Source organism: Nocardia sp. NPDC049220, from assembly GCF_040647855.1.
GTDB lineage: Bacteria > Actinomycetota > Actinomycetes > Mycobacteriales > Mycobacteriaceae > Nocardia.
Genome location: NZ_JBEZDA010000013.1, coordinates 115,344 through 171,154, shown reverse-complemented (window position 1 = coordinate 171,154; position 55,811 = coordinate 115,344). Strand labels below are relative to the sequence as shown.

Genomic DNA, 55,811 nt, shown 5'->3' with positions numbered 1-55,811 from the left:
CACCCTTCGGCGTCCCCGTCGACCCCGACGTATACAACACATACGCCGTATCCAACACACAACAACCACGCACACGATCCACATCCGACACAGCAGCCCCCGACCGCGACGCGATCGACACCTCCGCATCCGGATCATCCAACACCAACAACCGAACCCCACCTGGAAGAAGGTTCCGGGACTCCTCCACCGTGACGCCCACCCGCACACCCGAATCCGCGACCATACGAGCAACACGATCGACCGGATTCCGCGGATCAATCGGAACAAACGCTGCACCTGTCTTGGCCACCGCCCACACGCCGACGACAAACTCCACCGACCGCCCCATCGCCAACGCGACGTGATCACCCGGGCCCACACCCCAGTCGATCAACTCCCGAGCGACACGATTCGACCACACATCCAACTCGGCATAAGACACCTCACGCTCACCCGACACCACCGCCACCGCGCCCGGATCCCCCACCGACAGCACCTCCGCCAACACTCGCGGCGTCTCGGCAGCACCACCCGACGCAGGCACCAACCCCAACCGCTCGTCAACGGACAACAAATCAACGCCACCCACCGGCATCTCCGGATGCGACACGAACGCCTCGAGAATCCGATTCAGTCGGGCAGCGAGTTCCTCCACGGTCTCGCGGTCGAAGAGGTCCGTCGCATAGTTGATCCGCAGCGCGACATCGCCATCTGCGGCGGTGTTTTCCGCGACGGTGACGATGATGTCCACCTTCGCCGGTTCGGGCCCCGGATCCAGAATCTCCACGGTCAGCTCGGGCAGTTCCAAGTTCGCGCGGTCCATGTTCTCGAAAGCAAGGTAGACCTGGCACAGCGGTGCATACGCCAAAGATCGCTTCGGATCGATTTCCTCCACGACTCGCTCATACGGCAGATCGCTATAGGCGAAAGCATCCGCGTCGATGTCTTTCACCCGGCCGAGGAACGCGGTGAACGATTCGTCGAAACGCACCTCGGTGCGCAATGGCACAGTGTTGACGAACATGCCGATGAGCGGTTCGAGAGCTCGCTCGCCCCGTCCCGCCACCGGCGTACCGATGGTGATGTCCGATGAACTCGACAGGCGGGCCAGCAGAACCGCCAGCGCGGCGTGGACCACCATGAAGGTCGTCACGTGCGCCGCACGGGCGAGTCGTTCAATCCCCGCGAATGTCTCGGCCGTGATCACCGAGTCGGCGATGTCTCCGCGCATGGACTGCCGCGCCGGGCGCGGGCGGTCGAGGGGAAGCTCCAGTACCGGCGGCATTCCCGCCAATTGCGCTGCCCAGTAACGCAACTGCTGGGCCGCCAGGGAATCCGGATCGCTCTCCTCGCCGAGCAGGCTACGATGCCAGATGCTGTAGTCGGCATACTGCACCTTCAATGGCTGCCAGTCCGGCCGCTTTCCCTCTGACCTCGCCGCGTAGGCGGCCGCCACGTCGGCAGCGAGCGGTCGAAGCGACGACCCGTCGCAGCAGATATGGTGCAGCACGACGACCAGCACATGGCGTCGACGACCGGCGGTCGCCAGCAGTGCGGCCTGGATCGGCGCACGTTCGCGGACGTCGGTCCCGGTCGAGGCCAACTCGCGAATCCGGCTCGCGATGTCGTCGGGATCGGTTGCCTTCGGGGTCAGGTCGAGCTCCGCGACTACCTGCTCGGCCGACAGAATGACCTGCGCTCCTTCACCATCCACGGCAGGGTAGACGGTGCGCAGCGACTCGTGCCGATCGATCACATCGGTGAGGGCCGCACGCAGTGCGGCGGCATTGAGACGTCCGGTCAGCTGCACCACCAGGGGAATGTTGTACGCCGCGGAGGCCGGGTCGGTCTGATTGACCAGCCACATCCTGTTCTGCGCCGGTGACAACGGGATGGGCAGAGCCCGCGCCGTCGCCCTCAGTGCGGGTCGGCCCGGGCGGTGCTCACCTTCGATATGCGCCGCGAGTTCGGCGACGGTCGGTTTGCCGAACAGATCGCGGACCGACACACCACATCGGGTCACCTCGGCGATGCGCACAGCGGCACTGGTCGCGGTCAGCGAATTGCCACCCAGCTCGAAGAAGCTGTCCAACACGCCTACCCGCTCCGTACCCAGGACCTCGGCGAAGACGTCGGCGATAGATTCCTCGACGACCGTACGCGGCGCGACATACGCCGCGGCCGAATCGAACACCGGCTCGGGCAGCGCACGAAGGTCGAGTTTGCCGTTGACGGTCAGTGGTAACGCGGGCATCACGACAATGCTCGCCGGGACCATGTACTCCGGTAGACGGCTGCCCAGGTGCGCGCGCAGAGAGTCGGCCGCACAGACCGAATCGCCGGCAGGCACGACATATCCGACGAGCCGGGCCGCCTCTGTGCCGGGAAGATGCACGACAACAGCCGCTGCTGAGACTGTGCCGTGCGTCAACAACGCGTCACGGATTTCGTCCAACTCGATCCGGAACCCGCGCAGCTGCACCTGCTGATCGGCTCGGCCACGATATTCGAGCTCGCCCCTGTGGTTCCATCGTGCGACATCGCCGCTGCGATAGAGACGCTCGCCCGGCTTGCCGAACGGGCAGGCGACGAACCGCCCTGCGCTCAACGCGGGTCGGTTGAGATAGCCGCGGGCGAGTTGAGCTCCCGCGACATAGATCTCGCCCCAGGCACCCAGCGGAACCGGACGCAACCGTCCATCCAGGACATACGTCCGCAAACCCGGCAGCGCCGGGCCGATCGTGCTCGGCGCACCCGGCACGGCAATTTTCGAGGTCAGGCCGATATAGGTGACGAAGACGGTGGTTTCGGTGATCCCGTAGCTATTGGCGAGCACGGGCAGTGCCGGGTTGTGTTCATACCAGTCCGCCAACGATGCCGGGTTGAGAGCTTCCCCCGAGAGAATGACCAGCCGGAGGAAAAGCTCTCCGTGCGGCTCACCTGCCTGCGCATACCGCTGTTGCGCGGCTGCGAACTGGTGAAACGCCGACGGCGTCTGGTTGAAGACGGTCACCTTCTCACGCACCGCGAGGCGGACGACATCATCGGGCGAACGTGTGGTGACGCTATCGACAACGACGACGCGGCCACCGGAGACCAGCGCACCGAATATTTCCCATACCGAGTAATCGAACGCGAACGAGTGGAAGAACGTCCAGACGTCTTCGGCCCGAATTCCGATCTCGGCACACGCGTTCACCAAATACGTGGCGACAGCACGATGACTGATCGACACGCCCTTCGGGCGACCGGTCGATCCGGAGGTGTAGATGACGTACGCGAGGTGGTCGGAACACAGCGGACCGGTCCGATCTGCCTCCGTGATCGGTTCCGAGCCAGACTCGGCGGTGTCCGAGCTGCCATCGAACAGCAGTACACGACCGGGATCGCCCGGTACGTGCTCGCGCAGGCTCCGGTTCGTCACGACAACGATCGGATCGGCATCGCTCAGCACGTATTCGAGCCGATCGGCCGGGTGAGCCACGTCCAATGGCAGATATCCGGCGCCCGACTTGAGCACGGCCAGCACTACAACGAGCAGATCGGCGTCCCGGGGCATCGCGATAGCCACCAGTGATTCCGGCCCCGCGCCGCGGGCGATGAGCCGGCGGGCGAACCGGTTGGATCGCTCGTCCAACTCGCGGTAGGTGAGTTCGGTCGCGCCCGACGTGACTGCCACCGCGGACGGAGTCGCGGCAGCTTGTCGAGTCAGCAGATCCACCAGCGTCGCGGAGGGCAACTCGCCGTCGTGGCCGGCGAGTTCCCCGACGATGCGCGACTCATCGGCTGGGCTGACGAGCTGGATGTCGGCAACTGGGGTGTCCAGGGGGGATTCCATCAGACGACGCAGAAAATCGATGAAAAGCTGGGCGTGCGATTCGAGTTCATCCTGGCCGTACAGGTTTGCGTTGCCGTGCAGTTCGATGAGCAGCGGCGCATCGGCCCCGGAGCGGTACAGGTTCAGCTGCAGGTCGTCGAGTGCCCCCGAGGTCAGTGCGCGGTATCGGCCGACGGCTGACCCGAGCCGAATCTCGGAGTCGAAGAACAGGATGTTGACGATCGGACCGAACGAGTTCGCTGCCGCGTCCAGCGCATTCGATTCGCGGCGCAGGTCTTCGAACCGGTAGAGCTGGTGCCGCATCGCCGAGATGAGCTCGGACACCGACGCGCGAACCAACTGTTCCACAGTGGTCGTCGAATCCACCGCGAGTCGTATCGGCACCATGTTCGCCAACATCGCCGCGGCGTTGCGCAGACGCATCGTCACCCGACCGCTCACCGGCATCGACAACACCACGTCGTCGGTTCGTGTCATTCGACCGAGGAACGCGGCGAACGCGGCGATCACCACCTGCGCGGGGGAGGCTTCCAGTTCGTCGGCGAAGCGATCGAGCATGTCGGACAACTGAGACGGAAGCTGCTGGCCGGCTACGCGATCGACTTTGCTCCACCGCGCGGTCCGACCGGACAGACTAGCCGGTGTCGGAAGATCAGCGACCTTGTCGAGCCAGTACGCTTTGTCGGTCTCGAAACGAGGGCTCGTGCGATAGGCACGCTCCGTTTCTACGATGTCACGCAATCTAGCCGCCACCAACCGTGTGGGCGCCCTGCCCTCGATGAGGGCGTTGTAGTGCTCGGCGATCCGGGTTACCACGTTGAACGCGCCGTACCCGTCGATCACGAGATGATGAGCACGCCCGTACCAGAGATACCGATCTTCGGCGAGCCGGATGAGTCGCATCGCAGTGAGCCGGTCGCGGCTGAGATCGACGGCTTTGGTGTTGTAGTCGCGGCGCATCCATTCCATCGCCGCCGCGAACGGATCGTCCTCGTCACCGAGATCCAGTACAGCCTCGTCGTAGATGATGCTGCGGTCGACGAATTGATATGGACGACCGTCGGACTCGACGACCCGCACCACCAAGGACTCGGTCTCCAATGCGGCACTGTTCACCGCCTGGCTGAACGCGTCGATGTCCAACCGGCCTTCGATCTCGACATACTGTGCGATGTTGACAGCCGGTCCACCGGGCATGTTGTCCGCGAACCACATGCCGTATTGCGCTGTCGAGAGCGGAATCAGACCCAGATCGCCCTCGGCAGTTCCGGCTGACTTCAGATTCATCCTATGACCCCTCACTCAGACTCGGAGGCACTGAGGCGCGGTGAAACCAAGCCACCCAGCCCATATCCGATTTTTGGCTTTAAATGCACTTTTTCCACGCTGAAGCGGCACGCACCCCTGCTCCCGAACGCGCCGATGATTTATAGCATGTGTCCCCGCGTAAAAAATCCGAACCCCAGCGTCGACACAACTTGTGCAGCTACTCTCCACCTCCGCTGTTGGCTTTCCAACACGTCACGATCTGAAAAGCGGAACTTTTGAACGTACGGCCGATTCGACCCGCAGTCATGCGCGATCAGCTATTGGACAGCATTCCCGGTCAGTCTATCCACGCCCAACCCTGCAGCCGTGCATGAACGCTGGCGTTTCGGCCCGGTTTCCAGAAGAGGGGCCGGGACGGCCGCCCTCGATACCGGCAGGCAGGAACAGTGATCCGGCGCCAAAAGCCTTGGCATTGAGGACTATTCGATGCATCCAAGTCCAGCCCAGCGCAGCAGTGCAGTGCAGTGCATCTGGAACTCCAGTCCGTCCAGCCGCGGATGGATGCAGCAAATCGACCGTATTCGTCGAACGCGTCTGCGCCCGTTCCTTCCAGTGGGCACAACATGGGCCTTCCCGCCCAGCTCCATGATGTTCCTAGCAATATCGCGGCAAAAGGAACAAATCGTCATCCGAACCGGAAACTCGAATCACCGATTCGATGACCCGGAGCGGGGCAGCTTCGGTACACATAAAACAGACTCGCAGTTTATTCTGATCAGCCAAGGAAACCGCCGGTACGCTTTTGCCAGTGTAAATCACCCAACTTCGCGGCCGCGGAACACCGGCGAGTATGGGGCGCCTAAGGGTTACCAGCATTGGCTGGCCGGAGATCCCTGGTGCGACTGGTCGGCCGATCCGTCCAGCGCGACGACCGGGTCCAGGTAACGGTGGCAGGTTCACGCTGCACCAACCGCGGCACAGTACGGTGACCCACGCCGCCGAGTACAGGGCGGCGCCCCCGAATGCCGATGAAGATGTCCAGCTACGGTGTCGGTGCGCAGTCTCGACAGGTACGCATTCCCTTGGCCGCGGCGCTCGCGCGGTGCGCCGCGACCGAGGCCGCGGCTCGCGGGCATCGATAGATGTTCGGCTCGGGATAGCTGTTCGACGCGGGCAGGTCGACTGGCTAAGTCAGGCGCACGCGGACCATGGGCAGGGTGTCGACGGGGGCCCCGGTGGCGTGCTCGATGGTGGCGCGCAGGTTTTTCCAGGCGCCGGGGTGGTTCCGGATATAGCGATCGAGCGCCGCCGCAGCCTCTGCTTCGGTCATAGGTGCCACGGCGGCAGCCGCGGCTCGGCGCAGGCCGCACCAGACGCGGACGCTGGAGTGAGCCTGGATGTTGCGGTACCACTGAGCGCGGTCACCGAAGCCGGACACGATCACATATTCGCCGGGCGCGGGCCGGTCGAGGACCTCTAGCACAACGTAGCGGCGGGCTCGGGTGTGGCGGCCGACGTGTTCGAGCATCAGCAGCCGGGTGCCGAACAGGAAGCCGAGGCCGATCCGGTACAGGGTGATCGGCGCGCGTACGAACCACCTCGTCTGTAAGGCGCAGCCACCGAGCCGGGCGACGGTGTCCGACAGGGTCATCGCCCGGACCCGGCGACGTGGACGTTGCCCATGTTCAGCCGGGTGATGCCGCATTTGTGGCCGAAACGCCTCTGACTCGGGCGAGCGTGCATGGTCGGCACCACATAACTACTCGCGGTGGAACCGTGCCCGAACCACGTCCATTCGCGCGCGCAACTCCTCAGGTGTGATCACTCCGCGATCCATCAGCGTGTGCGCCGTCGCGACGACCGATCGGGTCCGTACCGGAAAGTCGTGATAGACGGTCTCCCCCAGCGCGTCCTCGACATGGCGGCGTTCCAGATTGTCCAACGCGCCTCGCCAGGACAGGCATTCACAGGTCGCCTGCATGCTCGACTCCCACGGGTCGGGCTTGCGGTCGAGTTCGGGCAACGTGCTCTCCCGCGGCGAGCCGGGGTCGAGGGTGCGTAGAAGGACCTCGTACGGCGTGCTTTTCACCGTTGCCCCCCGTTGCCCGAGGCTGCCTGGGCCTGGTCCGGCGATGTCTGGGCGGTCCAGTCCACCTGTGGTAGCGCGACGCCGATCATGGTGTCTCGGGTGACGATGGCCGCGAGTTGATCCTCGGTCCAGCCCTCGGTGCCTTCGGGGCGCATCGGCATCACCATGAACCGGGACTTCTGGTTCGAATCGTGTACCCGCACCTCGACCTCGGGGGGAAAATGCAAGCCGAACTCGGCGAGGACCTCCCGTGGCCACCGGACGAGCCGGCGACGATAGTTGGGGGTGCGGTACCAGTCCGGAGACATGCCGAGCACCGGCCGCGGGTAGCACGAACACAGCGTGCACACGATCACGTTGTGCACCGTGGGCGTGTTCTCCAGCACATAAAAAAACGTGTAGTCACTAGGCGTACCGGACCCGGTCGGATCACGCCAGTCGATGCCGATTTCCTTACACGTCTCGGTGCCGTCGGCGAGCAGACGCGCCTTGAAATCGGGATCCAGCCACGCCTTCGCGACCAGTTTCGAGCCGCCATGTGGACCGACCGATTCAGCCCACTCGGCGAATCGTCGGTGATCTTCCTGCGAAAACAGGCCTTTTTCGATGGCAAGTTCGCGAACCGCGGTCTCCAGGACCTCGAACTCGCTGATCTCTTCACTCGTCTGGATCGGTGCGTGTGCCCCGTGATCGTGGGTTCGACTCACTTGCCGTCCTCCTCTGCAGGCTCGAGCCAGCGCTCGGAGACCTCCGTCTCCAGGGTGTCGATGTCGAAACCGGTGTAGTTGGGCCATAGGTCCTTCTGGCGGAACCGCACCACGTAGAAAGGCTCGAAGCGACCGTCTTCACGTCCCCAAGCCTCATCCTCCGGAATCACCCACTCGGGCCGGTGCTCCACGACGACACCGGTCTGCCCGCGGGTGTATGCCTGGGTGCGAGTATGGAACATCGATGTCGCGGTTCGAACCCGGACGCGATCGCCGATTTCATACTTCCTGGTCACCTCCGCGCCTCCAATCGTGCGCGCACCTCGTCCACCTTGGCGGACAATTCGTCCGGGGTGATCAAACCTTTGTTGATCAAAACCTTCGCGGCGACGGTCGCCCAGCGTGCGTAGTAGGGCAGGCCGAAGTACAGCGTCGCGCCGAGATCGTTCTCGGCTCGACGGCGTTCCTCGGAATTCCACGCGCCACGCCAACCGAGGCATTCGCACGTGACGTAAGTATTCATCTCCCAGGGTTCTTCGGTTTTCTCTTGATACACGGTCGGCGCATCCGGCTGCCCGCCGACGTCATGCAAGACGTGCCGGAGTACGTCGAACAATTCGTTGGATATCTCGTACGGCGAGTCGAGCGGCTTGCGTAACACCGGAGCTATATCTGCCACGCGACTTTGCATTTCGTCGAATCGGTTCGATGAACTCATAAGGTCTCCGTACTGACGGATCCGATGTTCTGGCCGATGCTCGCCTGGCGCGCATACCGAGCGGCGCTCCACCGAGCGCACCACGAGCCGGCGCACGCCGGCGTCCATCGGTTCGTGCAGGTACCCCGCTACCCATGACGCCGCACTCCGACTAAGTCCGACGAGGTACAACACGGGCGACACGACCACAACGATGGACGTCTCGACGAGCCCTGTCCCCATTGGATGATCCGGTTGACACGCTACACGCCGAGATCGGGTTAATGAAGGTACACGCGCGTGCCGGGCGCGGTAGACAATGCGCACCACAGCAGCGGGCCGCATCGTGCGACCTTCGTGCGGCGCCGCAACGCATCGTGCCGAGCGCGGTACAGCCCCGACGCTCGGGCGCTTCGCCATCGGCCGCTGGTTTGCGAACTCGCTCAGATAATGGTCGGCCTGCTCATCTCGAGGAAATAATCCCTTATTGGTGGCGGCGCAGGTATTGAACTAGGGGCAGATCCGGAGGAAACTAATCGTTACACCGGAATACCGGAGCGAGCCACACTGAAGACGGAGACGTCCGTCGGAAGCGATCGACTCATCCAGGATCCGGCCAGGCCCCCGGCAAGCCAATCGAATACCGGAGTTGTCAGCGACGACTGGAACTCATGGTTTCGATGGAGACTACCGGGGACTGCTCTGTGTGGGGGTTCCTCTCGTCGTCTGGTCGCGCGACGGCCGAACAGGTGAAGGACCAGGTGGCGTCCCGATGCCGACCCGTGGTGGGTTCCGGTAGTAATCGCCGAAAATTGGGCGGATATCGCATAGCCGCTGGTCAGCGTCCAGAACTCGATGATGGCTTGGGGTTCGGTGATTCAGCGGGATTGCGGCGGTTGTTTAGGCGGTCGCGGTGCATGCGCATGACCGTCGCGGGTGAGGGGTGACGGCCTCTTTCGTGCCGGTGGTGATGACGAGCCCGGTCGCAATGTCGCGCAGGCTGAGTTGCTGGTCGCGGAGGTGGATCGCCATGGCGAGCATGTCTGGGTCGGTGATGTTCGCGTCGCCGGCGGTTTTGCCGCGGCCGCGGGCGGATTCGCGGCCCTGGGGGCCTGGTCGCCGATGTATTCGCGCTCCATGCCCGACAAGCGCGGCCAGCACGGTGACCACGACCCGGCGGGGTCGTGGCTGCGTTGGAGTTCGCCGGTGCGGAAGTGCAGGCCGATATCTGAGGCTGTCAGCTGCTCGGCGAGGGTAGCGAGGTCCAGGTCGCGGCCGAGGCGTTTGTGCTCGTGCCCGACGAGGGCAACTGCCACGCCAGAGGCCCGCAGTTCCCGGCACAGCGCGACCGCGACGTCGAGTTCGGGGCGGGCGTGTGGCGCGGGTGGAGATCTCTTCTCAGCGAACACTCGCGTCACCCGCGGCGGTGAGCGCATCGAGCCGGGTATCGAGGGACTGGCGCATGGTGGGCGCGCGTGCGTACCCGTCCGGGCATGCACCGCCGGCGGTGAGCGGGCGCGGCAGTTCGATCCCGAGACCGGGTCCCCGTGTTGCCCGTTGACATATGCAGGTAAATACCTGCATAGTTTGGGTCGTGCAATCCGAACCCGAGATCGACGCGGTTTTCAAGGCGCTGGCAGACGGCACCCGCCGACTGTTACTGGACCGACTGCGGGAGCACAACGGCCAGACGCTGCGGGAGCTATGCGAGCGGGTCGATATGGCCCGGCAGTCGTTGACCCAGCATCTCGACATTCTCGAGCGGGCCGGGCTGGTGACCGTGCTGCGGCGCGGGCGCGAGCGGGTGCACTACATCAATCCCACACCGATTCACGACATCGAACAGCGCTGGATCTCCGTCTTCGACCGCCCCCGACTGGATCTCCTGCGCGCCATCAAGAACCAGGCAGAGGAGTACGCCATGACCGCCACCGTGCCGAGCTACGTCTACGTCACCTATATTCACGCCAGCGCCGAACAGGTGTGGAAGGCGCTGACCGACGCCGACCTGACCGCCCAGTACTGGTTCCACGAGAATGTGTCCGACTGGGAGCCCGGGTCGGCCTGGGAACACCGCCGCGCCGACGGCTCCGGCAAGATCGACGTCGTCGGCAAGGTGCTCGAGTCCGAACCGCCGACGAAGCTGGTCCTCACCTTCGAGGATTCCCCCGAGGAGGACCGCTCCCCGTCCGTGGTCACCTTCCTCATCGAGTCCCACCGGGACATCGTCCGACTCACCGTCACCCACGACAATCTGCCGAACGAAGAAATGCTGCAAGGCATTTCGCGCGGCTGGCCCTCGGTGATCGCCAACCTCAAGTCTCTGCTGGAAACCGGCAAGGTCCTCCCACAGGCCCCGTGGGAAATGGACTCGGCGGTGCACGCCTGATGTTGGACACCACCGCATTGCGCGAGGCCTACGACTCGCTCCTGGAAGCCGCTGTCACCGTCGCAGCTTCGGACCACCTCAGGACACCCCCGCCGGGTGAATGGAATGCCGATCAGATCCTGGCGCATGTCTGTCTCGTCACCGCGGGCACCATCGCCGCGGTGGCGGCGGTCGCGGCGGGCGAACACACCACCTACGACAATCGCCACGCCCTCGACACCTGGACCATCGACCGCGCAACCGAACAGGCAGGAGGGTCCTCCGGCCTGCGTGAGCGCCTGCGCCGTCAGGCCGAGATCCTCTGCGGCTTCGGCGGTCCCGCCCTGTCCGCTCCCGAACTCGACAGCCCCGTCCCGCTCCTCGGACTCTCCGCAGGCGCCCTGCTCACCGACACGGTCGTGCCGCTGCGCGGACTGTTCGAGGGCCTGGCCGACATCGAAATCCCCAACCACACCCAGCAACTGCTGGCCCTACTGCCCGAGGAGGCCGCTGTCTGAAACATGAGTACCTCAAAACACTCCAAGAGAGACAGCCAGTGCCGGAACACACCATCACTGGCCGAACCGGGGGTACGGCAGCACATGGACCGCGCGCGGGCTGCCGTCAGAACAGGGTGTCGCGCACCCGCATCGGCCGGTAGCCAGTGGGATCGAGCGCCGCGAGTTCGGCATCGATATCTGCCTCGATCGCGCCGAAAACGTCGATGTTCTCGCTGGGCGCCGGGGAAATAAGGGCCAGCACCTCGTCATCCATGCGCCGACAAGAGCGGCGATTGCTCAAACCGCCAGCCCGTAGAACTCGCTGATCCAGGCGATCACCGCGTTCGTGGCGAGGGTGAGACACCACGCCTGCTCGGTCTGCGCCTCGAGATGCCGGGCCCGGATCATGCCCTCGTGAGCGTAGAACGCGTCGCGTTCGAGCGCGTGCACCGATTCGCCCTTGTCGAGTTGGCGGGCGATCCTGCGCCGATAGTCCGGATCCGACAAGTATTTCGCGGCGTAGACCCTTCTGCGCAGGGCCGAGTTCGGTTTGTACAAGATCGACATGGAACCGACGGCCATGGGCGCCACGGAACACATCCACCGTACGATCTCCGAGTCCTTCTACGTCCTGTCCGGAGACCTCCGGCTCTACAACGGCGAACGCTGGGTCACAGCTAGCGACGGAGACTTCCGCGACGCACCGCCCGGTGGCCTCCACGCCTTCCAGAACGACGGCGATGACCCAGTGTCGTTTCTGCTGGTCTTCACACCCAAAAGTTCCAAGGGAGCACTTCGAGAAAGTGGCGGAGTGCTCGCAGCGCCGCCACGAAGAGTTGACAGCATTCCGGATCAGGCGCGACCAGTACAATTCCACCAACATTGGCCCACGAAGTTGATGTGCCGGGCCTCGCGCGGGGAGGCGTGCGACGTCCTCGTCCCTGATGGTCGCGGCCCTCGGCACCGGGCTGCGCGACGGCGGCGTCCAGGTAGCGCCTGGTCCACAGAACGACGGCATGGAGCATGCGACCCCAACCAACCAGCCGGGCCAGCGGTATGCCTATACCGCTGGCCCGGCCGCCGTGGCGCATCGCGCGGGGCCAGGCGGTGACAGGACTGCGGCTCCGTGCGTTGCCGGTTCATCCCGCGTCGGTAGGTGTGTCCGTCTAGGCCGACCTGCCCGACGGCGACGGGGAGACGTCGGCCGTCGGGTACCGTCCGCTGCGAGACGTGGCCCGCAACACGTCAACCTCGAGCGGATCGCCACGCGCCACCCTCGCCATGGACAGTCCACCGGAACATAATGCCGGCGACGCCACCGAGGAAACGGCCAACGCTGCCTCGGCGACAGCGAGTGCTACCAGGAGGAATTCCACGCCGAACGCGTCGTTCCTCCGCGGCAGCCTGTGCCCTGATCCCGGCAGCTACGTCGACCGATCTCAGTCCGCAGAAGTTTCACTGCGGTCGCCACTCCAAAGGGTGTGGTATTTGCCGTCGGCGTCGACGCGTTCGTAGGTGTGTGCACCGAAAAAGTCACGCTGTGCCTGCGTGAGCGCCGCGGGGAGCCGCTCGGCGCGCAGGGCGTCGTAGTACGAGAGGGAGGATGCGAACGCCGGCACCGGTATTCCGAGCAGGGTGGCCGTGGATACGACACGGCGCCAACTGTCGATAGCCGTTTCGATCGCGTCACGGAAGTACGGCGCGAGGATCAAGCTCGGGAGTGCCGGGTTCTCGTCATAGGCCTCTTTGATCCGGTTCAAGAACCGAGCCCGGATGATGCAACCGCCGCGCCAGATCGTTGCCAGGTCGCCGGGATGCAGATCCCAGTTGTACTCGACACTGCCAGCCGCAATCTGGTCGAAGCCCTGTGCGTAGGCGACAACTTTCGACGCGTAGAGGGCCTGCCTGATGTCTTCGGTGAACTGCGCAACATCGGTGGGTTTGTCCGTGAGTTTGCCCGAAGCGAGACCAACGGCGGCTTTGCGCTGCTCGCGGGACCCCGACAAGGCTCGCGCGAAGACTGCTTCGGCGATCCCGGTCACTGGAACGCCGAGATCGAGCGCGGACTTGACGGTCCAGCGGCCGGTGCCCTTCTGCTCCGCCGCGTCGACGATGACATCGACGAGCGGGCGGCCGGTTTTCGCGTCGACCTGGTCGAGGACCTCGGCGGTGATCTCGACGAGGTAACTTTCCAAGTCGCCGGAGTTCCACTGGGTGAACACTTCGGCGATCTGCTTCGCCCCGAAGCCGAGCGCGTCGCGGAACAGGTGGTAGGCCTCGCCGATGAGCTGCATATCGGCGTACTCGATACCGTTGTGGACCATCTTCACGAAGTGCCCGGAGCCGTCGGGGCCGATGTGCGTGCAGCATGGCATGCCATCGACCTGCGCCGCGATGGACTCCAGCAGCGGTCCGAGTGAGTCGTAGGACTCCTTCGGGCCGCCCGGCATGATCGCGGGGCCGTTGAGCGCACCCTCCTCGCCACCGGAGATACCCGCACCGACGAAATTCAGTCCGCGGTCCCGCATCGCGGCTTCCCGCCGAATGGTATCGGTGTAGAGCGCGTTACCGCCGTCGATGATGATGTCGCCCGGCTCCATCGCTGCGGCGAGCTCCTCGATGACGGCATCTGTCGCAGCGCCCGCCTTCACCATGATCAGCACTCGGCGCGGCTTCTCGAGCGCAGCTACGAACTCCTCGATGGTCTCGGTCCGCACGAAGTCACCGTCGTCACCATGCGCCTGCAGGAGTGCGTCGGTCTTGGCGATGCTGCGGTTGTGCAGCGCCACGGTATAGCCATGCTTGGCGAAGTTTCGAGCGATGTTGCTACCCATCACCGCCAGGCCGGTAACCCCGATCTGTGCACGCGCTGTAGAAAACGCCATGAACCCGCTCTCTTCGTTCGACAGGTGTAACTGGGTGACCGCGCGCCGCTGCACGGTGGCATCGTGGAGTCTTCCATGACACCCCGACCTTTCTACCCCTCGGCCCCCGACGCGACGAACACGCCCGGCAAGTCGACGATCGCACTCGCCCGAAGTGTTCGAACCGGATCTCGGTCACCCACCGGAGCGACCAGCGCCCGCGCGACGCCTTTCGCCGACCGATACTGCCGAGGTGCGTGAACTCCTCCCGATCCTCCTGAAGCGACGTCACCGGTGTCTCGGCGATCGCGGCTACAGCGGAGTGAAACAGCGACTGATCGGTCGTCTCATACAACCAGCACGCCCAGCGCGGTGCCCTCGACCTCTGAATCGGTGGCCGGGATACACCGGGATCGTGCTCATCGGCGCGACACTCGGTTGAACAACCAGCTCGCACAGCCGAAGCCGATCATCGCAAGCACAATGCACCAAAACACGGCAACCGCGGCGTAGGAGCCAGCGCCGGTGGCGTTGAGCAGCCCACGCACCGTTTCTACGACGGGCGTAGCCGGTTGATGTTCGGCGAAACCGCGCAACCACCCCGGCATGGTCGCGGTCTGCACGAACGCACTGCTGATATAAGGCGTGAACATGATCGCATAGGTGAGACCACCGGCCGCCTCCGGATTCTTGGCCGCCAATCCCAGCGCGACGGCGATCCACGAGATCGCCACGATGAACAGTGCGATCACCGCCGATGCCGACAGCCAGCCGAGAATGCCCGCCTGCGGGCGGTAGCCGAGAACGATCGCCGCGGCGACCGCGATTCCAATGGCCGCGACATTCCGGACGACGCCTTCAGCGACATGTCCGGCCAGGAGAACTTGGTCGTACATCGGCAGCGTGCGGAAACGATCGATGCTGCCCTTCGTCATATCGGTCGACACACTGGTTGCCGTGATGGATGATCCGAATCCGGTACAGAGCAGCATTATGCCCGGCACAACATAGTCCAGATATGGTCCGCCGACGTCGATGGCCCCACCGAAGACGTAAGTGAACAGCATCATGACCAAGACCGGCATGAGCAGCGAGATGATCAGGGTGTCCCGACTGCGCACAGTGTGCCGGGCGCAGCGCCGGAACATGACGATCGTGTCGGTGATGATATGCGACGTCATCGGGCACTGGCCTCGACGATGTCGGCCGTGCGGGCACCGGCGTCTTCGGTGTTCAGGGTTCTCGCGAAATCCCTTGCGCGGATCCTGCGCTCCCGCGCGAGTATCGACGCCACGCCTTGCTCGAGGCGGGCTGCCGTGAGCTGCGTAAATCTCATATGCGCACCCACCCCGAGCCGTTCGACCTGCCCGCCCCACATGGGCTGCTCGAACGAGACGGAGCACACCAGCGTCGGCAGTCCGGCACGCAAGCTTTCGAACAATGTGCCGACACCGCCATGATGGACCGCGGCGGCGCAGTGCGGAAAGACCAGGTCGTGCGCGAACGGACCGACAACCTTCACGTGGGCGCCGACGTGCGCGCCCGAGACGTCCAGATCGCTCCACCCCGCGCTCACCAGCGCCCGCACACCGAGCCGAGCAGACACCCCGGAGACCATGGCCAACACGGCGGCAGCATCCCGGATCGGCATGCTGCCGAAGCCGAAGAACACCGGAGGTACACCGCCGTTTACCCAGGACAGAATGTCGGCATGGTCGCCCGCAAGGTCGCCGACGGCCGCGCGGGCGGCATGATCGAGCGTGAGAAACCCGGTGAAAGGCCTGCGTTCGTCCCACTGCCGAGGCAACCCGGGAACGAGTGCGGGATCGTAGATCTGCACTTCCGGAACGTTCCGACGAGCCAGCACCGCGGCCGTGCTCGCCCGCGACTTCGGCAGACCCAGTTCTGCCCGCAAATCGTTGAGATAACGCATGAATACGACGCGGCGCAGATTCTCGCCGAACACCCAGGTCGCGCGATTGACCGGTGCCGGCGGGCGCCAATGCGACGGCAGCGCACCGGGGAACGGATAGGCGCCGTTGTTCCGGCATGGAAAGTAATGCAGGCTGACCAGGGGAATTCCCATTGCCTCGGCCACCGAACACGCCCGGTCTTCGGTCACCGTACTGGCGACGATCAGGTCGGCGCCCGTGCACACATCGATGACTTCGCGGTTCATCTGTGCGGCGTACCCGGCCATCTGTTGTGCGACGAGTTGCATGAGGCGCAGAGAATTTCCCGAGGCGAGCGCCTTCTGCCCTGGCTCCGAACTGTAGAGCCGCTGGACGTCGGGGCCACACGCGCGCGCGGAAAGACCGGTCCCGGTCACGAAGTCGATCAAGTTGGGCGGCACGCCCAGCAGAACGTCATGGCCGCGCCGCCGTAGTTCCAACCCCAGCGCCACCACTGGCTGGACGTCTCCCCGGGTTCCGGTGAGCGGAATCGCTATTTTCACAACGCTTCTTTCGGTGCTGTTGTCATACCCGTGCACACCGACTCTCCTCTGCCCGCGGCCGAATGGCATGCGGGCTCACTGGACTTGGTGCATCGGTACAGTAAACAGTTGTGCACATCGCGATGTTCATGGATTACCACCCGACGACGCTCGGCGGTGTCCAGACCGCGGTCGGTTCACTGTGTCGGGGACTGGAGCGTGCCGGTCACCACGTCACACTCTTCGTCGCGCCGCTGCACGGCGCGCCCACGACCCCCACCCCCACCGTGGTCGAACTTCACTGCGCTCCCGCGCTGCAGATGAACGGATTCCCAGTTGTGCTGCCTACCAAGCGGATCGACGCGATGGTCGACGCCGCCTTCGCCGCACGTGGGCCGATCGACATCGTGCACACGCACACCACCTACGGCGTCGCGATCGCCGGAATGAAAGCAGCGCGGCGGCACCGAGTTCCGCTGGTACACACTGCGCAGAGCCGTGACGACACCTTCATCGAATGCACCTCGCCCGCACCGTATCTAGCAGCGTTGTTGCTGCGCGCAGTGCACGGCCGGTTCGTGCCGCACCGCCAACACATGCCACGCTGTGTCGAAAGCCGCGCCGCGCGCCACGCATGGTGGACCATCGTCGGCCAGGCGCAAGCCGCCGACCAGGTCATGACGCCAACTCGCCATTTCGCCGAATTGATGGCCGAACACGGCCTTACTCGGCCGATTCGGGTCGTGTCGAACGGCGTCGACGACGAATTGCTCGAAGGCCATAGCAGAAGCGCGATTTCCGATCGGCCGCCGAGCGAGCATTTGCGACTGGTCTGGTGTGGACGGTTGTCGACCGAGAAGCGTCTGCTCGAATCCATAGACGCGGTGCGACGGGTGGACAACTGCGTGCTCGAAATATTCGGCGACGGCGATCTGCGCGAGGCCGCGGCCGCCGCTATCGCCGAGCACGACCTCGGCGGCCGAATCCGATTGCACGGCAGAGCAACACAGGCAGATTGCCTCGAAGCCATGTCCGGCTGCGATGCGCTGCTATTTCCTTCCTACGGTTTCGACACGCAGGGAATGGTACTGCTCGAGGCGGTGGCGGTGGGACTGCCGATTATCTATTGCGATCCCGACCTCGACGAATCGGTGCCGTCCGGTGGTGGCATTCGCACCGCGGAGCCGTCGGCGCACGGGATTGCCGCAACAATCGCCGAGCTCTCCGACGACCGCACCGCACTCGCCGTCATGCGGAATATTCTCGGCGAATGGAGCCACTCGGTGCTTCAGTCACGCTACACGGGAGCGGTTGTGGAAACATACCGGCAGACAAGCGAAACACTGCTGCGCGCCGCGGAACCAGAAATGCCGCAGAATCTCTCGGAAGTGCCCACTGCGCCGGGTCGGCTACCACTGGTGGGGCATAGCCTTCTGGCGCTGCGCAACGCCCCCGAGTTCGTCACATCCCTGCCCGAACTCGGACCGATAGTACGCATATTCTTCGGTCAGAAAACCGGATACGTCCTCACCACTCCGGATCTGGTTCGCGAGGTCGGTCTGAGCGACGCCGGATTCAATCGTGACGACCTCCACGAGGCGATCGAGGACATCGCCGGTGGATCGGTCAACGTCTTGCGTGGGGAAGAACACCGGTTGCGGCGGAGGATGATCGCGCCCGCACTGCGACAAAGCCGCCTTGCGGAGTACACCAAGACGGCGGCCGATATCGCGAATACCTGGTCGGCGGGGCTCCCGTCGGGTGGACGCGTGAATTTGATGGACGAGGCCCACGCTCTGGTGCTCGACACGGTTTCGTCGACGCTGTTCACGGCGGACTTCAGCGACGACGTACGCCGGGAAATCCGGGAAAATGTGCCATGGCTGCTCAGCCAAGTGATTCTGCGTACCGCGTTGCCGCCAGAGCTTCGTCGTCTTCGGTTACTCGCGAACTGGCGCTGGCGCACGAAAGCCTACCGCCTGCGTGCCATGATCGGGAAGGTCGTGTCCGAATATCGCCGACGTGATGAAGATTTCAACGACGTGGTCTCCGCGCTCATCCGCCACATCGACGGCGAGACCGGAGCAACGCTGTCCGACGAGCACATCATCGACGAGACAATCCTGATGCTGGCCGGCGGGGTGGGATCGATGGCGTCGCTGACAGGGTGGCTGTGGCACGAAGTCATGCGCCACCCTCACGTAGCCGAGCAACTCTCCGACGAACTCGACGCCGTCGTCGGATCGGGCCCCGTTGCGGCCGATCATCTCGGCGCGCTTCCCTACCTCAAACACGTTGTGGCGGAGACGCTCAGAACGTGGGGGCCCTGGATCAGCGCCGCCACCGCCGACGGCGACATCACGATACGCGGGCTGACCATTCCGAATGGCACCGCAATCATGTTCAGCCCCTATATGGTCCAGCACGACAAGCGTTATTTCGCGGATCCGGAGACGTTCAACCCCGCTCGCTGGTCGCCCGAGCACGTCGGTGCGAACGACAAAAAGGCCAGTCTTTCTTTCGGCGTCGGGCGCCGACGCTGCCTGGGCGACCACTTCGCAATGCTCGAGATCGGGCTGGCGGCCGCAGCGCTGCTGTCGCGTTGGCGGCCGATTCCCGACCCAAATTACGTTGTGCGGGCATCTAATCGGGATTTTGTCCTTTCGCCGTCGGCGTTGCCGGTCACGCTGCATCCGCGATAATTCTGCTGGTATGCCCCGGTTTCCGGGCACCGTTCCGGCGCCGCCTCCGACCACAGGCCAATTCATCTGAAAGTCTCGCGCCGTACAAAGTTCAGCACTACTGGCGGGTTCCGGCGAAATCGTCTCGTTAGTTCGGGTCGACGACTGTGCGCTGATCGACGTTTCGCCGGGCGGTGCGCTCGTATACACAGCGACGACCTCCCGGAAATACGGAATAAGAATCGAACGCAGGCACGCAACGCGCCCGGACCGACTTCTTCGACCGTGCACGCTGAGCGCCGGCTATTGTAGCAGCGGTGATCACGCCGTTACCTCACGCGATGGAAGTTGACATTTCCTTGACTGGAATTCGCCGCCACGAGGGTGAACACTGACAACCGTGGGTTCTCGATGTCAATATTTCCGCCCAACCGAAGGATGCAATATGGCCATCAGAATCGTAAAAATCGCCGCCGCGACTGCCATGGCATTGTCTCTCGGCGCTGTCGCAGCTCCCACCGCATCGGCCGATACGCCTCCGTCTACAGCGCCGGCGGCGGTCTCAGCCACTCCGGTCCAGGGATCAGTCGCGATTTGCATACCCCTGGGCAGTGTCGTCTTCTGCATCTGAGGTCCCGGGCCGAGCGGCCCGCCGAAGCGGGCTCGAGTCGGTCTCCCCGAAATATCTATTCGTCGCTGGAAGCGTTGCGCTGTAGGTCGATTCAGGCTTTCGCTGGAGCGACGGGTTCGCCCGCCGCGGTCACGACAGTGGCCGCGGCGGCCTGTTCCGCAGCCTCGACGGTGCATCGTCCGAGGCCGCATGCGGTCGCCACACCGTGCGCGGTGCGGCCGGATGCCTGCTCGAAAAGCGTCAGACTCTGAATGCTTGCTGTGGCATCGGCCGGCGACACGACACCGGCGATCACTCGCCACTGCTCATCCAGGCCGCGGAGCGGTCGGTAGAACGCTGGGTCGAGCGGCGCGGGGTGAGATCCGTAGGCGCAGGGAATATGCGCCGGTGGCAGTGGAACTCCCTGGCTACGCAATATTCGCGCGGTGGCGTTCAACAGATTGACGGCAGGTGCGATGGTACGCGGAGCAAGCAGTTCTTTGTGCTGGTAGTCGCCGTAGCACAGATGCAGAACGGTCTGCGCGCCGATCTGGTGCGCACGAGCGAGGAATCCCGCCAACTGGCGCGCCACCAATCGTCCGACCGGCGCCTGTGCGCCCAGTTGCGTCGCCTTGACCACCGCCAACTGGGCGATCGGCGACTCCACCTGCCAGGTGAGCGTGTCGCCGAATTCGGCAACCAGTTCGGCCATTTCGGCGAGCACGGCCTCGGCGAAAACCGGCAGATTGCGCAGCGCCGGGATGACCGTTCCCGCGTGCCGGAGTGCGCGTCCGAGCGGCAGCCCCTCGGCGACCGCGGCGCCCGCGAAGACGAACAGCGCCATGTCCAGCGGATTCGGTTGACTGATCTGCAATCTCGTGTCCGCGAGTTCGGGATGCCGCTTCTGTACGGCGCGGAACGCGGTGACCGCCTCGGTAATTCGTTCGACGCGGTTCATCGACACGTGGCGCGGCTCGAGTGCGCGCCCGGTGCGGATGCCGTAGCCGCGCATGTCGGAATAGTCTTCGAAGTCACCACCGCGTGCCACCTCGAAGACGTCGAGGTGCTTCTCGCGATCTCGGAGATATTGGACGACCCAGTCCGGGTCGATGTCGCAAGGTACACCAGTCAAGCGATGCCCACCGGCGCGTTGAACGAACCACTCCAGCACGTCGTTGTCGCTTGTCATCAACTGCCGCGGCAAACTGCCCACAAAATGTACGAATCTGGTCATCGCCTGTCCAAAGGTAGTGATCAGTTGCGGATCAGGCGCTCGTCCCCCTGCTGATCCGGGGCCACAATCCGATGATTGCGGTCAACGGTAAGTCAGTTCACAACCGTGACTTCCCCAATCGTGGGAAGATAACGAACTGGGCTGCACAGCTCCCAGGATTGCGGCTGCGATATCGGCGAACCGACCTCGGACCGCCTCGGGCTGCCGGCCGTTGCACCGAGGGAGGTGGAATCACGCGGGAGTCGCTCGGTCGATTCGGACACCAGGACTCCGCAATTCGAGGATGGCGCATGATCGAGCGGCCGCGACATGGCCGAGCGAAAGGCAAAGGCTCGCAACCTGGTCGAGGCCTGATGACAGGACGAGCGGTACCGATCACGATCACTTGACTTCAGGTCGACCTCAACTCGCAAGCTGTGGATACTGCGAGAAAGGGAGACCATGACAACATTTGGAGACAAGCGGAGCCGAGGGTATGACAAGCGGGCCGCCGTGCTGCTCGGCGGACTGTACCGGCTGATCGCCACCGATATCGACGCCCTCGCGAAAACGGATTCGCAGGTGCTCGATGCCGGGACGGGGCCTGGAAAGTTGTTGGCCGAGTTGCGGAGTCAGCGCCCCGACCTTCGTTTGCATGGTGTTGATTTGTCGCCGCAGATGATCGATCTCGCGGAGCGTAAACGCACCGGCGGGCATGTGGACTTTTCGGTTGGCGATGTCGGCGCACTCCCTTATCCCGATGATAGCTTCGACGTTGTCGTGTCAAGCCTCAGCATGCACGAATGGCCCGCGGTGAACCGGGCGATCAGCGAGTTGGCGCGGGTGCTGCGACCCGGGGGTGTGGTGAGGATCTATGACTTCCGATTCGTGCGCCCGGCAGCGGCGCTCACCGCGCTACGACATTACTTCGTGGCCGGGACCGTGCGACGCGAGATAGTCCGCCCGCGGCGGCATCCGATCGGCCTGTTCGCGCGATTCACCGCCCACACCGCTTAGGGTGCGGTATGACAAGCGTCGGCATGTCGATCGGGGAGCTCGCGGCACGGTTCGGCCTGGCAACCCATGTGCTGCGACACTGGGAGGATGTCGGCTTGCTCGCGCCGCGGCGGGACGGCGCCGGGCGACGTAGGTATGGCGACGACGACGCGGAGACTGTAGCCATGATTCTGCTTGGCAAGAGGGTCGGGCTGTCGCTGAACGATCTCGCCACGCTCTTCACCAGAGCGTCGGATCGGGCCACCCGACGAAACCTGCTGCGCGCGCATCGAGATCGGCTCGCGCACAGCCTCGCAGAGGTCAACGCCGCACTCGATGCCCTCACACATGCACTGGACTGCGGCGCTGTCGCGTTCCGCAACTGCACGCACTTTCAGGCGAAGATCGCCGATGCGCTCACGATCGGCGCAGCAACTGAAGAATACAGCCGGAGCGGATTCGGTCATGGTTGCCACGCGCCCGCCGAAGTCGTGGCACGAAGTCGCCCGCCGCGCTGACGACGGTGCAGTGGCGGCAAGCTCGCGCGGGCTATACGCGCCTGAGTTTCCGTTGGTCTATTACCGACACCGTTGGTGTCGGTAATAGCGCTATAGGCTGCAAGTGCCGACGGTGTTCGTGGTGCCGCGGAGAATCCTCGCCGACGACACTCGACCCTGTCGTTACCTTCGGTAGTGCCGATGTGGGCACGCCCGACATGATCAGCAGGCAGCTCGCGGTATAGACAGGTGCCAGAACGGGTACCACGGCGGTGCGAGGTGCCCGCTGTCCAGCTAAGGACCTGACCGTCGAAACAGCCTCATCCCTGGTTCCGAGTCGATCGCGACCGGTAGGTCTCAATCGTTATCGCACAGATATTTCCGCTCGGACGGCGGAGTTTCGCGGAATTACGGTGATATCGGGTCGATTCGACCGCCCCGGAAGCAGACTGCGCCCGTATTCCCGGATAGGATCTAGTGCGGGGGAATCGCCAATTCAACTCCCGATGGGAGGTCTCCGGTGAGCAAAACTATTCGAATTCCCGCAGCGGAACTCGCCGACCATATCGGCGAATCCATCGTGGGGTACGGCACGCTCACACAGGCCGGCGTGGTCCAGCCGCGCGGCGACCTCGTGGTCGCGGTATTCGGGATCGAGTCCAACCGGCGCGAGAAGTCGTTCACACCAAGCCAGTTGGTCGAAGTGGAGGTTACCGAATAGCCACGAAGCCCGCGCCTCGGCCGGGCGCATGATCCGCGATCGGTGGAGCCGACATCTCGGCTTCACCGATCGCAGTGGGCAGTGGTCAGCCGATCAGCGCGTTCATGATCGTTCCGGCGCTGGTGGCGATGGCGCCGCCAGCCATACCGCCCACGACCGTTTTCGCCGATGCGAGTGCCCCACCGTTCCATTTCTCCCAGGCGAATCTGCCGCCCGCGTAGGTGATTCCCATGATTCCAGACAGCATCACAAACCAGGTGAAATATCGGACGAGCATGAGGACCTTGTCCGAATTGGGTGGGGCCTCGGGTACCGGATTGCTCACTTGAGCCATCAACAATACTTCGACTGCAGTATGGATCATGACTGATCTGTCCTCCGCGCGTTTCCGCTGGACAATTAATACGCAATCGCTGTGACGATCGAAGTATCGCGGTCGTCGCAGAATCCGTCAACCCCGTGGCAGCCACTCATGTTCTCGGCACTCGATGCGAGGGCGCCGAATCGGTGTCGGACGGTCGAGGATGGGTAGTGCCGGGATGTGCGCGTTTGTCCGGCAGGTGTACTCGGTGACGGGCGAGGTCGTCGGTCACCGCTTCTTCTGGGCAACGGCGAAGACCCGCCGGAACGGCGGCCACGTGGTGCCATCGGCGCGGCGCGGATGGACATCGCCGAGCGTCACATCGATACCGCGTGCTCGTGCCGCGGCGACCATGTCGGGCGACGAATCGAGGCCCCGGGATCCTCGCCGCGGGCCAGCGCTCGGCGAGCGCCGCGGTGAGATGCCCGGGTCCACAGTTGAGGTCGACGACGCGACGGGGAGCGGCCGCGACAACCCTGCTCACCAGATCGAAGAACGGGCGGGAGCGGTGATCGTCGAAAGCGAGGTATTTCTGGGGATCCCACATCGGCCACTCCGTACGCTTCCTGTGTCGGGGTGAACGTCCACGCCAAACAATAGCGGCGACGTCCGGCGATTCCTGCGCGCCAACACGTCCGTTGGATCAAGCGCAGAATTGCCCGCACGACGACGGTCCTGAACCGATCGGGCCCGCCCCCGACCACACGGCTCGACTCGTCCATGCCTGCGGCGAAAACTCCTGCCGTCACGGTTTCATAACGGCCGACCGTGGGTACCACAAGATAATGACGGATCGCCGACCAGCCCGGATCGCCGGTATGGAGCCGGGAACCGGAGCGCTCGCTTTGTCCACGTGCCTTGCCTTCTCGATCGGCATCGCCGCGATTACACAGTCCGCGTTTCCCACTCTCGTGGCTTGTGGAAGCATTATGGCCGGACTCGCCCTCGTACTGAACATCTTGCCGCGCAGGACATAACGTGGGCTCCGCAGGCCGGCTCCGCGCCGACCCCTTGCCCTCGGCCTCCAATCCTGGTGGCATCTAGTGAGGTACCGGCTTACTCGGAGGCGCGCATGCTGTCGTTGCAGGAGATTTCGGATCGGTTGGAGATCGAGGATCTGATGGTGCGTTATTCGCACGCGGTCGATACCCAGCAGTGGGACCTGCTGGACGAGGTGTTCACGCCGGACGCGCACATCGACTACTCGGCCATGGGTGGCTCGGCGGGCGATCTGGAATCCACCAAGAAGTTCCTCGCGTCGGTACTGCCGAATTTCCTGGCGTTCCAGCATCTGATCGGCAACTCGTCCATCGCGGTCGACGGGGACACGGCCACCGGGCGCACCCTGTGCCACAACCCGATGATGGTGCCCGGTGGTGACGGTCCGCCGAGCATGATGCTGTGCGGGTTGTGGTACCTGGATACATTCGTCCGCGTCGACGGGCAGTGGCGAATCAAGAAACGGGTCGAGGAGAAAAGTTTCCTCTTCGTGGCGCCGTCAGCGCCGGGCACTGCCTGACCCGTCAGGGTTGATGGTGCGGCGACAGGGCGTACGCCGACTCGTCGCGTGGACCGTCCGTAGCGCGTGCCGCGGCCGTTCGCCTTCTGCTCACCAGGAAAACCACGACCAGCACCACACTGAACCAGACATAGGTATTGCCGACGACGTGCTGCCATGGCGTCCATGAAGATTCGCGGTGCTCGCCGTCGGGCAGCCAGTTCTGCGGACCGATCACGAACACCGCCGTGGTGACCGCGATCGTCACCCACCAGCCGATCGCCTGCCGGCCAGGATGATTGGTCGTGTAGCCGACGAGGGCGAAGAGCGCGGGTGCGATCCACACCCAGTGGTGCGACCAGGAGATCGGCGAGACCAGCAGGGTGAACACCGCGTTGATAGCCAACGCCAGTGCGGGGAACTCGGCAGCCCGGCGCATCGCGACGACGACCAATGCGAGCAGCAGGGTACCGAGAACCAGCCACACCGCCGTGAAGGCGGGCTCGGGCACCTCGAATCGGGCGAAAACCGCCTGGATCGACTGGTTGGTATGGAACGCCGAACCACTCAGCCCGGATACGTTGCCCAGGCCGCCGAACCAGTACTTGACCGATTCCTTGGGAAGGATCGCGAAGCCGAGCGCCGTCGCGGCCGCGCCCGTGACCGCGGCCGTCGCAGCAGCCCGGTAGTCGCGCCGCACCAGGAAGTAGAGGACGAACGCCGCGGGCGTGAGTTTGATCGCCGCGGCGATGCCGATCAGCATGCCCCTCCGCCAGCGCGGCTTGTGCGTGAGGCAGTCCGCGGCGACCAAGGCCATCAGCAACAGGTTGACCTGACCGAAGTCCAACGTCGAATGAATCGGTTCCAATAGCAGCGCGAGCGGCGTAGCACATGCCGTGGACCAGATCGCATGTCGGCGCTGCGTCTCCTCCGGCCATACCCGTCGCGCGACCAGATACAGCGTGATGGCGAGCGCGGCGACCGACGAGACGAAGAAGGTGAGCGCGGCCACGTCCCAGGGCAGCACCGCGAACGGGCTCAGCGCGAGTGCGGCGAACGGCGGATAGATGAACGGGAGACCCGCGCCGATGGTGGTCTGCGGCAGCTGTCCGTACATATCCGCGCCATGCCGCAGCGCGTCGACACCGAGCCGATACACCTGCAGGTCGATGAACCCGCCGGTGATTTTGTGGAACGGCCAGACCGGCGTCAGCAGAAAGAACGCGGAGAACGCGATCGAGAGGACAGGCGCCAGCCACACCACACGCTCGAGTCGGCGGTTTCGGGACATCGGCGTATCAGTGGTGGCGGTGACACTACTCATCCGCGGCGACTATACCGACCACGTCCGTCCGTTCAGCAGGCGGGAGACGTTCGTCGGTACAGGAAGGGCGAACCGGCGGCGTGGACAATGACGCTCAGTGGTGAATCGGCACGAACCCGCGACCGCCGGAGGTCGCCATCACCACGGCGTCCGCAGACCGGGCGCAGCTGGAAAAGTCCGCGACGGCACACGCGGGAGGTCACCATCGCCGGACGTGATCACGTGGTAGGAATGGGCTCGTGGGCGCTGACGAAATTGATCCGGAACTGCTCGAACTGGCCGGGAAGGTGTTCGACTTCGCTCGACGCGGCGACGCGGCCGGCTTGGCCGCCTTTGTGGACGCAGGCGTTCCGGTGAACCTCACCAACGACGCCGGCGACACACTGCTCATGCTTGCCGCGTACCACGGTCACGACGACGCGGTAGCGGCGCTGCTCGAGCGGTCGGCCGACCCGAACCGCGCCAACGACAAAGGCCAAACCCCCTTGGCCGGGGCGGTATTCAAGGGTGAAACGGGGATCGTGCGACTGCTCACCGCAGCGGGCGCCGACCCGGACGCCGGCACGCCGTCCGCGCGCGCCGCGGCCGTCATGTTCGGCAAGACCGATCTACTCGAGCTGTTCGGCACCTGAGCTTCACGTCATCCGCGCTTCCGGACGGCGATTACCGCTTTGCGTGCCGCCACCAGTACCGGATCCCACACCGGTGAGAACGGCGGCGCGTATCCGAGGTCGAGAGCCGTCATATCCTCGACGGTCATCCCGGCGGTGAGCGCGACCGCGGCGATATCGACACGCTTACCCGCGCCTTCACGTCCCACGATCTGCACACCGAGTAGTCGGCCGGTGTTGCGCTCGGCGAGCATCTTCACTGTCATCTTCGCGGCGTCAGGGTAGTAGCCCGAGCGACTGGTGGATTCGATCGTGACCGCGACATACTGCAAGCCCGCGGCGCGCGCGTCCTTCTCACGCAAGCCGGTTCGCGCCACCTCGAGGTCACACACCTTGCTGACAGCGGTACCGACAACGCCGGGAAAGGTCGCGTATCCCCCGCCGATACCCGCGCCGATGATCTGGCCGTGCTTATTGGCATGCGTGCCGAGTGGGGTATGGCGTTCACGACCGGTGACCAGGTCGAGCACCTCGACACAATCACCACCCGCCCAGATGTTCGGATGACCGTGCACGCGCATGGCCAAATCGGTGCGCAGACCGCCGTGCGCACCGACCGGTAGGCCGGCGGCCCGGGCCAGCTCGGTCTCCGGGTGCACACCGATGCCGAGCACCACGACGTCCGCGGGGTATTCCGCGGTGTCCGTCACGACCGCAGCGACCCTGCCGTCCTCGCCGGTGCGGATCTCGGTCACGTCAGCATTGCACACGATTTTGATGCCCATTTCACACATCGCGTCGCGGACCATGGCACCCATGTCCGGATCGAGGGTGGACATCGGTTCAGCGCCGCGGTTGACCATCGTGACGTCGTAGCCGCGTTGGATGAGCGCCTCCGCCATCTCGACACCGATGTATCCCGCACCCACCACGACGGCGCGGTTTCCGCGCGCCCGATTCAGCGTCTCGATCAGTGCCTGCCCGTCATCGAGGGTTTGCACACCGTGGACACCGTCCGCGTCGATACCGGGCAGCGGCGGCCGGATGGGGCGGGCGCCGGTGGCGATCACGAGCTGGTCGTAGGCCGTCCACGATTCGGCACCGGACTCGAGGTCGCGGGCCCGCACTCGGCCGCCGCTGACGTCGATCTCGGTTACCTCGGTGTGCAGTCGCACGTCGAGGTCGCGGGCCCGGTGTTCGTCTGGCGTCCGCGCGATCAGGGCGTTCCGGTCGGCTACGTCGCCGCCGACCCAGTAGGGAATGCCACAGGCGGAGAACGAGGTGAACCGACCGCGTTCGAAGACGACTATTTCCAGTTCGCCCGCGTTCTTCATCCTGCGCGCCTGCGAAGCCGCGGACATGCCCGTCGCATCACCGCCGATGACCACCACTCGATCACTCATGGTTCCCACGCTACGACGAAAGGTAACGACGCATCCGGACTTGCTCGGTTCACCGCGCATGGCCGTCCTGTTCGGTGCGCAGGTCACCGCGGCATGCGGATTTCCGGTTGCCGTGCGGCTGACCCGGTATTACTTCACACTGGCCTTCTGACACACACGGTATGAGGGCAGCGTTTCACCTGGGAGCAGGACATGACCGATACCCGATCCCCCTCTGACGATGAACGTCGGCTCGCCGAACTCGGCTACAAACAAGAACTGGCCAGATCCTGGTCTGGATTCTCGAATTTCGCTATCAGCTTCACCATCGTCTCCATCCTCACCGGTGGATTGGCCAGTTACGGTATCGGTTTGGCGAACGGCGGCCCGATCACGATGGCCTGGGGGTGGCCACTGGTCTCCGTCATGGTGCTGTTCATCGGGCTGGCCATGGCGGAACTGTCGTCCGCCTATCCCACCTCCGGCGGCCTGTACTGGTGGGCTTCGCGGCTGGGCGGTCCGGTGTGGGGGTGGTTCACCGGGTGGTTCAACCTGATCGGCCAGATCGCGGTGACCGCGGCGATCGACTACGGCGCCGCCATCTTCACCACCGTGGTGCTGAACGTCATCGGCCTCGACATCGGCACTGATCGCACCGCGATATTCGTGGTGTTTGTGGCGATTCTGATCCTACACGCCGTTCTGAATGTGATCGGTCCGCAGCTGTCCGCGGTGATCACCGATGTGTCCGCGTGCTGGCACGTCGGCGGTGTGATGATCTTCGTGCTAGTGCTCGGCTTCGGCGCGAATCACCACCAGAGTGTCGGATTCGTCTTCACCCAGACGGTCGACAACGGCGCGGTCGGATTCGGCGGCGTCGCGTTCAGCTTCCTACTCGGACTGCTCCACGCGCAGTACACGTTCACCGGATACGACGCGTCCGCGCATATGTCGGAAGAAACTCACGATGCCGCACGCATGGCGGCCAAGGGCATCATCAACACGATCATCGTGTCGGCGGTCGCTGGATATCTGCTGATCATGGCGGTGACCTTCGCGATTCCGAATCTCGACGACGCACTGGATCCGGAGCAGAACAGCGGCTACCCAGTGATCTACATCCTGGAGAACTCGCTGACATCGTTCTGGTCGGGTCTGCTGCTCGTCATCGCTGCGATCGCGCAATTGTTCTGCGGTTATGCCTCGGTCACCGCGGCCTCGCGCATGCTGTTCGCGTTTTCGCGCGACGGCGCTGTGCCGGGGTCCGCGCTGTGGTCGACGCTGTCGGCCCGCAAGGTGCCGGTGCACGCGGTGGTGTTCATCTCGTTCTTCGCTTTCGTATTGCTGATTCCGTCGATGCTGGTGCCGCCAGCGAGCGCGCCGACCGCCTACGCGGCAGCCACCTCGATCGCGACCATCGGTCTGTATATCGCCTATGGCATTCCAATCCTGCTGCGCCAACTGCGCGGCGGCCGATTCCGCGTCGGTCCATGGCAACTCGGTGCTTGGCACCGGCCGATCGGTGTGGTCGCGCTGACCTGGATCGTGGTAATCAGCGTCCTGTTCATCCTGCCCACCGACGACCGCGGTTATCCGCGGAACGACGAATTCACCTGGAACACTGTGAACTACGCACCGATCACCTTGATGGCGGTGGTGGGCGCGATCGGGATCTGGTGGCTGGTGTCGGCACGGACCTGGTTCACCGGGCCGAAGCGGACCGTGGACGAGCCTCCCGCCGACGAACCGGACAGCGAGACGGCCGCCGCCTGAGCGATCGTGCACGGCGACGAGCCGGCGTGTCGAATTTGTCGGTTCCGATCGCTAGTGTTCGTCGGCATGGAAAGGACCGACCTGGTGCGTATTTCGCCTTCCGGGAGGATTGTGTTCCCGGGAAATCCATGGCCCGACGGGCATGCGATCGAGGAATTCGCCTGGACCGGGCGCATCGATCCGGCGGGCCGCCTGTGGTTCGATCTCCACCTCAGGTCCGCGGACTACAACACCGAGCGGATGCCCGAGGACGATGCGGACGAACACGAAGACAAAGACGACTGGTCGTCGCCGATCGTCTGGCACAACTATCACTGCTGCACGCTGTCGTCCACATATTGGGGCGAGGACGACGGGACCGGGTTGCGTGCCGCCGAGCCTGGTCGCGCCTTTCTGTTGACAGCGAATCAGCCGCAGCGGCTGATGGCCGATCCCCTACCCCTTGCCCAGTTCGACGACGTCGAAAGCCTCGCGTTCAATATCTACCTACTCGGGCACGATTCGGTCGCCGACCAGGAAGTGTCGTTCACCCGGCGTGCTGACGGCACGCATGACATCGACTGGCAGGGCCGGATCGCGCTCACCTACGTCAGCCGGTACGAATTCGAGTACGGGTTCCGCGCCCGAATATCCGGCGCCACACTCGACTTCATTCGCTTTCCTGCGCACTTCTCTGTCGAACAGGCACGTCGGAGATTGGCCGCGGTGCTGGACGCACCCGAGGAATTCGAGCTCGGCCTAGTCGACGGTCAGCCCGCTTGGGTATCGAAGCCGACGACCTGACTATTCGCCGCTGACCTGGGCCGGGGCTACACCTCGCTGGGCCGCAACGCTTCGCGTGGCCGAGCCTATCGGCCGGACAGATGACTGGGCAGTACGCAGATCGCGTCCAGGCCGAGGACGTGGTTGAGTCGGCCGAAGGCGAGCCAGGAGCCGATGCTCATACTGAGTTCGACTACTTCGACTTGACTGTAGTGAGCGAACATTCGGGTCCAGAACTGGTCGTCCAGGTTGTGGTGGTCGGTGGCGTACCGCTCGGCGTATTCGGCGGCGAGGCGGGTACGTTCGTCGAACGCATCGGTGCTGCGCCAATCGGCAACGGCGTCCGCGAATTCGGGCTCCACCTTTTTCCCGTCGCGTTCGGTGCGCCAGTCCTGGCAGAAGAGGCAGCCGTTGATCTGGGCAATTCTCAGCCGGGCTGCCTCGAACTCCCGCAGACCCAGTGTGCTGTGCGAGTACACCGACAGCGAGAAGTTGGAGGCGGCGATGCCTATGCCGGGGACCATTTCACCCCAGACGTATCCGATCGGATCTTTACCCTCGGGAATGTCGATGATCATCCTTGTTTCCTTCCGAGTTTGCCGACTGCGGGACGTAGGGGAACATCCAGCGCGTCGTAGAGTCCGGGATCCGCCGTCATCAGCCAATCGATCGCGCTCACCAGACGCCCAACAGCCGTAGCGTTTCCGCCGGCAGCGCGGTTGCCGTCCGGATCGGTCGCCGCGACGGTCACCTCGATGCGCGGGAAACCCTCGATGATCACGCGGTGTGCGCCCGCGCCGCCGTCGGCGGGTGCGGGCCAGTCGGGAGCGCAGGACGGGTGGATGCGGGTGACGTGCTCGATGACCAGGCGTGGTTCACCTTTGACGATGCCCTGCACCTCGAACCGCACGGCGCCCTGCGTACCCGCCTCGAATTCCCCCATGGATGTGGTGGTGATGGTGCGGTCCAGCGCTCGGCGGTCCAGTGTCTCGCGAATCTCGTCGAGTTCGACCCCGAGTGCCCGCGCCATCAGCCGAATCTGCCCACCCCACACCATGGTTGGCACCGACGGCGCCACCATCGGCGGCTGATAGTCCATCGGTTGCCCCATGCCGACCAGGTAGCGCACCGAGTCCGGCTGGTCGTAGCTGGAGTAGTCGAAGATCTCCTGGCATCGAATCACCTCAACCGTGCTGCCGAGTCCGCTGACCAGCAGCGGCAGGACATCGTTGCCCCACCCGGGGTCGATGCCGGAGACGAACAGCGAACCGCCGCCCTCGGTAATGGCGGCGAGCACCGGCTCGCGCACCTCCGCCGGCGCGTTACGCGGATCGTAGAGCGCGTAGAGCGCGGGCGTGACAACCACGGCACCCGCGCGGAGTGCGCGAATGATGTCGGCGAGCGCGTCGTCGGGGCGGATATCACCGGAGGCCGCGTAGACGACGGCGTCCGGGACCGCCGCGAGCGCTCCATCGATGTCATCGGTTGCCGCGATGTCGAGCGCATAGTCGAGGCCGCCGAGCTCACCTGCGTCTCGGCCGACCTTGCCTGGATCGTGGACGAGCACTCCGGTCAGGCGCAGTGCGGGATGGGCTTCGACAGCTCTGATGGCTGCCCGGCCGATATTGCCGGTGCCCCAGACCACCGTGGAGATCATCAATTGAGCGTAGCAAGCGCTTGGTCGGCTGTGCATTGGTTCCGAAAGCTCGCGACGAGCGCGCATCGCGCCGCTGCCCGCGACAGCCGAGGCCACATTCGCGAACCCGGTCTCGATCCCTCGCCGCGGCGGGTCCGGACGCCTGGGTATCGACGCACAGATCTGGTCGGCGGCGAGTTACGGTATACCCCGCGGCACAGCACAGGGGCGGTGGTACGGATCGGGTGGAAGGCGGACACGACAATGAACAACCCGTATTCGTCGTGGACCGCACGGACTTCGCCCGACGAACCGCCGCTGTCCGCCCGCTACCAGAGTGCCGACCCGATCGTCTGGCACGGCAGCATGGTCTATCCGATGTACACCGAGCAGATCGGACCTTCGCCCACTACCGTCACCGTGACGCTGCTGTCGGCTGCGCCGCCCGCAGGACTGCGCGGGCTCGGGATGGGTCTGTCCGTGGTGGACGGCTACGTGGATCTGCACGGACGTTCACTCGCCGGGGTCGACGCGTGGACCGATGCGTTGGCCGCCGGGGTCAGCTTCGCCGTGACGCCCACCGCACCTGGCACGCTGGTGACGCTCACCCCGGTGTGGGTGGATGAATTCGGCACCCAGAAGTCCTGGATCGGCAACTACGGCATCGTGGTGGAGCACCGTACCGGCGGCCGAGTCGTCCTGTGGTGCAGCATCGGTGAAGGACCGCCAAACTTCGCGAACCTTGTGGTGGAGGTGCACACTACTCCCACCGTCGTCGTACCCGGCATGTCCGTCCCGAGCACGCCGGCCGCGGCACCGATCGCCGCGAGTACGCCTTCGACTCGCTCTGCCGCCTCGGCTGGGCCGCCTACCGCACCGACCATGCCCGTTCCTCGCATCGATGCGAACCTGCAGCACGACGCGTCGTCCCCGCCGGCAAGCCCACCTCCAGCCGATCCGCTCTCGACCACGAACGGCCACCCGCCGCCGAAGGAGCAACCGGCGCAGGCCCTGCGGGCCCGGCCTTCCGGAACACTTTTCGCGAATAGGCAATCGCCACGCAGCCCACAGCCCGCGGTGGACATCGAACCCGCCGCGCCGACCCCGGGTGCGCAGATTCCGGCAACCCCGGATACTCCGGCGTTGCCGCCGCAGGTCGACAACCAGCCGATGACAATCCCTCCGCAGCGGCGGGTCGATTCGGATCAGGCCGGTGATCCAGGCTATCGCAGCGCGCTTTTCGACCTCGGCGTCGCCATGCACAGCCGCGGCGACGAGGAGCAGGCGTGCGGGCTCTGGACGCAGGCCGCCGAGGCAGGGCACGCCGCAGCCGCATATGAACTCGGCGCAGTCCGGTTACGGCGGGGGGAACTGGCGGGGGCTGTTTTCTGGTGGCGCACCGCCGCCGACCGCCGCGATTCGCGTGCGATGGCCGGGCTCGCCGAGTTGCTGGACCAGCAGGGTAACCACGCCGAGGCCAAAATCTGGCAGACCCGCGCCGCGGAGGAGCGCGCCTCCAACGTGGTCGCTGCGCCGACTTCTGGCTGATTACGGCGAAATTCGGCGCTGTCGCCATCAGCACGCGACCGTGTAGGTTGCGTCTCGAACCGCGGCCCGGAGACTTGGGCAGGATCATCAGCAGACACCAGGTGAGCCGAGACCGCCGCGAAAAAGAATTCGCGTGATGGATGGGTTCTGCCCTAAGTTGCGGTGCATGGGTGGCAATTTAGGGATGAACGGAGCGTGCGCGGTCGGCGCGTACTTCATCCGGCCTCGCACAGAGCACCGGGCTCTGTCTGCACACCGCATCGCTCCGATTTCCTGATCCGGCTGATCGAAATCCGCGCAGGCGACCGTTAACGGTCGCCGAATCGGCTGTGCCCTGGCATGGGTCCGGGCGAATCAACCTTTCTGATTCGACCACTCCGTTCGGAGGACACCGTGTCCCACAATTCTCGCCTTTCGTATACCCGCGGTAGGCATCACCGCACCACGAGCAAGCGCAAGCGCCTGTCCCAGAACTTCCTTGTCGACGCGGGCGCTGCCCATCTGATCGTGCGCACCGCCGGCGTCACCGCCGATGACCTGGTACTGGAAATCGGCCCCGGTAACGGCATGCTGACCAGACGGCTGCTGGATGCGGCAGGCCGCATCCGCGCCTACGAGAAGGACCCGCGCTACGCGACCCTGCTGCGCAGAAGATATGCGAATGACCAGCGAATTCAGCTGTTCCACCGGGATTTCCGGGACGTCAGGGCACCACGGGCGCCATTCGCCGTCGTAGCGAACGTGCCATTCGCCATCACGACCGACATCGTGCGCTGGTGCTTGGCCGCACGACACCTCACCTCGGCCACCCTCCTCACTCAGGCGGAGTTCGCCCGCAAGCACTCTGGGGACTACGGTTGGTGGACCGAACTCACGGTCAGTCACTGGCCGACGGTGTCGGTCGAGTTGGGCGCGCGAATCGGCAAGGACAGCTTTCATCCGGTGCCGAGGGTCGATGCGGCGATCTTGCGCGTGTGCGCACGACCCGATCCGCTGCTGCCGCACGAACTGATCGGCGACTACCGCAGAGTTGTCGAACTGGGCTTCTCCGGGGTCGGCGGTTCTCTGGCCGCGTCGCTGCGTCGTCAGTTTCCCACCCACGCTGTGCGCAGGGCCTGCGCGGTCGCCGAAATTCCGCTCGACCGGCCGGTCGGCCTGGTCTCCCCCGATCACTGGACGACCCTCTACCGAGCGCTGCGCACATGACAGGACGCGCACGTGCTACACACACGTATCGGACACTGCTCGAATCACGGCGGCAGGCAGGCCAACGGCGGCATCCCGGCGATCGAGCATTTGCCGGACGTGTAGCCGCGGACGGACTGCCTGTACTGTTCGACTCCGGCATCCAGACCGGCGCCGACATCGTCAAGGCGCTGGCGCTGGGAGCGACCGCCGTCGGCATCAGACGCCCCTGCGCATACGGGCTGGGCTCTGGGCGGTGTCGATGGCATCGTGCATGTGCTGCGCTCGCTGCTGGCCGAAGCCGATCTTTCGATGGCGGTCGACGGCTATCCGACGATCGCAGACCTCACGCTGGACGCTCTCCGATGGTCGAACTGTCGAACCGCTGCGACACAACGCAGGACGCCTCGGGCCACCCGGATCGCCGGGCCGATCACGCGGACAGCGGCGTGAATTCGCGGCTGCCGATGTAGCCGGGCCGAGGCGACGGTGCGGCGAACGGCTCGACAAGGGTGTTCTCCATGCTGTTGAACACCAGGAAGATGTTCGAGCGCGGGAATGGCGTGATGTTGTTCGACGAGCCGTGCATCAGGTTGGAGTCGAACAGCAGCGCCGCCCCCGCCCGACCGGTGAATTGGCTGATCCCGTACCGCGCCGACAGCACGGCGATATCATCGGTGGTCGGCACACCGATCTCCTGCTCCTGCAACGACTCCCGGTAGTGCTCGGCCGGGGTACTGCCGAGGCAGGGTACGAAGGTGCGGTGAGAGCCCGGCATGACCATCAGGCTGCCGTTGATCGGATAGTTGTCGGTCAGCGCGATCGACAGGCTCACCGCACGCGGCGCCGGCATGCCATCCTCCGCGTGCCAGGTCTCGAAATCCGAGTGCCAGTAAAAGCCCGTGCCGCGGAAGCCGGGCATATAGTTGACCCGACTCTGGTGGATGTATACCTCCGACCCCAGCACCTGCCTGGCCAGTCCGAGGACGCGCTCCTCCCGCACCAGCTCGGCGATGGCCGCGCTGAGCTGGTGCACCTCGAAAATTGAACGTACCCGATTCGACGACTTCTCCACGATGAGCCGGTCGTCGTCACGCAACGCTGGATCGCTTGCGAGTCGGTCGATTTCGCCGCTGAACTCGGCCACTTCCGCGGGCGTCAGCAGCCCCTCGACGATCACGAACCCGTCGGCGTCGAACGAGGCGAGTTCCTTGCTGTCGACCGTGCCCCACACCGTGGGATCGGCCCGCTGCACGTGTGGAGCGGGCACGCCCAGCCGGGTCGGGTAGCGATCGAACTGGGCAAGTTCCGGCCGATTATCGGTGTGCTGCAGAAACATTACTGTTCTCATCCTCCGATCGTCGTGGCGACCAACGGGTAGACGCCGTCGCTGTCGTGAACCTCCTGCCCCGTGACCGGCGGGTTGAACACACACATCATCCGCATCGTGCTACGCACCTCGAGGCGATGGCGTTCGTGTCCGTCGAGCAGATACATCGAGCCGGGCGCGAGTTCGTAAGTGGCGCCGTTGTCCAAATCGGTCAACGTGCCCTCGCCCTCGACGAGCCACACCGCCTCGACGTGGTAGCGGTAGTGGAACTCGTGGACGGTGCCTGCTTCGATGGTGGTCTCGTGGAAGGAGAAACCCACGCCGTCGCCGCCGAGGACGATGCGCTTGCTGCGCCAGCCCTGGCCCGCGACGTCGCGTTCGGTATCGGTGATCTCCGCGGTGGTGCGCACGATCATGCGGCCGCCCCCATACCACCGCACACCGTGTCCACGGCGCCGGTGAGGATGTGCAAGCCCTGATCGAGCTCCTCTTCGGTAATCGTCAATGGCGGAAGCAACTTCACCACCTCATCGCTGGAACCGGAGGTTTCTACCAGTAGACCACGCTCGAATGCGATTTGGCAGACCTTGCTCGCCTGCGATGGGTCGTCGAACACCACACCCTGCACCAAGCCTCGTCCACGGGTCGAGATGCCGGGGAAGTATCCGGCCAACTCGCCGAGGATGCCACCGATGCGCTCCCCCTTGGCCTGCGTCGAGGCCTGCAGGACGCCGTCGGACCAGAAGTGCTTCAGCGCGGCCGTCGCGGTGACGAATGCCGGGTTGTTGCCACGGAAAGTGCCGTTGTGCTCCCCCGGTGACCACTGATCGAGTTCAGGTTTGAACAGCACCAACGCCATCGGCAAGCCGTAGCCGCCGATCGACTTCGACAGCGTCACGATATCGGGCGTGATCCCGGCGATCTCGAAGGAGAAGAACGGGCCGGTACGTCCGCAGCCCATCTGCACGTCGTCGACGATGAGCAGGATTTCCCTGGCCGAGCAGAGACTGGCCAGGTGGCGCAGCCATTCGGCGCGCGCGACGTTGACCCCGCCCTCACCCTGCACAGTCTCCACGATCACCGCGGCCGGGCGATCGAAACCGGAGGAGGTGTCGTCGAGCACCTTCTCCATCCATTGGAAGTCGGCGGTCGTGCCATCGAAGTAGCCGTCATAGGGCATGTGTGCGACGTGCACCAGCGGCACGCCCGCGCCCGCGCGCTTGGCTGCGTTGCCGGTAACCGACAGCGCGCCGAGCGACATACCGTGGAAGGCGTTCGTGAAGCTGACTATCGTCTCGCGACCGGTGATCTTGCGCGCAAGTTTGAGTGCGGCCTCCACGGCGTTGGCGCCGGTCGGCCCAGGGAACTGGACCTTGTAATCCAGACCGCGCGGTCTGAACAAGGTGTCCCGCAGCGTCTCGAGCAGTTCGCGCTTGGCCGTCGTGGACATGTCCAGGCCGTGGGTGATGCCGTCACTGGCGATGTAATCCAGCAGCGGACGCTTGAGTACCTCGTTGTTGTGGCCGTAGTTCAGCGCACCGGCGCCCGCGAAGAAGTCGAGGTAGTCCTTGCCTTCTTCGTCGCGGAGCCAGCTGCCCTTCGCCGTGGTGAACACAGTGGGCCAGGCGCGGCAATAGCCGCGCACATTCGATTCGAGACTCTCGAAAACGGTGGTGTGGGCGCTGATCATCGGTGGTCCTCCTCGGTGGCGCGGGCGATCCGTTCGATGCGGTACAAGTCCTCGGGTGCATGGCGGTCGGGAAAGACACCTGCATCGAACAACGGGCGCTTGGTAATGGCGGCCGCTCTGGTCCGGGCCACCGATGTGAACAGGGCGATCGACGCGGAGTTGTCCGGCGAGATCGTGGTCTCCAGTACCGAGACTCCATGGACCGCGACGTTGTTCAGCAACGTGTGCAGCAGTTCGACTCCGGTGCCGCGGCCGCGCTGTGCGCGTTCGACCGCGATCTGCCAGACGAAGACGGTGTCCGGCGCCTGCGGGCGGACGAATCCGATCACGTATCCCACGATGCGTCCGCCGACCTCGGCGACCACGGAAGTGCTCGCGAAATCGCGGCACCAGAGCAGGTACGCGTAGCTCGAATTGGTATCGAGCACTGTGGAGTCCTTGGCGATACGCCACATCCGAGCGCCATCGGCCAGGCGGGGTGCGCGCAGGATCACGGCCGAACCGGCGGCTTGCCGATTCGAGGTGGCCCCCAAGTCGGCTGCGGCGTTCTCGACGCGCAATCGCTCGGCCTCCGCGGTGGACAGGATTGGCGGTGACATACAACTCCCTCGTCGGGTCAGCAGTACTTATCCAGATTTGCGAAGCGACTTTGAGGTGAACCTGTCGACTTCTTTACGGTCGTGTTACGGATGGATGTCGTCCAACCGGGGCAGGCGCACCACGAACCGTGCGCCACCGCCGGGACGCTCCGTGCATTCGACCCGGCCGCGATGAGTGGCGACGGTCTCGGCGACCAATGCGAGGCCGATGCCGGTCCCGGTGACCGAACGACGCGCGTTGTGGCCGGTCGCGAACCTTTTGAAGATGCGGATCCGATCTGTGGGCACTACACCAGGGCCCGCGTCGTCGACGGTGATCACCGCGTCGGTGCCCTCGCGGCTCGCGGTAACCGCCACCACACCGCCGCCGTGTCGATCCGCGTTGTGCAGCAAATTGGCCACCGCGCGCTCCAGCTCCAACTTGCGACCGCGCACGGTGACGTCCTGGGCCACCGTCAGCAGCTCCGCCGGATAGCGTCGATCGGCCAGCGTGTGGGTCAACAGATCACGGACCGACAACGGCTCGGCGTCGCCGTGGTGCATACCCGCCTCGACACGGGCGAGGGCGAGCAAGTCGTCCAGCAGCCTGCGCAGGTGGTCGACCTCGTCGCTGACCAGGCCGAGCGCGCGCCGCGAGCGCTCCGGCAGATCGTCGCGGTGCCGATTGAGCACGTCGACGCTGGCCATCAACGTCGTCAGCGGTGTACGCAACTCGTGGCTGACATCGCCGAAGAGCCGGTGTTCGCGCACTATGCGGCGCTGCAGCGAGTCCACCATCGTGTTGAACGACTCCACGGTGGTCGCCAGATCCGGGTCCCGGGTGGCCGACAGCCGCAAGTCCAGATCGCCGGAGGCGATGCGTGCTGCCGTCCCGGCGAGCTGGTGCAGCGGAGTGAGCACGCGTCTACTCGCCCACCACCCCACGCCGGCGGCGATCAGCGTCACCACTACAGCACCCGCGATCAGCACATTACGCAGTAACTCCAGGTTCGAATCGAGGTCGCCGATCTGCTCGGTGCTCGTATGCGGTCGCTCTGCCTCCAGGTAGCTGCGGCTGATGACGAACACCGAGACGGCGAGCACAAGCGACGCCAGCGCGGCAATCGCCGCGAACGCAGCGGTCACCCGGCCGCGCAGGCTCCAGGCATTCGGGTTCCAGCGCTTCGCGTCGAGGATGCGCTCAGCGTTGAACATCGAGGCGGTAGCCGAGCCCACGCACCGTCACCACAATGCGCGGATCCGACGGATCCCGTTCGATCTTGGTGCGCAACCTGCGCATATGGACGTCCACAATGCGCTCGTCGCCGAAGAACCCACGATCCCACACCCGCTCGAGCAGGACCGTGCGGCTCAGCACTCGGCCAGGCGCCTCCGCCAGCTCGCACAACAGCCGGAACTCGGTGAGCGTGAGCCGGATCTCCTCGTCGCCGCGCCGGACGACCCCGCTGTCCTGCGCGAGCACCAGCGGGGTCATGTCGTCGGCGTCGAGAACGACCTCCTGTGGCGTCTCGCGCTCGGCGCTCAACCGCGCGCGGCGGCGCACCGCGCGCATCCGGGCGGTGATCTCCTTGATCTCGAACGGCTTGGTGACGAAATCATCAGCGCCCGCCTCCAGCGCCGCCACCACGTCATGGGTGTCGTCCCGTGCGCTCACCACAATGATCGGCACATCATGGTCGCGGCGAATTTCCCGAATACATTCGAATCCGTCCATACCGCCGAGCATCAGGTCGACGATCATCACATCGGGGACGCCATTGCTTCGTAGATGGGTGAGTGCGTCCTCGGCTTCCTCTGCCTCGTCGACGTCGTAACCCTCGTCCTCCATGGCGAGTCGTAATGCGCCACGGACCCGGTCGTCGTCTTCTACGATCATCAGGTTTGCGCTCAAAGACCTTATCCCTTGCAGACACGCGGACGTGCGCAACGATGAGGAGAATCGCATCCCCAGACCGACGCGACATTCCGCTTTCGAGCAACCTTGCCTCGTCTGATGTACCCGATGATACCGGCCAGTAAACGTCCGACGGTCCGGCGAAGAGCCGTGCACAGCCGTCGGTGGCCGCGATTCCTATGGGTGCTCGGCCGATGAAGATCGGTCACTGACAGGCGCTCCGCGGCCTGCTGCGCCGGCTATCGTTCGCAACGCGTTACAGGCCCGGGAACCGGGTATGGAACCAGGTCGGCACACACGAATCCACGTTGATCCGACAACCGTTCATCACTCACTACGGATACGACAGGCCGGTCACCATCGCGGGATGTTCGGATGCTCGAGGCGGTTGAAGTTGCTCGGTGTCCCGTCAGGTCGCCGATCCTGATAGCGAAAATGCAATTGCCGCGCATCGAATGTGGCGAACCATTCATCCCAACCCACGGTGCGTAGGACGGCGCCACCGTACCCGGGGAAGTCGAAGCGCAGGACCCCCAGTCGCCCGTTGTATTCGCTGCCGGGCAGGGTCGCGGGGCGGGCTCCACGCTGTTCGGCCCATCGACGAATCACGTCATGATTCGTCGTAATGCGGGTGTCGTTCATGCGCTCCGGTCGCCGTGCAGGGGAGGAGACTTCCGGTACGGATCTCGGCCACCGCGAACTGCCCGACTCGGGGTTCCGGGTGCCTGGTCGTCGCTGATCGTTCATGACGAACTCCTCGGAGCCGTAGGCGTCGTTTGTCCGGCTCCCCTTCACGTACCCCACGTCGTCGGGGCGCAAACCGTACGCATCGGCTACCCATCGATCCCCGGTTCTACTGATTCGACACGGGGTGGGCGGGTACCCCGAAGGCATCCCGCGGTGCGATCCGTCGCTGAGGCGACCTGTGTTTATCGAAGCCTGACGCTGTCCGCGGACGTCACATCGGGACACATCGCCCGAGCGATGAGGAGACGCATGAACATGACCCGTCCGGCGCCACCCGATCCCAGCCCGATTCCGCCGGAACCGGCCCCCGCTCCGGCGCCACCGGTGCCTCCCGAACCTGCACCGCCTGATCCACAGCCCGTCCCGCCGCGCCCGGGACCGGCCCCGGAACCGCCGCTACCGCCAGGACCCGATCCGTTCCCGGCCCCCGATCCACGGCCGCCAGGGCCGGCACCGGATCCCGTGCCACCGGATCCGCTGTAACCGCGGCTTTTCACCGCCCGGATGCGTCGTGCTGTTCGTGTGTCAATCCCGCAAGACTTGGTCGCGCAACTGGTGCAACGTTCGGGACAGAATGCGTGACACATGCATCTGAGAGACGCCCAGCCGGTCCGCGATCTGGGTTTGCGTCAGCGATTCGAAGAACGCATCACCAGGACCTGCCGTTCACGCTCGGGCAGCTCCTCGATCAGCGGTCGGACAGCCACGTAATCCTCCACCACGTGGTAGGACGTCTCCTCGGTGCCGAGACTTTCCAGCAGCGGAAATGGCGGGTTGTCGATGTCGTCGCCCGCGACTGCATCGATGGAGGAGCACTGGTAGGCGTTGCCCGCGATGAGGGCCTGGGTCACTTCCACCAGATCCAGGTCCAACTGCGCGGCGATCTCTCTGGCCCGGGGTATCCGGCCGAGCCGCTGGGACAGCGTCTCCACTGTGGCGCCGATACCGAGCTGGATCTCCTTGACCCGGCGGGGCACTCGCACCGCCCAGGTGTTGTCCCGGAAATGCCGGCGTACCTCACCCATGATGGTCGGTACCGCGAAGGAGAGAAAAGACGAACTGCGGGTGACGTCAAAGCGGTCCGCCGCTTGGACGAGGCCGAGGCGCGCGACCTGCAACAGGTCATCGAAGTTCTCGCCGCGGCCGGAGAATTTTCGGGCGATGTGCTCGGCCAGCGGTAGGCACCGGCCGATCAATTCCGATCGCAAGACCAGTCGGCGCGAATCGTCGGCATCCATCGCGGCGATATTGTCGAACAGTGGCTCGATATTGTCGTAGCTGTCGCCACGCGATCTCGATTCACCACGCATCCGGCGCACCCCGGACCCAACTGAAGTCCACGATGGTCGGATACCCGCGCAATACTCCGTCATAGGGGCTTTGCACCGTGGCGATCGACTCGGTCAGTGTTCGGATGATGTGCCAGCCGAAGTCGCTTTCGTCTACCACTGAGGCCGAGCCCGCGATCGAAGAGGCGTGGACGAACATTTGGTCGGTGTCGTAGGTGAAATCGCAATCGATTGTCGAACCGGGGACGGCGTCCAGGATGAGCGAAGTAGCCACCTCGTCCAACGCCAGCCGAATATCGGTCACCTCATCGAGCGCGAAATCCGCGATAAGAGCGACTGTTTCCGCGAGTGCCCGCAACATAGTCAGCTGCTCCAACCGCGCAGGCACGCGCACACCGACCGTTGTCGTGTCGGTCGAGGATCGGGAAGTCCACTTCCCCATGCCCATCACCACCTTGTTCTCGCAGTCGGCCGGGGCGATCACACACCGCTCCTGACACCGCGCGACAGCCGACACACCGCGTTCCTCACCACGAGACGTACCCGCCGCATGGTGCTCGAAACGCCGACGATCCGAGCCGGCCATGAGTCCACCCGTCGGTGACGCCGACGTAGTACCGGAAGTGCCGACCACCCGTTCCCACTCGTCGGTCATGAAGTCGGCCACCCACGATCACTGGCGGACGCTACCGGTCGTGGCTTTGATCCGGTGCCCGCGGGAGAACAGTCCACGTCTCGATGGACGTCGCAAGCGCACTCGGGACCTCGGCCGCGTCCGCCAGATTCTAGAGACTCAGCAGGAACTCCGTGGTCGGCGCTGTCAACGTCAGAACGGGACAGCTTGGGCAGGGTGGCTCAGGTGTCCAGCGCTGCGCGCATCGACGGATACCGGTGAAACAGCCGCCGAACATCGGTGACCTCGAGGGCACGCTCGACCGCCTGGCACCCCGATACGATGCGCAGGTCGGGCCCCCCGCGGGTGTCTCGGGTTCGTTTCACCGCGCCCAGTGCGGCCGCGACCCGCAGACTGAGGAATCGTGCGGCGCGCAGATCGACGACAATGGCATGACAATCCGACTCTGCCGCCTTGTTGACCGCACGGAAGAACTCGGCGTATGCGGCGGCATCCAGCTCGCCTTCGACCCGGACCACGACACATTCTCGCTGGCGGTCCACGTACTGCGTCCACAGTCGCGCGTTCCGGCGGTGCTTCGGCCCCGAACCGTTTCGGTGCACTCCGTCGGCGTGCTCCCGAAGCAAAGAGATGGCGGACATACTGAACCTCCCGTACAAGGGGGGATTTCCAGTCCTACGCGACAGAGCGGCGGTCCGCGGAAGGGAGTCGAAGGCGAGGTCGTCGCTACCCTCCGCCGATCGACACGCCCGAGACTGTGCTCGCGAGTCGAACCGGGTTCGGCTGTAGTCTCAACCTGCGTACAGTCTGTCATGGTCCGGTTCCGCTGTCACAGGTTCAGACGGGAAGGGCTGCGGCGGATCGATGCCGCTCTGCCCAATGGGCGCACGATCGCACGGCAGCCAGCGTCGATCGCAGGTCATCTCCGCGTGCATCCTGGTCGGACCCGTCGATTGGCCTAATCTGGTCGGTCTCATCCCCGGTCTGCCTACGATTAACCGTCAAGCCCCCGGGTACCACCGCAGCATGGCCGCGACCATCGACCGATTGCTGCACGCGCTGACCCGTGCGGTGAACTCGTTGTCCGGCGCGGACATCAAATTCGCGGTAGCAGGTGGCTGCGCCGTGTACGCCCGCGGCGGCCCGATCTCGCAGCATGATGTGGACATCTTCGTCAAGCCGCAGGACGCGTCGCGGGCGGTTCAGATGATGGCCCGCAGTGGACTGCGAGTGTGTGATCCGCCGGAGGATTGGCTCCGCAAGGTGTACGACGGGGATGTTCTGATCGATGTGATCTTCCGACCGAACGATCGAGAAGTGACCGACGAATTGCTCGATCGTGCCACTGTGATGCGGATCGGACCGACCGCGGCGCCGGTGATCAGTGGCACCGACCTCATGGTGGACAAGATTCTGGTCTTCGACGCGCATCGGCTCGACCTCAGCCCAGTGCTGCACATCGCTCGTGACGTGCGCGAACAGGTGGACTGGACGCAGGTGCGCGCCCGCACAGCCGGGTCGCCGTACGCCAGGGCGTTCCTCGGACTACTCGATGACCTCGGCATCACCGACACGCGGAAGGTGGACTGAATGGAGCAACCCCAGTACCTCGTCGCCCACCTGCGCAGGGCGCTCGCCGAGGATCCGCGAACCGCCGAGCTCGGAGTGCACGTGACGATTCGCGGCGAAGTGGTCGTGCTCGGCGGCGAAGTGAGCAGCGAGAGCGTCAAACAGCAGGTGGAAACCGTAGTGCGTGAACTGCTTCCGCACGCACGGATCCACAACGATCTGCACGTCACACAACACGCCGCGCCCACGGACAGCGAAGACCTCGGAAGGGGTTGAACGGCATGCGAATCGCGGCGGTCGGCGATGTCCACCTGGGCGCGGAGTCTCGCGGTCAATACCGGTCCGCGATGCGCGAGTTGCCCCAGCGCGCCGACATCCTCCTGTTGGCCGGTGACTTGACCCGGCATGGCGCCCTCGACGAAGCCGAGGTCGTCGCGGCGGAGTTCAGCGACATCGGCGTCCCGGTCGTCGCGGTGCTCGGCAACCACGACCACCACAGTGATGTCGAGCAGGACATCGCAAAACTGCTCACCGACCATGGCATCACCGTGTTGGAAGGAACGGCGGCGCGTTTCGAGATCGACGGGCACAGTCTCGGGGTAGCCGGCACCAAGGGCTTCGGCGGTGGATTCGCCGGAAAATGTGCGAGCGTCTTCGGGGAGCGACTGATGCGCGAATTCGCCAGACATACGGTGGATCTCGCGGAATCATTGAGCGACGCGCTCGCCGAATCGGACACCGACATCACGGTCGCACTGACCCACTACTCCCCGGTCAGTGACACCTTGCACGGTGAACCGCGCGAGATCTACCCATTCCTCGGCTCCTACCTGCTCGGTGAGGCGATCGACGCCAGCGGTGCCGACCTGGCACTGCACGGACACGCACACGCGGGCGCCGAACGTGGCACCACCCCGGGGGGCATCCGGGTGCGCAATGTAGCCCAGCCGGTCATCCGTTCCGCGTACGCCGTCTACGAATTGCACCCGAACGCGGACTGATCGACGCGGACCACATTTCCTCGCGGACACCCGTTTCGGACCAGGCGGCTCGGGCATTCGACAGGCATGGAAGCTCCGACGACTCATTCGAACGGGGCGACGAGACCGCTCAACGTCCTCGTCTGGCATGTGCACGACTCCTGGATGACCTCGTTCGTACGGGGCCGGCACCGGTATCTGGTGCCGTGCGACGGCGAACGCGGCGAATGGGCGCGGGGCAGATGCGGTCGCGCGTGGTCTCCCAACGCCATTGAGATCGCACCCGCCGATCTCGCCGATGAAGACATCGACATCGTCGTCCTGCAACGCCCGCACGAATTGGACCTGGTATCCGAATGGCTGGGCCGCGCGCCCGGCACGGACCTGCCCGCGATCTACCTCGAGCACGACCCGCCGACCGAGCACGCGGCGCTCACGCGGCATCCGCTGGCAGACCGAACCGATGTCCAGCTCGTGCACGTCACGCACTTCAATCGACTCATGTGGGACAACGGGCGGTGTCCGACCTCGGTCATCCCGCACGGGGTGCTCGATCCGGGGCATCTGTACACCGGAGAACTCTCACGAGCGGCGACGATCATCAACGAGCCGGTGCAGCGCTGGCGAATTACCGGCACCGATCTGCTTGGTCCGTTATCCGACGCCGCGCCGATCGACGTCTATGGTACAGGCACCGAACAGCTGCATGCGGCGCTGTGCGTCGAACCACGGCGGGTGTGCGGCCTCGGCGATCTGGCCCAGGACCGTTTGCACGCCGAATTGGCGCGCCACCGGGTATTCGTGCACATACCCCGCTGGACCTCGCTGGGGATGTCGGTGATCGAGGCAATGTATCTCGGGATGCCGATCGTCGCGCTCGGCACCACTGAGGCCTCGGCTTCCATTCCGGCCGAGGCGGGTGTCGTGTCTACCGAACCGGAAATCCTCACCGAGGCGATCCGACTATTTCTGCACGAACCCATGTTCGCCCAACTGACCGGCAAAGCGGCCAGGCACTGGGCCCAAGCCAATTTCGGGATCGAGGAGTTCGTCGCCAACTGGGATCGCCTCCTCACCGAATCCGCCCGTCGACAACACGCGACCGGCTGAGTGGCCGCAACAGGTCACTCGACGGGACAACGCAGGTCGTAGCCGCCGCAGGACAGCTCCCACGGCGACCGGTTGCTCGGCGGCGAAAGGGGTAATCGGTCGAACGCGCACTGTGTGGATTCAGTACGAAAGGACACTCTCATGCCTCACGGAACCAACGAACCGGCTCGGGAGTACGACCGCACCGAGCATCGCCCGCGCCCAGAACAGAGTTTTCCGGACTACACCAGAACCTATCGGCCGCATGCGGGTGAATCCATTCAGGACGCTCGAAACTGGCCGGGGATAATCCTGTTCGCGGTCAGCATCGTCACCGTCGGACTCACCTTGACCGCCGCGGGCTACGGCTTCGAAGGTTGGGCAATCATCGCAGGCCTCGTCGCAGCGGTATGTCTGTGCTTCGGTGTCTTTCTGATCGCGGCCGAACACCGTCGGGTCAAGGCATACGAAGGACGCGCGTTGAGTGATCCGGGCGGCCACTGATTCGGTGCCGCACACCAGGGCGCGAATTACTACGCTGACGCTACCGCGGTATCCACGAGTTCGTGTGCGGGGCCAGGCCGATCCGCACAGCACTCTGTCAACGAGCCTTTCGGTTGTCCTGACACCCGAATTGCACGACGCCGCCCCCGAAACCGGAACAGCGGTGCGGAACAGGTTTCAGACGACGGACTCGGGGCATTGCCGAGATACGACTGCTCCACCGTACGGGCCGATGTTGTCTAGCGTGAAAGACGGTCGAACAGAGAATGATCGGGCCCTGATCAGGACGAAAGGGTGATCGATGGACGGCTGTCGTGCCGAAACCGACGGCCTGCCCGCGGCGCTGCTCGCCCGCGCCGACTTGCCGACGGCGTACAAGCGAGACGAACGTTCCCGGACTTGTGGCAACGTCGACCGACCCACCGCAGGACACGCGCACGTGATATTAGTGCTGCGCGCACTCGGCCTCGGTGACCTGCTGACCGCGGTACCTGCCCTGCGGGCGCTCCGTGCCGCCCGCCCACGAGACCGGTTGGTGTTGGCGGCGCCGGGTTGGCTGAGACCTGTCGTCGATCTGGCCGATTGCGTGGACGAGTTACACGCCACCCCGATGGCGGGGGCGTTGCGCTGGAACGCCGCGCCACCCTCGATCGCGGTCAATCTGCATGGCGCCGGCCCGGCAAGCATCGCCGATCTGCTCGCGACCGGTCCGCAACAGCTGATCACCTATCGACACGCGGACTTTCCGCTGGTGCCCGGACCACCGTGGCCCACAGACGTGCACGAGACCAGCCGCTGGTGCATGCTGCTCGAGTCGGCCGGGATCCCGGCTGATCCGACTCGGCTCGACCTCGACCCCCCACCGGGCACGTCCAGCACGCGCGCGCACATCGTCGTGCACCCGGGTGGCAGCTCGCCCGCCAGGCAATGGCCCGCAACACGGTTCGCCACGGTAATCGCGAATCTGCGGGAGTGGGGCTACCCGATCATGGTGACCGGCAGTGCCAACGACGCGGCCCTCGCCCAGTTCGTCGCCGAACGCGCAGGGCTGCCCCGCCACGCCGCCGTAGCGGGAGAACTGACGCTCGGCCAACTCGCCACCACGATTGCGAGCGCTGCCCTGGTGGTGAGCGGCGATACCGGCGTCGGGCACCTGGCCACCGCATTCGGAACGCCATCGGTGCTCGTCTTCGGACCGAACCCGCCCGAGTGGTGGGGACCACCCTCACACCGGCAGCGCCACACCGCGCTGTGGGCAGGGCACGCGAGCGATCCGCACGCCGCCGAACCAGATCGCGGTCTCCTGATGATCAACGCCGCCGAAGTAGCGGCAGCTGCCGACCGGCAGCTGGCAGCCTGGAATTGTGAGGCACGAGTATGACAACCCACCACCTCCAGAACGTAGCCGATCTGCTGCTCGTGCAACACAGTCGAATGCGAGAACTGGTCGATGACATGCTGCTGGGCGCTTCGAGCACCGATCAGCAGGAGTCGCTGAAGGAATTGGCACGTTTGCTCGCCGTCCACGAGGCCACTCAGGCCGATTTCCTGCACAGCGCGGTGCACGCCGGGTAGTTGCTCTGCTGGGATCGAGTTGGCCGGACCCACAGGCGACTACGCGCCCGACACCGTACTTCAGTCACGGTGGTCTTCATTCGCGGATGAGCATCCGTTCAATCCAGATACTCGACCGACTCCACGGGAATTTCGAGTGGGCTTGGCGAGAATACGCCCAGATGTATGGGAAAGAGACGAAAACGGACAGGCAGAGGCCTTGTCCGGCAACGGGTTCAGGGGCGTTAATGGAAAAGGGCGTGCCGCCATCGGAATCGGGCCATCAATTCGGTCGAGGATCGACATCGGCTAGGACGGCAATCGCCACGTCGTGGCAGGCTCGCCGACAGAGATGCGGTCGGGGTCATATCGACAAGGAGGCAGCGTCGTGCCTATTTCTCCCAGCCAGGGGGCGACCGGAGGCGGGACCACCGTCGCCATCACTGGCACGAACCTCGGTGGCGCCACCGCCGTGCACTTCGGTTCCAAGTTGGCCACTATCACCGCTGACACGACTACATTGATCACCGCTGTCTCGCCGTCCGGGCGGGCGCTGTCCCGGTAACCGTGACCACGGAGGGCGGGATCAGCAACCCGGTGTCGTACTTCTATGTCGGGACGCCGTTCATCGGCCCTCTGTCGTCGGTCTCCGGGGTCACCGCCGGCGGCAACACAGTGACCATCACCGGTACGGGTCTGTCCACCGCCGCCGCCGTGCACTTTGGCGCCGCATCCGCGATCCCGACTGTGGTGAACGACAGCCAAGTGACCGTCGTCGCCCCCGCAGGGACCGGGACGGTGTCGGTCACGGTCACCACCGCAGGTGGAATCAGCAACGGCCTGTCCTACACCTACGTGCCGGTGCCCACCTTGGCTTCGGTCTCACCGAGTTCGGGGTCGGTGCTCGGGGGGACCTCGATCACCCTCACCGGGCACCGGCTTCACCGGTACCAGTGCGGTTCGCTTCGGTGCCACCGCGGCGACATCGTTCACCGTCGTCTCCCCCACCCAGATCACCGCGGTCGCCCCCGCAGGAACGGGAACGGTGTCGGTCACGGTCACCACCACAGGCGGAACCAGCAACGGCCTGTCCTACCCCTACGTGCCGGTGCCCACCCTGGCCTCGGTCTCACCGAGTTCGGGTTCGGCGCCCGGGGGGACCTCGATCACCCTCACCGGCACCGCGTTCGCCGGCGCCACCACAGTCAGTTTCGGCGCCACCGGGGCGCCCTTCACCATCGTCTCCGCCACCCAGATCACCGCGGTCGCTCCCGCGGGGACCGGGACGGTGTCGGTCACGGTCACCACCGCAGGCGGCACCAGCAACGGCCTGTCCTACACCTACGTGCCGGTGCCCACCCCGACTTCGGTCTCACCAAGTACCGGGCTGTTGGTTGGGGGAACCTCGGTGACCCTCACCGGCACCGGATTCACCGGCACCACCGCGGTTCGTTTTGGCGCCACCGCGGCGACATCTTTCACCGTCAACTCCAGTACACAGATCACCGCGGTCGCCCCCTCCGGACCCCTGCTCGGCGCGGTGTCGGTCACGGTCACCACCGCCGGCGGCACCAGCAACGGGCTGTCCTTCGTCTATATCTGATGGTGTCGCGGGCGGTGGTGCCCTGAGCCTTCCGCTCGCCGGAGATCGAGGACGCCGCTCGACAAGGTTGCGACCGCCGTCCTCGCCGGGGCGAACTATTACATGGTTCGTCCGGTTCGGTGGCGTAGCAGCAGCGCACGGACACGCCTCGATGTGCGCCCACGTTGGATCAGAAGGCACTGGTGCAACAAGTTCGAACACCGCACGACGACAGCGAGAATGGTTACCAGCGGTGGAACCCAGGTGGTCCGGGTCGGTGTCAGGGTGTGGACGCCGGGGCCTTCTGGTCGATGTAGCGGGTCATCGCCCAGTTCAGACCACGCATCGCCAGGGTGTAGGCAGGCGGGAAGTAGCGCTGCGCCCAGAAACCGACCCGAATGTCGTGCGAGGTGAAGACCAGGTATCTGTCGCGCTCGACACCGCGCATGATCGACCGCGCGGCCGCCTCCGGGGTGACCGCGTGTCGCATGAACAGCGACATGCCGCGTCGCACCGCCTCGGTGGTGCGGTCCACGCCCGCGATGTCGAGGCTGTCGACCATCGGCGTCGACATCGCCCCTGGGCAAACGAGGCTCACTCCGATGCCGTAACGGCGCAGGTCGAACCGCAGCACCTCGGACACTCCGCGCAGGCCGAACTTGCCCGCGCTGTAGGGCGCGTGCCAGGGCAGACCGAACAACCCCGCAGCCGACGACACGTTCACGATGTGGCCGCCTCGACCTGCCGCGATCATCGGCGGCACGAACTCCTCGATCACATGGATCGGCCCCATCAGGTCGATGTCGATGGTGCGCCGCCACTGCTGGTGGGTCAGTCGGTCGACAGTGCCCCACGTCGCGATGCCCGCGACATTCATGACGATGTCGACACTGCCGACTTCGGCGTGGACAGCGGCTGCCAGCGCGACCACCTGGTCGTAGTCGCTGATGTCGGCGGGTGCGACAAGGTGAACGGTCGCGCCCGCCGCACGCGCGGCGTTGGCGGTCCGGTGCAGACCGTCCTCGGTGATGTCGGTCAGGACGAGGGCAGCACCCTTGGCTGCGGCCGCGAGTGCCGTGCTACGGCCGAGGCCGCTGGCCGCCCCGGTGATCAAACACTTCTTGCCACCGAACTGGGTCATAGTGGACGACCATACGCAGCCATCGAGGCCGCTGTCCACCAAGACGACAACACTGTCTCAGACACAATTCGGCTACGGTTCGCGCCGGATTACCCTGGCCTACTTCGAGTTTCACGGTCCCTGGCGTTGTGGCACCGGAACCAATGCGACGGTGACGTTGTCGCCACCGCCCGAGCGCAACGCGAACTCGACGAGGCCCCGGGCGACGTCGATGGGTGCCGCCTCCGCTACCCGACTTGTCAGAGTGGCTGGGTCGGGAAGATAGTTCCACAGGCCGTCGGAGCACAGCAGGAGCCGGCCGGGACCGGTCGTCCGCACGACCTGGACGCAATTGTCCGCCCACGGCTCGAGCGGGCTGTCCGCGCCGAGCCATCGGATGAGGGTGTGCGCCCGCGGATCGTTCATGGCATCGCTTTCGTCCAGCGCGCCCGCGTCGACCAAGGCTTGGGCCCACGAGTCGTCGACACTCAGCCGTTGCGACGGGGCGTTCCCCGGCCCGTCCGTCGGTTCCGCGGGCAGCCAGTACGCTCGACTGTCGCCGACATTGGCGACGGTGATCTCGACCGGCTGCGCACCACGCGGCACGATCGCGCACACGTAGGTGCAGGATGGCGCCGGGCCGCCTGCGACGTCGACCTCGCGGACCGCCTGCGCGGCCGCGGCGAGCCCGGCCATGATCGCGTCGGCCGGAAACTGCCCTGCCGCCAGCGCGGCGACCGTCGCATGCACTCCGGCGCGCACCGCCGCACCGGAGGCCACTTGCGGCTGGGCGGAAGTGGATACACCGTCACTCACCGCGATCACCGTGGCCGCGGAGCGACCGGCGGCCGCGCCGTCGAACACCGCGGTTGCCACGGAGTCCTCGTTTCGCGTGTGCACAAGTCCACGATCGGTGATCACCGCCACCGCCCCGAGATCCGCCTCGAAGCGATCGAGCCCCGCCTCGGGTTGACCGCAGTCCACGCAGCGCCGTTCGGCGTCGTATCGGTCGCCGCCACACCTCGCGCAGGGGCCGAGTGGCTTCGCATCGTGATTCGGCAGTGCGATGTACTGGTAGCCGAGTTCGAGGCCACAGAAAGGACAGGTGTTGCCGTCGAAGCCGCTATTCGCGCATCCGGCGCAGCGGAAGTCGACCCCCGCGTCGCTCATCGGTATATCCACACGCGCGCGCCTGCCGATTCGGAGACACCCTGCGTAACCAGTCCGCGCGGCCGTATCCACAACGGCCCGCTGCTGGTGCGAGGTTTCACACCTTCCTCCTTCTCATCCCCGGCACGGCGACTTCGATGGCGATAGTACGGGAACCTTCCCAGCGTCAGATGCACAGCGGGGTCGAGTCGCCTCGGCCGATTGTCCGATGTCGGATACGCCTGCGGCACGCGCACGTAGGCGCACCCGGTTCGATCACATGGGATACCGAACACGCCTGCGCGGCGCGCTTGGGCGCCGCGACCGATCCAGCCCAGTGCCCAGGGCGGCCGTCAGCCAGGCGGAACGTCCTCGGCGAAGTGGTTGTGCCGAGAACGGGCGTATCGCCGAAACGACCAACTCGGTCACCAAGTTTCACCGTGCGGCAGGCAGATCGACCACCGAGCCGCTCAGTCTGTGACGGTGATACCCACTGTTCGCGCGAACGCCGGTGCGAGGTCGATCAGTTGTATCGTGCTGATCGTCGCGCCGCGCAAGGAGTCGAGTCCACCGCTGATGTCGAGGGTGGACGCACCACGCAGATCCACATCCGACAGCCGAGCCTTGTGCAACGACAGGCCACCCAACCGCGATCCGGGGACCGTGATCTCGGTGAGGGCGGCATCACCGAAGTCGCAGTCACACAGCACACAATCGATGAAGGACACCTCGCGCAGCCGGGCAGCACGGAAGGTGACCGAGTCGAACTTGCATCCCTCGAACCGCATCCGGCGCAGGTTCGCGCCCCCGAAATCGACGCCGGACAAAGCAGCGGAGACCAGTTCGCCGTCCATCCAGACGGTGTCAGCGAGTTCGGTGCCCACCCAGCGGACATTGCGCAACCACACATCGGCGAACCGCGTATATCGCATGCTCCCTCCGGTAATCACCGTCGAGGTGAACACAGACTGGCTGAACCGAGCGTTCTGCACATCAAGTTCGTCGAACCGGCCGCCATCGACCCGAACACAGTCGTAGTCGCCTTCTGGCTCCAAATCGCCTTCCGAGGCGACGAGGTATTGCGCATAGGGCAGGTCGTGCAACTCGCGCGCCATGCGTTCCTCCAGTTCATCGCGGTTGTCGGTCACCACTCGAGTACGCGCAATATATTGCCGTACAGTCGGTTACAGCATGCTGTGCAGAGCGGACCCGCAGTTTCTTCCCCACGCCGGCCGCGGAGATCATGGGGCCGTTCTCCCCGACGGCGATGCTGTGCGCGTTGTCCGCACTCGCGCCGGGCGCGTCGCCACATTGACGCGCTCAGGCGCTGCGGGAACCTCCCAATGGATGCGCTGTCTGGGCACGACCGAAGGTGAGCACTCCGTCCTCGAGCGCGCCCTTGCGCAGTAGCTGACGGTCCCGGAAGTAGTTGTTGATCACCTGCCACGGTCCATTGGTGCCTTGACGCGGCATCACCGCGTCACCGCGCCGGATGTAGCCTGAGGTCAGGGCGCCGCCCATCACCGACTCCGGAGAGCGGTCGCCCTCCCCGGCGACCGCCTCGACCCAGGTGTAGCCATGCCGCTTCATGTGATTGAGTACACGGCAGAAGTATTCAGCGGCGAGGTCGGCCTTCAGCGTCCACGAGGCGTTGGTATAGCCGAGCACCATCATCGCGTTCGGTACGCCATCGAGCAGCGCGCCCTTGTAGACCACCCGGTCGCGGGTAAGTACGGGCTCACCATCTATCTCCAGGCTTGCGCCTCCCAGCATCTGCACACTCAGGCCGGTCGCGCTGATGACGATGTCGGCGGTCAGTTCCTCGCCGGAGATCAAGCGGATGCCGGTCTCGGTGAACGTTTCGATACGGTCGGTGACGATGGACGCCTTGCCACTGCGCAGCACCTTGAACAGATCACCGTTGGGCACTATGCACAGGCGTTGGTCCCACGGGGCGTAACTCGGGGTGAAGTGGCGCAGGTCGACATCCGAGCCGACTTGCCTGCGGACCGCACCGAGCAGCAGTCTCTTGGCTGCTTGCGGATTGGATCGGGAGAGCTGGAAACTCGCACGCTGCAACGCGATATTGCGGGCGCGACCGATCCGATAGGCCACCGCCGCGGGCACTCGCGCCAGCTTCAAACCGACGGCCACCGGGTCGTCGGCGGGCAGTGCGGTGATGTAGGTCGGCGAGCGCTGCAGCATCGTGACATGTGCCGCGTCATCGCTCATGGCTGGGATCAAGGTGATCGCGGTGGCGCCGGACCCGATCACGACAACCCGCTTGCCGGTGTAGTCGAGGTCTTCGGGCCAGTGCTGCGGGTGCACGATCCGCCCACCGAAGTTCTCCTCACCGGGAAACTGCGGCCGATAGCCATTGTCGTAGTCGTAATAGCCGGTGCAGCCGACCACGAAATCACAGGTGTAGACCTCGTTTTCACCAGTGCGTTCGTTATACGCTTCGATCGTCCATCGGCTCGCCCGGCGGGACCAGCGCGCCGTGGTCACCTTACGTCCGAACCGGATGTGCTCGGT

At 64.9% G+C, this 55,811-nt stretch carries 51 protein-coding genes and 5 pseudogenes (1 of these 56 only partly in view); 24 read left to right on the top strand and 32 right to left on the bottom strand.

The window, feature by feature from the left end:
• The 7 genes from AB0C34_RS24520 to AB0C34_RS24490 form a co-directional block, all read right to left on the bottom strand.
• Window positions 1-5,107: amino acid adenylation domain-containing protein (locus AB0C34_RS24520; protein ID WP_357077283.1), on the bottom strand; the 5,107-nt coding region annotated here is incomplete at its 3' end.
• Between the two features lie 1,168 nt (window positions 5,108-6,275).
• The gene (locus tag AB0C34_RS24515) at window positions 6,276-6,740 is read right to left on the bottom strand and encodes a nitroreductase family deazaflavin-dependent oxidoreductase (protein WP_357077280.1); all 465 of its coding nucleotides are present in this window, start codon (window positions 6,738-6,740) and stop codon (window positions 6,276-6,278) included.
• A gap of 108 nt (window positions 6,741-6,848) precedes the next feature.
• Window positions 6,849-7,178 carry a ScnB gene (locus AB0C34_RS24510; protein ID WP_357077277.1) on the bottom strand — a complete coding sequence of 110 codons (330 nt, stop codon included), beginning with the start codon at window positions 7,176-7,178 and terminating at the stop codon, window positions 6,849-6,851.
• Window positions 7,175-7,885: a thiocyanate hydrolase subunit gamma gene (gene scnC, locus AB0C34_RS24505; protein ID WP_357077274.1), complete on the bottom strand. Its 711-nt coding sequence runs from the start codon at window positions 7,883-7,885 to the stop codon at window positions 7,175-7,177. Before scnC ends, AB0C34_RS24510 begins: the two co-directional genes overlap by 4 nt.
• Window positions 7,882-8,127, bottom strand: coding sequence for an SH3-like domain-containing protein (locus tag AB0C34_RS24500; RefSeq protein ID WP_357077309.1), 246 nt, complete (start codon window positions 8,125-8,127; stop codon window positions 7,882-7,884). Before AB0C34_RS24500 ends, scnC begins: the two co-directional genes overlap by 4 nt.
• Before the next feature lie 50 nt (window positions 8,128-8,177).
• Entirely contained in the window at window positions 8,178-8,603 is a 426-nt protein-coding gene (locus tag AB0C34_RS24495; RefSeq protein WP_357077271.1) for a hypothetical protein, read from the bottom strand.
• 879 nt (window positions 8,604-9,482) lie between these two features.
• Entirely contained in the window at window positions 9,483-9,752 is a 270-nt protein-coding gene (locus AB0C34_RS24490) for a hypothetical protein (RefSeq protein WP_357077268.1), read from the bottom strand.
• A gap of 424 nt (window positions 9,753-10,176) precedes the next feature.
• Between AB0C34_RS24490 and AB0C34_RS24485 the strand changes: the two genes are divergently transcribed.
• Together AB0C34_RS24485 and AB0C34_RS24480 are read left to right on the top strand one after the other, a co-directional pair.
• Window positions 10,177-10,971: a metalloregulator ArsR/SmtB family transcription factor gene (locus AB0C34_RS24485; protein WP_357077265.1), complete on the top strand. Its 795-nt coding sequence runs from the start codon at window positions 10,177-10,179 to the stop codon at window positions 10,969-10,971.
• Window positions 10,971-11,468: a hypothetical protein gene (locus tag AB0C34_RS24480; RefSeq protein WP_357077263.1), complete on the top strand. Its 498-nt coding sequence runs from the start codon at window positions 10,971-10,973 to the stop codon at window positions 11,466-11,468. Before AB0C34_RS24485 ends, AB0C34_RS24480 begins: the two co-directional genes overlap by 1 nt.
• A 106-nt stretch (window positions 11,469-11,574) precedes the next feature.
• Here AB0C34_RS24480 and AB0C34_RS24475 read toward each other — a convergent pair.
• Window positions 11,575-11,990 (bottom strand): annotated as a pseudogene (locus AB0C34_RS24475) (Tn3 family transposase); the annotation flags it as partial.
• Window positions 11,991-12,015: 25 nt separating this feature from the next.
• Here AB0C34_RS24475 and AB0C34_RS24470 point away from each other — a divergent pair.
• On the top strand, window positions 12,016-12,561 hold the full coding sequence (locus AB0C34_RS24470) for a cupin domain-containing protein (RefSeq protein WP_357077260.1): 546 nt from the start codon (window positions 12,016-12,018) through the stop codon (window positions 12,559-12,561).
• Window positions 12,562-12,889: 328 nt separating this feature from the next.
• On the opposite strand, the gene gndA is transcribed toward AB0C34_RS24470, so the two are convergent.
• From gndA to AB0C34_RS24455, 3 genes are all read right to left on the bottom strand, one after another.
• On the bottom strand, window positions 12,890-14,335 hold the full coding sequence (gndA, locus tag AB0C34_RS24465) for an NADP-dependent phosphogluconate dehydrogenase (RefSeq protein ID WP_357077306.1): 1,446 nt from the start codon (window positions 14,333-14,335) through the stop codon (window positions 12,890-12,892).
• A gap of 398 nt (window positions 14,336-14,733) precedes the next feature.
• On the bottom strand, window positions 14,734-15,495 hold the full coding sequence (locus AB0C34_RS24460; RefSeq protein ID WP_357077257.1) for an ABC transporter permease: 762 nt from the start codon (window positions 15,493-15,495) through the stop codon (window positions 14,734-14,736).
• Window positions 15,492-16,769 (bottom strand): glycosyltransferase, encoded by a 1,278-nt coding sequence (locus AB0C34_RS24455; protein WP_357077253.1) that lies wholly within the window; start codon window positions 16,767-16,769, stop codon window positions 15,492-15,494. Before AB0C34_RS24455 ends, AB0C34_RS24460 begins: the two co-directional genes overlap by 4 nt.
• A 110-nt stretch (window positions 16,770-16,879) precedes the next feature.
• On the opposite strand from AB0C34_RS24455, the gene AB0C34_RS24450 reads away from it, so the two are divergent.
• Complete coding sequence (locus AB0C34_RS24450; RefSeq protein WP_357077250.1) at window positions 16,880-19,450, top strand: cytochrome P450; 2,571 nt, start codon at window positions 16,880-16,882, stop codon at window positions 19,448-19,450.
• A gap of 701 nt (window positions 19,451-20,151) precedes the next feature.
• On the opposite strand, the gene AB0C34_RS24445 is transcribed toward AB0C34_RS24450, so the two are convergent.
• The gene (locus AB0C34_RS24445; RefSeq protein WP_357077247.1) at window positions 20,152-21,273 is read right to left on the bottom strand and encodes a hypothetical protein; all 1,122 of its coding nucleotides are present in this window, start codon (window positions 21,271-21,273) and stop codon (window positions 20,152-20,154) included.
• 441 nt (window positions 21,274-21,714) lie between these two features.
• Between AB0C34_RS24445 and AB0C34_RS24440 the strand changes: the two genes are divergently transcribed.
• From AB0C34_RS24440 to AB0C34_RS24430, 3 genes are all read left to right on the top strand, one after another.
• The gene (locus tag AB0C34_RS24440) at window positions 21,715-22,269 is read left to right on the top strand and encodes a class I SAM-dependent methyltransferase (RefSeq protein WP_357077244.1); all 555 of its coding nucleotides are present in this window, start codon (window positions 21,715-21,717) and stop codon (window positions 22,267-22,269) included.
• Between the two features lie 8 nt (window positions 22,270-22,277).
• Window positions 22,278-22,766 (top strand): MerR family transcriptional regulator, encoded by a 489-nt coding sequence (locus AB0C34_RS24435; RefSeq protein ID WP_357077241.1) that lies wholly within the window; start codon window positions 22,278-22,280, stop codon window positions 22,764-22,766.
• A gap of 499 nt (window positions 22,767-23,265) precedes the next feature.
• The gene (locus AB0C34_RS24430; RefSeq protein ID WP_357077238.1) at window positions 23,266-23,466 is read left to right on the top strand and encodes a hypothetical protein; all 201 of its coding nucleotides are present in this window, start codon (window positions 23,266-23,268) and stop codon (window positions 23,464-23,466) included.
• Window positions 23,467-23,551: 85 nt separating this feature from the next.
• Here the strand turns inward: AB0C34_RS24430 and AB0C34_RS24425 are convergent, their stop codons facing one another.
• Together AB0C34_RS24425 and AB0C34_RS24420 are read right to left on the bottom strand one after the other, a co-directional pair.
• Window positions 23,552-23,830 carry a hypothetical protein gene (locus AB0C34_RS24425; RefSeq protein WP_357077235.1) on the bottom strand — a complete coding sequence of 93 codons (279 nt, stop codon included), beginning with the start codon at window positions 23,828-23,830 and terminating at the stop codon, window positions 23,552-23,554.
• Between the two features lie 300 nt (window positions 23,831-24,130).
• Window positions 24,131-24,374: pseudogene (locus tag AB0C34_RS24420) on the bottom strand (methyltransferase domain-containing protein); the annotation flags it as partial.
• Window positions 24,375-24,899: 525 nt separating this feature from the next.
• Between AB0C34_RS24420 and AB0C34_RS24415 the strand changes: the two are divergent.
• Window positions 24,900-25,346: a nuclear transport factor 2 family protein gene (locus tag AB0C34_RS24415; protein ID WP_357077232.1), complete on the top strand. Its 447-nt coding sequence runs from the start codon at window positions 24,900-24,902 to the stop codon at window positions 25,344-25,346.
• A gap of 4 nt (window positions 25,347-25,350) precedes the next feature.
• Here the strand turns inward: AB0C34_RS24415 and AB0C34_RS24410 are convergent, their stop codons facing one another.
• Complete coding sequence (locus AB0C34_RS24410) at window positions 25,351-26,649, bottom strand: glycosyltransferase 87 family protein (protein WP_357077229.1); 1,299 nt, start codon at window positions 26,647-26,649, stop codon at window positions 25,351-25,353.
• Window positions 26,650-26,888: 239 nt separating this feature from the next.
• On the opposite strand from AB0C34_RS24410, the gene AB0C34_RS24405 reads away from it, so the two are divergent.
• Window positions 26,889-27,281, top strand: a complete 393-nt coding sequence (locus AB0C34_RS24405) for an ankyrin repeat domain-containing protein (RefSeq protein WP_357077227.1) — start codon at window positions 26,889-26,891, stop codon at window positions 27,279-27,281.
• An 8-nt stretch (window positions 27,282-27,289) separates the two neighbouring features.
• Here AB0C34_RS24405 and AB0C34_RS24400 read toward each other — a convergent pair whose 3' ends face one another.
• The gene (locus AB0C34_RS24400) at window positions 27,290-28,663 is read right to left on the bottom strand and encodes an FAD-dependent oxidoreductase (protein ID WP_357077224.1); all 1,374 of its coding nucleotides are present in this window, start codon (window positions 28,661-28,663) and stop codon (window positions 27,290-27,292) included.
• Window positions 28,664-28,855: 192 nt separating this feature from the next.
• Here AB0C34_RS24400 and AB0C34_RS24395 point away from each other — a divergent pair, with 192 nt between their 5' ends.
• Together AB0C34_RS24395 and AB0C34_RS24390 are read left to right on the top strand one after the other, a co-directional pair.
• The gene (locus tag AB0C34_RS24395; RefSeq protein WP_357077221.1) at window positions 28,856-30,415 is read left to right on the top strand and encodes an amino acid permease; all 1,560 of its coding nucleotides are present in this window, start codon (window positions 28,856-28,858) and stop codon (window positions 30,413-30,415) included.
• A 66-nt stretch (window positions 30,416-30,481) separates the two neighbouring features.
• Entirely contained in the window at window positions 30,482-31,198 is a 717-nt protein-coding gene (locus AB0C34_RS24390; RefSeq protein WP_357077218.1) for a hypothetical protein, read from the top strand.
• A 65-nt stretch (window positions 31,199-31,263) separates the two neighbouring features.
• Here the strand turns inward: AB0C34_RS24390 and AB0C34_RS24385 are convergent, their stop codons facing one another.
• On the bottom strand, window positions 31,264-31,755 hold the full coding sequence (locus AB0C34_RS24385; RefSeq protein WP_357077215.1) for a carboxymuconolactone decarboxylase family protein: 492 nt from the start codon (window positions 31,753-31,755) through the stop codon (window positions 31,264-31,266).
• On the bottom strand, window positions 31,752-32,834 hold the full coding sequence (locus AB0C34_RS24380; RefSeq protein ID WP_357077212.1) for a dihydrodipicolinate reductase: 1,083 nt from the start codon (window positions 32,832-32,834) through the stop codon (window positions 31,752-31,754). The genes AB0C34_RS24385 and AB0C34_RS24380 overlap by 4 nt, the downstream gene beginning before the upstream one ends.
• Before the next feature lie 243 nt (window positions 32,835-33,077).
• Between AB0C34_RS24380 and AB0C34_RS24375 the strand changes: the two genes are divergently transcribed.
• The 3 genes and pseudogenes from AB0C34_RS24375 to AB0C34_RS24365 all read left to right on the top strand — a co-directional run.
• Window positions 33,078-34,361 (top strand): hypothetical protein, encoded by a 1,284-nt coding sequence (locus AB0C34_RS24375; protein ID WP_357077209.1) that lies wholly within the window; start codon window positions 33,078-33,080, stop codon window positions 34,359-34,361.
• 393 nt (window positions 34,362-34,754) lie between these two features.
• The gene (gene erm / locus AB0C34_RS24370; protein ID WP_357077206.1) at window positions 34,755-35,567 is read left to right on the top strand and encodes a 23S ribosomal RNA methyltransferase Erm; all 813 of its coding nucleotides are present in this window, start codon (window positions 34,755-34,757) and stop codon (window positions 35,565-35,567) included.
• A gap of 33 nt (window positions 35,568-35,600) precedes the next feature.
• Window positions 35,601-35,999 (top strand): annotated as a pseudogene (locus AB0C34_RS24365) (alpha-hydroxy-acid oxidizing protein); the annotation flags it as partial.
• On the opposite strand, the gene thpD reads toward AB0C34_RS24365, so the two are convergent.
• The 10 genes and pseudogenes from thpD to AB0C34_RS24315 form a co-directional block, all read right to left on the bottom strand.
• Window positions 35,980-36,897, bottom strand: a complete 918-nt coding sequence (thpD, locus tag AB0C34_RS24360) for an ectoine hydroxylase (RefSeq protein WP_357077204.1) — start codon at window positions 36,895-36,897, stop codon at window positions 35,980-35,982. The pseudogene AB0C34_RS24365 and the gene thpD overlap by 20 nt on opposite strands.
• Window positions 36,894-37,292: an ectoine synthase gene (locus AB0C34_RS24355; protein ID WP_357077201.1), complete on the bottom strand. Its 399-nt coding sequence runs from the start codon at window positions 37,290-37,292 to the stop codon at window positions 36,894-36,896. Before AB0C34_RS24355 ends, thpD begins: the two co-directional genes overlap by 4 nt.
• Complete coding sequence (gene ectB, locus AB0C34_RS24350; RefSeq protein ID WP_357077198.1) at window positions 37,289-38,566, bottom strand: diaminobutyrate--2-oxoglutarate transaminase; 1,278 nt, start codon at window positions 38,564-38,566, stop codon at window positions 37,289-37,291. The genes AB0C34_RS24355 and ectB overlap by 4 nt, the downstream gene beginning before the upstream one ends.
• On the bottom strand, window positions 38,563-39,165 hold the full coding sequence (ectA, locus tag AB0C34_RS24345) for a diaminobutyrate acetyltransferase (protein ID WP_357077196.1): 603 nt from the start codon (window positions 39,163-39,165) through the stop codon (window positions 38,563-38,565). The genes ectB and ectA overlap by 4 nt, the downstream gene beginning before the upstream one ends.
• A gap of 84 nt (window positions 39,166-39,249) precedes the next feature.
• Window positions 39,250-40,380: a HAMP domain-containing sensor histidine kinase gene (locus AB0C34_RS24340; protein WP_357077193.1), complete on the bottom strand. Its 1,131-nt coding sequence runs from the start codon at window positions 40,378-40,380 to the stop codon at window positions 39,250-39,252.
• Window positions 40,346-41,056, bottom strand: coding sequence for a response regulator transcription factor (locus AB0C34_RS24335; RefSeq protein WP_357077190.1), 711 nt, complete (start codon window positions 41,054-41,056; stop codon window positions 40,346-40,348). The genes AB0C34_RS24340 and AB0C34_RS24335 overlap by 35 nt, the downstream gene beginning before the upstream one ends.
• 357 nt (window positions 41,057-41,413) lie before the next feature.
• Window positions 41,414-41,701, bottom strand: a complete 288-nt coding sequence (locus AB0C34_RS24330; protein WP_357077187.1) for a hypothetical protein — start codon at window positions 41,699-41,701, stop codon at window positions 41,414-41,416.
• Between the two features lie 630 nt (window positions 41,702-42,331).
• Window positions 42,332-43,116 (bottom strand): annotated as a pseudogene (locus tag AB0C34_RS24325) (RNA polymerase sigma factor SigF).
• On the bottom strand, window positions 43,106-43,579 hold the full coding sequence (locus AB0C34_RS24320; RefSeq protein WP_357077184.1) for an anti-sigma factor: 474 nt from the start codon (window positions 43,577-43,579) through the stop codon (window positions 43,106-43,108). The pseudogene AB0C34_RS24325 and the gene AB0C34_RS24320 overlap by 11 nt, the downstream one beginning before the upstream one ends.
• Before the next feature lie 371 nt (window positions 43,580-43,950).
• Window positions 43,951-44,370 (bottom strand): STAS domain-containing protein, encoded by a 420-nt coding sequence (locus tag AB0C34_RS24315; protein ID WP_357077182.1) that lies wholly within the window; start codon window positions 44,368-44,370, stop codon window positions 43,951-43,953.
• Window positions 44,371-44,755: 385 nt separating this feature from the next.
• Between AB0C34_RS24315 and AB0C34_RS24310 the strand changes: the two genes are divergently transcribed.
• The 10 genes and pseudogenes from AB0C34_RS24310 (at window position 44,756) to AB0C34_RS24265 (ending at window position 51,028) form a co-directional block, all read left to right on the top strand.
• On the top strand, window positions 44,756-45,319 hold the full coding sequence (locus tag AB0C34_RS24310) for a hypothetical protein (RefSeq protein WP_357077179.1): 564 nt from the start codon (window positions 44,756-44,758) through the stop codon (window positions 45,317-45,319).
• Window positions 45,320-45,574 carry a BON domain-containing protein gene (locus tag AB0C34_RS24305; protein WP_357077177.1) on the top strand — a complete coding sequence of 85 codons (255 nt, stop codon included), beginning with the start codon at window positions 45,320-45,322 and terminating at the stop codon, window positions 45,572-45,574. It begins immediately after the preceding gene.
• Window positions 45,575-45,579: 5 nt separating this feature from the next.
• On the top strand, window positions 45,580-46,299 hold the full coding sequence (locus AB0C34_RS24300) for a metallophosphoesterase (RefSeq protein ID WP_357077174.1): 720 nt from the start codon (window positions 45,580-45,582) through the stop codon (window positions 46,297-46,299).
• Between the two features lie 144 nt (window positions 46,300-46,443).
• Window positions 46,444-47,388 carry a glycosyltransferase gene (locus AB0C34_RS24295; protein ID WP_357077171.1) on the top strand — a complete coding sequence of 315 codons (945 nt, stop codon included), beginning with the start codon at window positions 46,444-46,446 and terminating at the stop codon, window positions 47,386-47,388.
• A gap of 141 nt (window positions 47,389-47,529) precedes the next feature.
• On the top strand, window positions 47,530-47,871 hold the full coding sequence (locus tag AB0C34_RS24290) for a hypothetical protein (protein ID WP_357077168.1): 342 nt from the start codon (window positions 47,530-47,532) through the stop codon (window positions 47,869-47,871).
• A 301-nt stretch (window positions 47,872-48,172) separates the two neighbouring features.
• Entirely contained in the window at window positions 48,173-49,252 is a 1,080-nt protein-coding gene (locus AB0C34_RS24285) for a glycosyltransferase family 9 protein (protein ID WP_357077165.1), read from the top strand.
• Entirely contained in the window at window positions 49,249-49,446 is a 198-nt protein-coding gene (locus AB0C34_RS24280) for a hypothetical protein (RefSeq protein ID WP_357077162.1), read from the top strand. The genes AB0C34_RS24285 and AB0C34_RS24280 overlap by 4 nt, the downstream gene beginning before the upstream one ends.
• Window positions 49,447-49,813: 367 nt before the next feature.
• A complete protein-coding gene (locus tag AB0C34_RS24275) occupies window positions 49,814-49,990 on the top strand; it encodes an IPT/TIG domain-containing protein (RefSeq protein ID WP_357077160.1) in 177 nt (58 codons plus the stop codon).
• Window positions 49,991-49,992: 2 nt separating this feature from the next.
• Window positions 49,993-50,220 (top strand): annotated as a pseudogene (locus AB0C34_RS24270) (IPT/TIG domain-containing protein); the annotation flags it as partial.
• Window positions 50,221-50,248: 28 nt separating this feature from the next.
• A complete protein-coding gene (locus tag AB0C34_RS24265) occupies window positions 50,249-51,028 on the top strand; it encodes an IPT/TIG domain-containing protein (protein WP_357077157.1) in 780 nt (259 codons plus the stop codon).
• Window positions 51,029-51,287: 259 nt separating this feature from the next.
• On the opposite strand, the gene AB0C34_RS24260 is transcribed toward AB0C34_RS24265, so the two are convergent.
• From AB0C34_RS24260 to AB0C34_RS24245, 4 genes are all read right to left on the bottom strand, one after another.
• Window positions 51,288-52,148, bottom strand: coding sequence for an SDR family oxidoreductase (locus AB0C34_RS24260; protein WP_357077154.1), 861 nt, complete (start codon window positions 52,146-52,148; stop codon window positions 51,288-51,290).
• Window positions 52,149-52,259: 111 nt separating this feature from the next.
• Window positions 52,260-53,297: a PP2C family serine/threonine-protein phosphatase gene (locus AB0C34_RS24255; RefSeq protein WP_357077151.1), complete on the bottom strand. Its 1,038-nt coding sequence runs from the start codon at window positions 53,295-53,297 to the stop codon at window positions 52,260-52,262.
• A gap of 449 nt (window positions 53,298-53,746) precedes the next feature.
• The gene (locus tag AB0C34_RS24250) at window positions 53,747-54,424 is read right to left on the bottom strand and encodes a pentapeptide repeat-containing protein (RefSeq protein WP_357077148.1); all 678 of its coding nucleotides are present in this window, start codon (window positions 54,422-54,424) and stop codon (window positions 53,747-53,749) included.
• Window positions 54,425-54,596: 172 nt separating this feature from the next.
• A protein-coding gene (locus AB0C34_RS24245) for an NAD(P)/FAD-dependent oxidoreductase (protein WP_357077146.1) crosses the window boundary here: on the bottom strand, window positions 54,597-55,811 show its 3' portion. Its footprint extends 282 nt past the window's final position; only the last 1,215 of its 1,497 coding nucleotides appear in the window; its start codon lies beyond the right edge, outside the window; its stop codon occupies window positions 54,597-54,599.

Coding starts and splice junctions, on each gene's coding strand:
- AB0C34_RS24410 (WP_357077229.1), bottom strand. CDS start 26,649: ATGAGTAGTGTCACCGCCACCACTGATACGCCGATGTCCCGAAACCGC.
- AB0C34_RS24445 (WP_357077247.1), bottom strand. CDS start 21,273: ATGACCAGATTCGTACATTTTGTGGGCAGTTTGCCGCGGCAGTTGATG.
- AB0C34_RS24305 (WP_357077177.1), top strand. CDS start 45,320: ATGGAGCAACCCCAGTACCTCGTCGCCCACCTGCGCAGGGCGCTCGCC.
- ectB (WP_357077198.1), bottom strand. CDS start 38,566: ATGATCAGCGCCCACACCACCGTTTTCGAGAGTCTCGAATCGAATGTG.
- ectA (WP_357077196.1), bottom strand. CDS start 39,165: ATGTCACCGCCAATCCTGTCCACCGCGGAGGCCGAGCGATTGCGCGTC.
- AB0C34_RS24330 (WP_357077187.1), bottom strand. CDS start 41,701: ATGAACGACACCCGCATTACGACGAATCATGACGTGATTCGTCGATGG.
- thpD (WP_357077204.1), bottom strand. CDS start 36,897: ATGAGAACAGTAATGTTTCTGCAGCACACCGATAATCGGCCGGAACTT.
- AB0C34_RS24375 (WP_357077209.1), top strand. CDS start 33,078: ATGAACAACCCGTATTCGTCGTGGACCGCACGGACTTCGCCCGACGAA.
- gndA (WP_357077306.1), bottom strand. CDS start 14,335: ATGGCGTTTTCTACAGCGCGTGCACAGATCGGGGTTACCGGCCTGGCG.
- AB0C34_RS24260 (WP_357077154.1), bottom strand. CDS start 52,148: ATGACCCAGTTCGGTGGCAAGAAGTGTTTGATCACCGGGGCGGCCAGC.
- AB0C34_RS24285 (WP_357077165.1), top strand. CDS start 48,173: ATGGACGGCTGTCGTGCCGAAACCGACGGCCTGCCCGCGGCGCTGCTC.
- AB0C34_RS24355 (WP_357077201.1), bottom strand. CDS start 37,292: ATGATCGTGCGCACCACCGCGGAGATCACCGATACCGAACGCGACGTC.
- AB0C34_RS24500 (WP_357077309.1), bottom strand. CDS start 8,127: ATGTTCCATACTCGCACCCAGGCATACACCCGCGGGCAGACCGGTGTC.
- AB0C34_RS24380 (WP_357077212.1), bottom strand. CDS start 32,834: ATGATCTCCACGGTGGTCTGGGGCACCGGCAATATCGGCCGGGCAGCC.
- AB0C34_RS24435 (WP_357077241.1), top strand. CDS start 22,278: ATGACAAGCGTCGGCATGTCGATCGGGGAGCTCGCGGCACGGTTCGGC.
- AB0C34_RS24280 (WP_357077162.1), top strand. CDS start 49,249: ATGACAACCCACCACCTCCAGAACGTAGCCGATCTGCTGCTCGTGCAA.
- AB0C34_RS24440 (WP_357077244.1), top strand. CDS start 21,715: ATGACAACATTTGGAGACAAGCGGAGCCGAGGGTATGACAAGCGGGCC.
- AB0C34_RS24415 (WP_357077232.1), top strand. CDS start 24,900: ATGCTGTCGTTGCAGGAGATTTCGGATCGGTTGGAGATCGAGGATCTG.
- AB0C34_RS24470 (WP_357077260.1), top strand. CDS start 12,016: ATGGAACCGACGGCCATGGGCGCCACGGAACACATCCACCGTACGATC.
- AB0C34_RS24315 (WP_357077182.1), bottom strand. CDS start 44,370: ATGTCCGCCATCTCTTTGCTTCGGGAGCACGCCGACGGAGTGCACCGA.
- AB0C34_RS24255 (WP_357077151.1), bottom strand. CDS start 53,297: ATGAGCGACGCGGGGGTCGACTTCCGCTGCGCCGGATGCGCGAATAGC.
- AB0C34_RS24400 (WP_357077224.1), bottom strand. CDS start 28,663: ATGAGTGATCGAGTGGTGGTCATCGGCGGTGATGCGACGGGCATGTCC.
- AB0C34_RS24300 (WP_357077174.1), top strand. CDS start 45,580: ATGCGAATCGCGGCGGTCGGCGATGTCCACCTGGGCGCGGAGTCTCGC.
- AB0C34_RS24460 (WP_357077257.1), bottom strand. CDS start 15,495: ATGACGTCGCATATCATCACCGACACGATCGTCATGTTCCGGCGCTGC.
- AB0C34_RS24425 (WP_357077235.1), bottom strand. CDS start 23,830: ATGATCCATACTGCAGTCGAAGTATTGTTGATGGCTCAAGTGAGCAAT.
- AB0C34_RS24495 (WP_357077271.1), bottom strand. CDS start 8,603: ATGAGTTCATCGAACCGATTCGACGAAATGCAAAGTCGCGTGGCAGAT.
- AB0C34_RS24480 (WP_357077263.1), top strand. CDS start 10,971: ATGTTGGACACCACCGCATTGCGCGAGGCCTACGACTCGCTCCTGGAA.
- AB0C34_RS24395 (WP_357077221.1), top strand. CDS start 28,856: ATGACCGATACCCGATCCCCCTCTGACGATGAACGTCGGCTCGCCGAA.
- AB0C34_RS24290 (WP_357077168.1), top strand. CDS start 47,530: ATGCCTCACGGAACCAACGAACCGGCTCGGGAGTACGACCGCACCGAG.
- AB0C34_RS24390 (WP_357077218.1), top strand. CDS start 30,482: ATGGAAAGGACCGACCTGGTGCGTATTTCGCCTTCCGGGAGGATTGTG.
- AB0C34_RS24515 (WP_357077280.1), bottom strand. CDS start 6,740: ATGACCCTGTCGGACACCGTCGCCCGGCTCGGTGGCTGCGCCTTACAG.
- AB0C34_RS24385 (WP_357077215.1), bottom strand. CDS start 31,755: ATGATCATCGACATTCCCGAGGGTAAAGATCCGATCGGATACGTCTGG.
- AB0C34_RS24295 (WP_357077171.1), top strand. CDS start 46,444: ATGACCTCGTTCGTACGGGGCCGGCACCGGTATCTGGTGCCGTGCGAC.
- AB0C34_RS24310 (WP_357077179.1), top strand. CDS start 44,756: ATGGCCGCGACCATCGACCGATTGCTGCACGCGCTGACCCGTGCGGTG.